Source organism: Catellatospora chokoriensis, from assembly GCF_011297315.1.
GTDB classification, from domain to species: domain Bacteria; phylum Actinomycetota; class Actinomycetes; order Mycobacteriales; family Micromonosporaceae; genus Catellatospora; species Catellatospora citrea.
The window spans coordinates 1-57,671 of record NZ_JAAOTI010000005.1; the positions used below are offsets into that span (position 1 = coordinate 1).

Consider the following 57,671-nt stretch of genomic DNA (forward strand, 5'->3'; position numbering starts at 1 on the left):
CGGTGCGGCCGGTGGTGCTGGTCTACACGCTGGTGTGTGTCGGGGTGACGATCGCGTTCGGTGCGGACGTGGAGGCGCAGGCCGGGGCGTACGCGACGGGCATTCTGGCGATGATGGTGTCCGGCAGCGTCGCGGTGACGATCTCCGCGGTCCGGTACCGCCGCAGGTGGGCGGCGGCGGGGTTTGCGGTGCTGACTCTGGTGTTGCTGTATGCCCTGGGTGAGAACATTCGGGAGAAGCCGGACGGTATCGCGATCTCGGCGATGTTCATCGCGGCGATCGTGGTGATCTCGCTGGTCTCCCGGGCGGCGCGGACCACGGAGCTGCGGGTCAAGCACATCGAGTTCGACACTCGTGCCCGGCAGTTCGTGACCGACTCGATCGCCCACGACGGGCAGCTCAACCTGATCGCCAACCGCCGCCAGGCCGGCGACGTCGCCGAGTACGCCGGCAAGGAAGCCGAGCAGCGCGGCATGAACCCGGTCCCGGGCCGCGCCGACGTGCTGTTCCTGGAGATCGACGTGGTCGACCCCTCGGCATTCTCCGACGTACTGCAGGTCACCGGTGTGCAGGTCGGCGAGTACCGGGTGCTGCGCGCGTCGGCCCCGGCCGCACCCAACGCCATCGCGGCGATCCTGCTCGCGCTGCGCGACACCACCGGGGTACGCCCGCACTGCTACTTCGAGTGGTCGGAAGGCTCCCCGCTGACCCACCTGCTGCGCTACCTGTTCCTCGGCCGCGGCGACACCCCGCCGGTGGTCCGGGAGATCCTGCGCGAACGCGACGCCGACCCGGCCCGCCGACCGGGCATCCACGTCGGCGGCTGACCTCGCCCGCCGGGGGCCGCGTGTGCTACAAAGCTTCGCGTGAGCCTGCCACCATCCCAGCTGAGCCACCACGTCGTCGCATCGGATGGCGTGGTGCGCGTCGCGCTGGCCGGCGAGGTCGACCTGGCCGTGGCGGACGACCTGCACCACTGGCTGGCCGCGGCGGCGGCCGAGCACCCCGGCCTGCCGGTCGAGGTGGACATGACCTCGGTGACGTTCATCGACTCGTCCGGGATCCGGGCGTTCGTGCGGGCCCGCAACGACGCCGTCGGCGCGGGACGGGGTCTGCGCCTGGTCAACACGGCCGGGATGGCGCTGCGCGTGCTGCAGGTGGCCGGGGTGTACGCGCACCTCAGCGGCGAACCGCTGGACTGACCGGAGCGCGCGCGGGCCGTGATCGTGAGCCGAGTCGATTTCACGTGCCTGTGTTAGGTTGGGCGCACGCGGTCAGGGGTACCTGTCTGACGTGCGGGGAGGCCAGGATGTGGAAGCAGGTGTCGTGAGAACGGGCGCGGCCGCAGACCACCGCGGTTTCTTCCATGAGACGGCGTTCTACGCATCCGACGAGGAGTTCCTCTCCGTCGTCGTGCCCTTCCTCCGGGACGGTGTGGCCGCCGGCGAGCCCACGCTCGCCGTCTTCGCGTCACCCCAGGCGCGGCTCGTCCGGGACGCCATGGGCGCCGACTGCGGGGTGACCTTCATCGCCGGCGACGCGCACTACCAGCGCCCGGCCACCGCGATCAAGCAGTATCGGGAGATGCTCGCCGCGCACGTCGCGGCCGGAGCAGCCCAGATCCGGGTCGCGGGCGACGTGCCGCATCCGGGGGTGGGCGTGCCGTGGGAGTGGTGGGCGCGCTACGAGGCCGCGGTGAACCACGCGTACGACGACTTCCCGATGTGGGGGCTGTGCCCGTACGACACCCGGACCGCGCCGGACGAGGTGCTCGACTTCGTGCGGCGGACCCATGCGCACATCGCGACGCCGCTCGGCCACACCGCCAACCACGCCTTCCAGGACCCGTTCGCGGTGCTGGCGGCCGGCGTCACGCCATGGCGCGACCCGCTGGAGGACACCCCGCCCGCGATCGAGCTGGGCGGGCCGACGACGGCGCAGGCCCGCGGCGCCGCCCTCGCGCTGCAGGCGGCCGCCGGGCTGTCCGCCTACGATCTCGGCGCCCTGCTGCTGGCGATCAGCGAGACGGTCACCAACGCGGTCCTGCACGGGCAACCGCCGGTGCTGCTGCGGCTGTGGGCCGCGCCGGGCCGCATCGTGGTCACGGTGACCGATCACGGTCCCGGCCCGGCCGATCCGCTCGTCGGCCTGGTGCACGGCGCGAGCCCGGGCGGGTGGGGCCTGTGGCTGGCCCACCAGGTCTGCGCGTACGTCTCCCTGCAGCGCGACCCGGACGGATTCACGGTCCGGCTGCTCGGCGGGCAGCTGCCCGGCTGAGCTGAGCGCCCCCCCCGCTGGAGATCATCGATTGATCCGTGCGGGACGCGTGCCGCCGTGGCTGGTGCTCGGCGGCGCCCTGGGCGACAATCTTGCGGTGGGGAGCCCCGTCGATCCGGGCGGCGCGGTTCCCGGCGACCCGGGCGACCCGGGGCTCCGCGGTGACGGGGTCCGACCGCCCGCCCCGTCCCCATACCTCAGGAGCAGCTTCGTGTCCGATGTCGACGTCGAGCCGGTGACCACGAGCCCGGACGACGCCCCAGAGCCCGCCGCCCCGCCCACCGCGCCGTGGTGGCGCGAGCGGCTGCCGCACCTGCTGCTGGGCGCCCTGCTGCTGGTGATGGCCTGGTTCACCGTCGCGCAGGGCCGCTTCCACGGCCGCACCTACGACGAGTACATGCAGGACGACTACGGCGCCCGGGTGCTGAAGTTCTACCTGTCCGGCACCGCCGACCGCTCGTTCCTGGACTTCCCGGACTACCTCTACATGCCCCAGCACGGCGCCGGGTTCGAGCTGATCGTGGCGTTCTTCCAGCACCTGTCCGGCGAGATCTGGAACACCCGCACCATCGTCAACGGGCTGTTCGGCGTGCTCGGCATGCTGGTCACCGCGCTGGCGGCCCGGGAGCTGGCCGGTCGCGGCCGGCTGGGCGCGTGGGCGGGCCTGGCCGCCGCGGTCGGCCTCGCGCTGTACCCGCGCTACACCGGCCAGATGATGAACAACTCCAAGGACATCCCGCTGGCCGTCGCGATGGTGCTGGTGCTGTGGCTGGTGCTGCGGCTCATGCGGCGCTGGTCGTTGCCGAACCGCCGGTTCGAGGTGCTGGAGCTGGCCGCGGTCGGCGCGGCGATCGGGTTCGCCGGTTCCATCCGGGTCAACGCCCTGCTGTGGTTCGGCCTGCTGGCGCTCGTCGGGCTCGGCTTCTGGGCGCGGCACGGCTACCAGCTGCGCGGGGCGGCGCTGCGCGCCGAGGTGACCAACCAGTTGACCGCGATCCTCGCCATCGGCACCACCGCCTACCTGGTGATGTCGCTGTTCTGGCCGTTCCTGTTGACCAACCCGGTCGACGGGCTGATGTCGTCGGTCGAGTCGATGGCCAAGTACGACTGGGACAACGAGATCCTGTTCGGCGGCGAGATGGTCCGCTCCACCCAGCTGCCCTGGTACTACGCCCCCTGGTGGCTGGTGATCGGCTCCCCGCTGCCGGTGGTGGCGCTGACCGTCGCCGCCGCGGTCGCCGCGGTCGTGGCACTGGTCCGGCGGCAGCGGCTGGACGGGCGGACGCTGCTCGTCGGCGCGTACATCCTGCTGCCGCTCGCCCTGATCATCGGCGCGCACTCGACCCTGTACAACAGCCTGCGCCAGTTCCTGTTCGTGGCCCCGGGCATGATCGTGCTGGCGGCGGTGCTGCTGGTGCGCTGGGCGCGGGAGTCGTTCGACGCCGGCCGCACGGCGCTGGCCTGGGCGCTGATCGGCGCGGCCGTGCTCGGCCAGGGCGAGGCCCTGTACGCCTCCGCCCGCATCTACCCGTACGAGTACTCCTACTTCAGCCCGCTGGCCGGCGGCTACACCACGGCCCGGCACGACTACGAGAGCACCTACTACGGCTCCTGCACCCGGGCCGCGGCGGTCTGGCTGGGGGAGAACTACCGCCAGTTCACCGACGACCCGGCCCCGACGTTCCGCGACGAGCACCAGTGGAACTCGCTGGCCGAGGTCGACCTGCCGGACAACTTCGTCTCGGTCGGCGACGGCGACCCGTTCTTCCGGATCACCACCAGGGAGGCCGGCGCGGGCTACCGGGAGGTGCACGCCGTCATGGTCGAGGGCGAGCCGGTGTGCCGGGTCTCCGTGAAGGAGTACGCGGGAGTCTCGTGACCGGTTAACGGGCTGCCGGCGCGGGGTATCGCGGCGGCATGACCCTCAACGAGAACGCGGACATCGATACCAGCCAGGTGACCGACGCCCGGGGATCCGGAGGCGGCGGTGGCGGCGGTGGGTTCGGCGGCATCCCGATCCCGGTCGGCGGCGGCATCGTCGGCACGCTGATCGTGATCGGGCTGGCGCTGGTGGGCACGTTCCTCGGCCCGCAGATGTTCGGCGGCGGCGACGACGGCGGTCCGGGCGTCAGCGAGACCTGCTCGACGGCGAACCCGGACCGCCTGGAAAACGCCGAGTGCCGCAACGCGCTGTACATCAACTCGATCCAGGCGTACTGGCGCGAGGCGCTGCCGCAGACGTTCGGCAAGCAGTATCAGCAGACCGACACGGTGTTCTTCTCGCAGGCCGTGAACACCGGCTGCGGCGCGGCCGACAGCGGGGTGGGCCCGTTCTACTGCCCGCCGGACCAGCTGGTGTACATCGACCTGTCGTTCTACGACGAGCTGGCCACGCGTTTCGGCGCCGACGGGCAGTTCGCCCAGCCGTACGTGCTGGCCCACGAGTACGGCCACCACCTGCAGAACCTGCTGGGCACCTCGGCGGACGTGCAGCGGCAGTCCGAGCGCGACCCGGGCGCGGCCAACGCGCTGTCGGTGAAGCTGGAGCTGCAGGCCGACTGCCTGGCCGGGGTGTGGGCCAAGCACGCGATCGAGACCAAGGACGCCAAGGGCACCCCGATCTTCACGTCGCTCACCCAGCAGGACATCGACCAGGCCCTGGAAGCGGCCGCCGCGATCGGCGACGACAAGATCCAGGAGAGGTCGGGCGGTCCGGTCGACGAGTCGAAGTTCACCCACGGCACCGCCAAGCAGCGCAGCGACTGGTTCAACACCGGCTACTCCAGCGGCGACGGCCGCCAGTGCGACACCTTCGGCAAGGGCGTCTGAGCCCCTTCCGCCGCCGCATCAGGGTCCGGGACGTGCCACGTTCCGGACCTTGCCGTTTCAGTAAACGGTTCCTATAGTGGCCGGGACCGGGAACTGATCTTCGGGGCGGGAGAGCCATCGTGAACCCTGTGCGCCTGGCGCTGATCGGCGCGGGTGACCGCGGCAACGCGTACGCCCGCTGGGCCCTGGCCCATCCCGGCCGGGCGCGGTTCGTCGCCGTCGCCGAGCCCGACCCGGACCGGCGTGCCCGCTTCGCCGCAGCTCACGGCATAGGCCTGGCCGCGCAGCACGACGACTGGCGGCAGCTGCTCGACGACGCCGACCTCGCCGTCGACGCGGTCGTCATCGCCACCCAGGACGCCGGGCACGCCGACCCGGCCGTGGCCGCCGCCCAGCGCGGGCTGCACATCATGCTGGAGAAGCCGCTCGCGCCCACCCCGCAGGAGTGCGTGCGCATCGTCGACGCGGCACGCGAGGCCGACGTGATGCTCGCCGTGTGCCACGTGCTGCGCTACGCCCCGTACACCCGGCTGGTCAAGCACCTGATCGACTCCGGCGCGATCGGTGACGTCGTGTCGGTGCAGCACCACGAGCCGGTCGGCTTCTGGCACCAGGCGCACTCGTTCGTGCGCGGCAACTGGCGGCGCGAGGACCTGTCCAGCTTCATGCTGCTGGCCAAGTCCTGCCACGACATGGACTGGCTGCAGCACATCGTCGGCCGCGACATCGCCCGCGTGTCCAGCTTCGGCGGCCTGCGCCACTTCCGCCCCGAGAACCGTCCCGCCGGCGCCGCCGACCGGTGCCTGGACTGCGCCGTCGAGCCCGACTGCCCGTACTCGGCCCCCCGCCTCTACCGCGACCGGCTCGCCCGCGGCGAGCACCGCTGGCCGCTGTCCGTGGTGACCCCGGTCTTCACCGAGCAGGCGCTGACCGAGGCCCTGCGCGAAGGACCCTACGGCCGCTGCGTATACGCCTGCGACAACGACGTCGTCGACCACCAGGTGGTGGCGATGGAGTTCGACGGCGGGGTGACCGCGTCGTTCACCATGAACGCCTTCAACACCGGGGGGCATCGGCGCACCCGCGTCTTCGGCACCCGCGGCGAGCTGGTCTGCGACGCCGTCAGCGTGACCGTGCACGACTTCACCACCGGCACGGCGACCAGCCACGACCCGCAGACCGCGGGTGGCGCGGACGCCGCCGGCGGGCACGGCGGCGGCGACGCCGGACTGATGGACGCGTTCACCGCCGCGGTGGCCACCGGCGACCGGGCGCGCATCCTGTCCGGCCCGGCGCAGACCCTCAACTCGCATCTGGCCACGTTCGCCGCCGAGCAGGCCCGGCACGAGGGCACCGTGGTCACCGTCGCCCGGCCGGCCGCGCTCGCGGGGTGACGCGGTCGTGAACCCGGCTCGGGTCCTCCTGCCCCGCGGACTGGCCAACACCCGGTTCCCCGGACTCTCGTTTCCTGGTTAGGCGATCGGCACCGAACACCTCGGACGGGCCGCCGCACCAGGGACGGGTGAGATGGCTGAGGGTGTTGCGGTGCGCATACGCGCGCGCGAGTTCGCGACCGGGGACGTGGAGGTGGCCCACCAGGTCCTCCGCGAGTCGTACATCGAGCACCGGCATCGGGTGTTCGGCGGGGCGCAGGACTTCCAGTTCCGCCAGCACGTGGTGACCGCCGGTGAGCTGGGCATGGACAGCGTGCGGCACACCGCGACCGTGGAGACGGTCACCGACCCGCTGCCCTACCTGATGTTCGTGGTGACGCTGAACGCCGACCTCACCGTCCGGGCCGGGCGCGACGAGCTGCGCCCCCTGCGCGGCGAAGCCTTCCTCTACCCGGTCGGCCAGCCGCTGACCATCCGCTGGACCGACTTCGACCTGCGCATACTGCGCCTGCCCGTCGACCGGGTCGCCCGGGTCGCCGCCCGCGCCGGCATCGCCCTGGCCGACTTCCGCTTCGACGGCATGAGCCCGATCTCCGCCGAGGCCGGCCGGCACTGGCGCGACACCATGGCATACCTGTTCCACACGCTCAACACGCCGGACACCCCGCTGGCCAACCCGCTGGTGCACGCGGCCGCCGTCGACCTCGCCGCCACCACCGCCATCGCGACCTTCCCCAACACGGCCACCGCCACCGGATACGTCGGCGAGCCCGGCCGGGTCGCGCCCGCCGCGCTGCGCCGCGCCGTCGCGTTCATCGACGCGCACGCGCACGAACCGGTGACCGTCGAGGACATCGCCGAGGCCGCCGGGATCTCGTCCCGCGGCCTGCAGGCGGCATTCGCCCGGCACGCCGACAGCACCCCGATGGCATACCTGCGCCGGGTGCGGCTGTCCCGCGCCCACCGCGACCTGCAGAACGCCGACCCGACCCGGGGCGACACCGTGGCCGCGGTGGCCCGCCGCTGGGGCTTCACCAGCCTGAGCCGCTTCGCCGCCGTCTACCGCGACGAGTACGGCCGCTCGCCCCGGCAGACCCTGCGCACCTGAGGCTGCCGCAAAACGGCGGGCGGCTGCGGCCGGGCGGCGCTACCTTCGTCGGCGGGAGGTGGCGATGGGTGCCAAGCAGCGGGCAGAGCGCGAACGGTGGGCCCGCTACGACGCGCAGGAGTGGGTCGTGCTCGGCTCGGGCGAGTCCGGGCAGGAAGCCTGGGCGCAAGCCACCCGCACCCTCACCGAGATGCGCATCGCCACCCCGGTCGTGGCGGGTCGCCCTGTCGGCGGCAGCATCGTCGGGTTCACCGGCGCCATCCGCGTCGACCTGCTCTGCGGTCGAGGCTCGGGCATCGCGCGGATCTCGGCACGGCCCGAGGACCTGGCCCAGGCCGCCCGGCTGGTCCGCGGCACCGTCCGCTCCTGGCACCCGGACGAGGGCTGGGGCGTGCTGGACGCCCCGCAGACACCGGGCGGCTGCTGGGTGCACTACCGCCACCTCGGGCTGCGCGGGTACGGCTACCTCGCGCCGGGCACAGCCGTCGACTTCGCCTGGGAAGCCGCTGAGCAGGACGGCTTCGCGTACCGGGCGCTGGTCGTCGCGTACGCCCAGGACTGATCGCCTCACGGGCGCAGGTGCCGCACGCCCTCCCAGCCATGGTCCGCGCCGACCTTGACCTTCGCCCGGCCCCCGGACCAGGTCTTGGCCAGCTTCTCGACGGCGTCGGCGGAGAACCGGGCCGAGTCGGCGTACACGTGGAAGGTCCGCATCCCCTCGCTGGTCTCGTGGGCGATCAGCTCGGCGTCGGCGAGCAGCTCGCGCAGCCGGTCCTCGAAGTCGCGCAGCGCGGTGAGCGCGTCCGGGTCCGGCATGCCGTTGTCCCGGCCGCGGAAGGCCAGCGTGACCGCGACGTGCGTGTCCAGCACCGGCCAGCGGGCGGGCTTGAGCGGGCGCTGCGCCGTGGCGATACGCGGGACCTCGGCGTCGGGGCTGCTGCCCATCAGCACCCAGGTCTCGTCCCGGTACTGCGCGGCCAGCTCGGCGACCGCCGTGGCCAGCTCCTGTGGCGGCTGCGCCTTGTCCGGGCATTCGACGGCGACGTCCACACCGCCGATCCACACCTCGACCGCGTCCTCGCCCAGCAGCCAGGCCAGCGACAGGAACGCCACCTGCACCCGCTGCGCCTCGGTCATCGCCGCGAACGCGGGGTGGAAGACCACGACGTCGTACTCGCTGCGCGGCTCGTCGAGGCTGAAGGCGTAGCGCAGCTCGGCCAGCTCGACCCGGTGCCCGTCGGCCTGGAACTCGGCCTCGAACATCTCCGACTCGGCCTGCCGGGCGTCGTGGAACTCCCAGGTCTCGTCGGCAGCTGGGGCTGCCTGCCGCCAGCGGTGGGCGAGCGCCCGCAGCGCGGGATCGCCGGCGGCGCTGACGATGAACGCGTGCTCGGCGACCCGGCCCTTGCTGAACTCCCACTCCAGCTCAGGGTGGATGCCGTTGACCCGGGCCGCGATGTCCGCGACCAGGTCGTCGGGGAAGCCGCGGGTGGCGATGGCCGCCTCCGAACGGGTGCGCAGCTGCGGCCAGGCCGCCCAGAACGCGGCGATCGCCGCGGAGTGTTCGGGACGCCGCTTCCGGGAGAAGATCATGGGGCGGGAGCATAACGGCAGCCGGGGCGCGGCGGAAGGCCGTCGTCCCTCGACCACGGTCAGCTCAGGAACAGCACGCGACCGTCCGCCGGGGCGGCTTGCCCGTGGCGTTCGAAGGGCAACCGGGGTGGGGGCCCGTCGGGTAGTCCCTTCGGGACGCCATACGAGGACGGGGAGGGCGCGTGCGCCGTCGGACTGCGATCATCGCTGCGGGACTCATCATGCTGGCCGGATGCGGCTCGCCGACGCCCGTGCAGGCGACCGCGCCGTCGACGGTCGTGCGGCTCGACCTCGCCCGAGGTGCGGACCGGCCGCTGCCGACAGAGGTGCATCTGCCGCCGGGCAACGGCAGGCATCCGCTGGTGGTGTTCGTGCACGGGTACACCTGTCACGTGTCCGAGTACGCGGACCTGATCGCGAACTGGGTGGTGGCCGGGTTCGCGGTGGCCGCGCCGACGTTCCCGTACACCAACGGGGCGGCGGCGAAACTCGACGTGATGGACCTGCTGCACCAGCCGGAGGATGTCACCGCGGTGCTTGATGCGCTGCTGGCGGCCTCGGCGTAGGAGGGTGATCCGCTGCACGGGCGGATCGACGCGGACCGGATCGCGGCGGGCGGGCACTCGCTGGGCGGCATGACCACGGTCGGCGCGCTGGGCCGGTGGCGGGACCCGCGGCTGAAGGCCGGGATCGTGCTGGCGGGCAGCGCCCGTGACGTCGGGGCGGAGTTCCGGGGCGACCCGGCGGCGATGCTGTTCATCCACGGCATGGGCGACCAGGTGGTGACGATCGACCAGGGGCGTGCGGCGTACGACGCGGTGCCGTGGCCGAAGGCGTTCCTCACGCTGCCGTCCGGCACTCACCGCAACCCGTTCATGTCCCCGGCCGACCCCGACTTCGACCTCGTCGCCGCGTCCACCACCGACTTCCTTCGCTGGCGGCTCAACGGCGACGCGGACGCCCGCAAGCGCCTGGCGGCTCTCGGATCCCACTTCGAGGACCGCCTGAGCGGAGCCGCGAATGCTTGACGTCGGAACTCCGGGCACATTGCCATCGGCAGGACGCGCCGCCCGGCCCGCTATCACTGCACCGGCAGGCTCGGCACCACCGCATCATCCAGCGGAGCGTCCGTTCCGTGACCGCTGCACAGCACAGTGGCCAATCAGGCACCTCCGCAGCCTGCGCCCGGTTGCCAATCGCCATCGCGCATGAGGCTGTTACGGTCGCGCCGTGGTCACGTGGCAGGAGGATCAGCCAGGGTTGCTTCGGCTGCCGTCCGGCCGGTTGGTGCGCGGGCGTGGGCTGCGCCGTCCGCTGCCCGACGGCCCGGTCCCGGGGTTCGCGTTGTACCTGCTCAGTGATACGCCACCGGAGACGCCCTGGCCGGCCCGCTGGGTGCGCTGGCGGGACTTCTGGCTGCCGGCAGACCGGGCCGCGTTCCGGGCGGCGCTCGTGGAAGCGCTGGACCGGGCCGGTGCCGAGCGGGTCGAGGTGGCCTGCGGTGGCGGGATCGGTCGGACCGGCACGGCGCTGGCCTGTCTCGCGGTCCTGGACGGCGTGCCCGCCGACCGGGCCGTCGCCTACGTCCGGGCCGGTTACCATCCGCGGGCCGTGGAGACGCCCTGGCAGCGCCGCTTCGTCGAGCGGTTCGGTGGGAGCTGATCGAGGGGTGCCGTCGGCGTGATCGAGGCAGTACATTGCCTGCCAATCGATCACTCTCCCCATGCGCATCGTCACGGGCCTGTCCGCCCTGGTCTACATGCCTTTCTATCTGGTACTGGTGTACGCCCTGGTCCGCGGCCGCAACTGGATCCAGCTCCCGGCGGTCGTCTACGCCACGATGATCTCCACGATCACCGGGATCATCGTCTTCGGGGTGGAGTTCTTCGGCGAGCCGCAGTGGCAGACTCCCAACCCGGTCAAGTTCCTGTCGTTCAACCTTCCGTATGTCCTGTTGCCACTGCTGCTGCTGGTGCGCATGCGCAGACCGGAACCGTTCGCCCGGCGGTTCTAGTCACGACTCGGCGTGCGCGCGGCGGCCTTCCGGCATACGGTGAAGACATTGACCTGATCCGATCCGGGAGGAAGTCCATGAGACTGCGCCACCGCCGTGCGCTCGTCCTGATCGCCGTCACGACCCTGGCGTCGACCGCCGCAGCCGGGCCCGTCCAGGCGAGCCCGAGGCCGCCCGACCCGGAGAAGGCCCCGGTGGCGACCGGATACGGCGGCGCGGTCGCCACCGTGGACCTCGACGCGACCAAGGTCGGCCTGGAGGTGCTGCGCAAGGGCGGCAACGCGGTCGACGCGGCGATCGCGGCGGCGGCGACGCTGGGCGTGACGGAGCCGTTCTCGGCGGGCATCGGCGGCGGCGGCTTCCTGGTCTACTACAGCGCCAAGGACCGCCGGGTGTACACCATCGACGGCCGGGAGGCCGCGCCGATGTCGATGGGGTCGACCGCCTTCGTCGACCCGGTGACCGGGCTGCCGTACGCGTTCCAGGAGGCCCGGGTCAGCGGCATCGCCGCGGGCGTGCCCGGCACCCTGGCCACCTGGGACAAAGCGCTGCGCAAGTGGGGGACCACCGACCTGGCCGACGCGCTGCGGCCGGCGGCGAAGGTGGCCGACCGCGGTTTCGTCGTCGACAACACGTTCCGCACCCAGATCAGCGACAATGCGGCCGCGTTCGGGCAGTTCTCGTCCACGAGCGAGCTGTATCTGCCGGGCGGGGCGCCGCCCGTGGCCGGCACGGTGTTCCGCAACCCTGACCTGGCCGACACGTACCGGCTGATCGCCCGGCAGGGCACGGGTGTGTTCTACCGGGGCGCGGTGGCCCGCGACATCGTCGACACCGTGCGGCACCCGCCGGTGGCCGACGTGCCGATCGGCACCTGGGCGTTCCCGATCCGTCCCGGCACCATGGCGCTGTCCGACCTGGCCGCGTACCAGGTGCGCACGCCGTCGCCGACGCGGGTGTCCTACCGCGGCTACGACGTGTACGGCATGCCGACCCCGTCCAGCGGCGGCCAGGCCGTCGGCGAGGCGCTGAACATCCTGGAGCAGACCGACCTGAGCGCGCTCACCCGCACCGAGGCGCTGCATCAATATCTGGAGGCGAGCGCGCTGGCGTTCGCCGACCGCAACCGCTTCGTCGGCGACAACACTCCGCGCCCACTGCTGGACCAGCTGCTGTCGGACGGCTTCGCCAAGGAGCGGGCCTGCCTGATCAACCCGGCGCAGGCGCTGGTCAAGCCGGTCGCCCCGGGCGAGCCCGACGGTGCCTACGGCGGCTGTGCGGCGGCCGCGCCGAGCCCGGCGGTGACCGAGGGCCAGTCGACGACCAACCTGACCGTCGCGGACCGCTGGGGCAACGTGGTCGAGTACACGCTGACCATCGAGCAGACCGGCGGCAACGCCATGGTCGTGCCGGGCCGGGGCTTCCTGCTCAACAACGAGATGACCGACTTCAACTTCACCCCGACGCAGGGCAGCGCGCCGGACCCGAACCTGCCCGGCCCGGGCAAGCGGCCGCGCAGCTCGATGGCGCCGACGATCGTGCTGGCCGACGGCAGGCCGTTCCTCGCGGTCGGCACGCCCGGCGGTTCGACGATCATCACGACGGTGTTGCAGATCCTGGTGAACCGCCTCGACCTGGGCATGACCCTGCCGGAGGCGGTCGCCGCCGCCCGCGCGACCCAGCGCAACACGGCCGCGGTGCTGGGTGAGGCCGAGTTCGCCCCGGAGATCCCCGGGCTGACGGCGCTCGGCCACACGTTCGCGGCCAGCCCGGAGATCGGAGCCGCGACCGGCATCGAGTTCCTGGGCCACGGCCGCCTGCTCGCAGCGGCCGAACCCGTCCGCCGCGGCGGCGGCTCCGCCGGCGTCGTCTGGCCCGTCGCGGGTTCGTAGCGAGGCGCCCGCGCTGCGCTTTCGGGGAAACTGCGCGAATCCGGCGGCTGGTGGCTGCGCTTTCCCCGAAAGTGCAGCACCGCCGGGTTCGGCGCGGTCCGGGAAAGGGCCCGGCGGGAGGGCCGGTGCGCGGGATCATGGGAACGTGACGAAACACCCGGACAGGCTGCGGTGAGCGGGGCGAGCACGGCGCTGCCGCCGCGGCCCGGTCCCCGTCCGCGGGTGCACATCCCGGTGCCGCATGTGTCGTACCCGCTGCAGCGCTTCCTGGCCACCGAGGCGGGCGGCGGCCTGCTGCTGCTCATCGCGACGGTGCTGGCGCTGATCTGGGCGAACCTGCCCGGCGGCGGCTACGAGCAGTTCTGGCACACCCAGGCGTCGGTCCGGATCGGCGACGCGGGGATCGACCTGGATCTGCGGCACTGGGTCAACGACCTGGCGATGGCGCTGTTCTTCCTCACCGTCGGCCTGGAGATCAGCCGCGAGCTGACCGTGGGGGAGCTGCGCCGCCCGCGGGCGGTGCTGGTGCCGGTGCTGGGCGCGCTCGGCGGCCTGATTCTGCCCGCGCTGATCTATGTGGCGTTCAACCCGTCGCCGCCGGCCCTGCACGGCTGGGGCATTCCGATCTCGACCGACACGGCGTTCCTGGTCGGCATCCTCGCCCTGTTCGGCCCGCGCTGCCCGGACCAGCTGCGGCTGTTCCTGCTCACCCTGGCCATCGCCGACGACATCGGCGCCATTCTGGTGATGGCGGTCTTCTACAGCGGCGGGGTGTCGGCGCCCGCGCTGGTCGCGGTGCTCGGGCTGACCCTGGTGCTGTTGGGCCTGCGCTGGGCCCGGGTCTGGCAGCTGCAGGCATACGTCGTCGTCGGCATGCTGCTGTGGGTGGCCGTGTTCGCGTCCGGCCTGCACCCGACGCTCGCCGGGGTGATCGTGGGACTGCTCGTGCCGGCCACGCCGGTGGAGCCGGAACAGGCCGATCGGCTGCGCTTCTACGGCCGGGCGGTGCTGGAGCGGGCCGACGCCGTGCGGGCCCGGCTGGCGGCGGCGGCGGCACGGGCGACGGTGCCGCCCAACGACCGGTTGCAGGACGCGCTGCACCCGGTCAGCGCGTTCCTGGTGATTCCGTTGTTCGGCCTGGCCAACGCGGGGGTGCGGCTGGACGCCGAGACGCTGCGCCGGGCGGTGACGTCGCCGGTCACCATCGGCATCGTGGTGGCGCTGCTGGCCGGCAAGACCATCGGCATCAGCCTCGGCGCGGCGCTGGCGCTGCGCACCGGGTGGGGCGCGCTGCCCGGCAGGGTGCGCTACGGGCACCTGATCGGCGGCGCGGTGCTGGCCGGCATCGGCTTCACCATCTCGCTGTTCATCGCCGACCTGGCCTTCCACGACCCGCTGCTACAGGCCGAGGCCAAGATCGGCGTGCTGGTCGGCTCGCTGCTGGCGGCGGTGCTCGGCTCGGTCGCGCTGCGCTGCCTCGGCGAGCGGCTGCCCCTGTGCACGGTCGACGACGACGAGGAGATGCCCGAGTTGCCGACCGGCCCGTGGCGCGACCCGAGCCTCGGCGAGCGCTGACCAGCTGCGTCGAGCGGTCATCGAAGCGTGCTCAGCCGCTCCGCAGCGCTGATAGCCGCGGCGAGGTGTCAGTGGCGCATGCCCAGCGCGCTGCGCAGCGCGCCCAGCTCGACCTTGCCCTGGTAGAGGCGGCCGTCGGCGAACAGGGTGGGCGTGCCGCGGACCCCGGACGTCACCCCGGAGCGGTAGTCGGCCTCCACGGCGGGCCGGTATTCCTGGACGGCCTCGCCGGTCACCGAGCCCAGGTCGAGCATCTGCGCGTAGCTCTCCAGGTCGGGGTCGGCCAGCCGGCTCTGGTGGGCGAACAGCAGGTCGTGCATCTCCCAGAACCGCTCGCCGGATGCCTCGGCGGCCAGCGCCGCGGTCAGCGCGAACGGGTGCACGGTGAACAGCGGGAAGTGCCGGTAGACCAGGCGTACCATGCCGTCGGAGTCGTCGATCAGGCGGCGCAGCACGGGCGCCGCGGCACCGCAGTACGGGCACTCGAAATCGCCGTACTCCACGAGCGTGATCGGTGCGTCGGCCAGCCCGTACACGTGCCGGTCGAGGTCCACCGCGACGGACTCGGTCACTCCTGCAGCGTAGTTCGCCGGGGCGCTCAGCCGTTGGCGATCAGCGTGGCGTAGTCGGCGGCGCGCAGCGGCTCCTGGCTCAGCGAGGCGTCCGGCAGCGGCACGCCGATGCGGGCGCCCTGCTGGGTGAACACCACACCGGTGATGCCGGCGCGGCTGGTCAGCGTGCACACGATCTGGCCGAAGGCCAGCACGTCGTCGTTGCGTCCGGTGCTCTCGATGCCCGCCGGCAGCTCGACGTGCGCGGTGTCGCCGAGCAGCTGCACCGACGCGACGACCCCCTGGCCGCCGAGGGCGGTGCCCAGGCCGCGGTCCTGCTCCGCGTCGGTCGGCCCGCGCAGCAGGTCGGTGAGCAGGCCCTGCGGGTCGGGCTCGGCGGGCAGCCGGCGCTGCACCGCGACCAGCGCGCCGTCGCGGATCAGGTACAGGCTCTCGGCGGCCGGTCCGGACGCGGCGGCCGAGGGCGCGGTGGTGGCCACCCGCGACGGTGTGCCGACCTCGATCACGCGTGGCGTGTCCTCGACGGGCACCCCGCACCCGGTGACCAGCAGCAGCACCAGCGGCGGGAGCACCAGCAGGGACCGCGGCCACGGCGGGCAGGGCAGCGCGGGCCGGGTCACGAGGCCACCCGCGGCAGGTCGATGCGGAACCGGGCCCCGCCGCCGGGGCGGTCGGTCACGTGCACCAGGCCGCCGTGCGCCTGCACGTGCTGGGCGACCAGGGACAGCCCGAGGCCGGTGCCTTCGCTGTCACCGCGGGCCCCAGCGGTGCGCCCGCGGACGAACCGGTCGAAGATCGACTCGCGGTCGGCGGGGCTGACACCGGGCCCCTCGTCGTCGACCTCGACGTAGTACCCGATCAGCCGGCGGCCGCCCAGGCGCACCGCCACCGCGCCGCCGCCGTGGCGCTGCGCGTTGTCGATGAGGTTGACCAGGATCTGCTCGAAGCGCCGACGGTCGACCTGCCAGATCGCGTCACTGCCCGGAGCCACCGACACCAGGTTCACGCCGAGCCCGCGGGCCCGGCACAGCCGGCGGGCCAGCGCGGGCACGTCGACCGAGGCGCGGTCGGCCGCCTGATCGCTGCGCGACAGCTCGATCAGGTCGGTGACCAGGGCCTGGAACCGCTCGACCTCCTCGGTGAGCAGCGCCGCCGCGGTCGCCGTACGCGGATCGAGGTGGGCGCGGCGGCGGGCCAGCACGCTCGCGGCCGCCGACAGGGTCTGCAGCGGGGAGCGCAGTTCGTGACTGACGTCGGCAGCGAACCGGCGATCGCGTTCCATGCGCCGCGACAGCTGGTCGACCATCAGGTTGAACGAGGTGGTCAGCCGGGCCAGTTCGGGCTCGGCGGCGGGGTCGAGCCGGGCGCTGTGGTCCCCGGCGGCGATCTCGCTGGCGGCGTTGGCGACCGAGGTGAGCGGGCGCAGCACCCGCCGGGCCGCGTACGAGCCCAGCAGCGCCCCGGCCCCGGCGGTGCCTATCGCGACGAGCGTCAGCACCAGCGCGAGCACCTTCAACGACCGGTCCAGCTCGCGCATGAAGTCGACTTCGTAGAGGGACGTGCCGTCGCCGAGCGGCACCGCGATCACCATGGCGGGCACGCCGTCGACGCGTACCCGCTGGATGCCGGGCTCGCCCTGGTCGGCCAGCCGCACCAGCCCGTCGGGGATCTCGTCGGCGGTGTTGGCGGTGTCCACCTGGGCGGAGAACCAGCGGCCCTCGCGGCGCAGGAACGCGCGCCGGTCCGCGCCGGTGTTCAGGGTGCTGAGCGCGGTCAGCGCGTCGGGGGAGTCGGCGTCGAGACCGGACGCGACGATCGCCGCGTCCAGCGACACGGCGCGCACCGCCGAGTCCTCCCGCTGGGCCAGCAGGAACCGCTCGGTGAGCTGGTAGGACAGCGCGCCCATGACGGTGGACACGCCCAGCGCGCCGACGGCGAAGCCCGCCGTCACCCGCGCCCGCAGCCCCGGTTTGCGGATCATCGTTGCAGCTTGTAGCCGAGGCCGCGGACGGTCACCAGCCGGGCGGGGGCGCCGGGGTCGTCCTCGACCTTCTGGCGCAGCCGCCCGATGTGCACGTCGACCAGGCGCTCGTCGCCGAAGTCGTACTCCCACACCCGCTCCAGCAGCTGCTGGCGCGACAGCACCTGGCCGGCGTGCTCGGCCAGCTCGCACAGCAGCCGGAACTCGGTGCGGGTCAGCGCCAGCTGGTTGCCGCGCAGCAGCACCTCCCCGGCCTGCGGCCGGATCTCCAGCTCGCCGACCACCGAGGTGCGCGGGCCGGTCGCGGTCGCCGCGCGGGCCCGCCGCCGCAACGCCCGGAGCCGTGCGGTGAGCTCCTTGACCGCGATCGGTTTGACGACGTAGTCGTCGGCGCCGGCCTCCAGCGCGGCGACGATGTCGTGCGTGTCGTCGCGGGCGCTGACCACCACGATCGGCACGTCGTCGGCGCGGCGCAGCTCGCGGATGCACTCGAAGCCGTCGATGCCGGGCAGCATCAGGTCCACGAGCACGGTGTCGGCGGGCTCGCGGCGCTGGCGGACCAGCCCCTCCTCGGCGGTCGCGGCGGAGGAGACGGTGTAGCCCTCGTCTTCGAGGGCCAGGGTCAACGACAGGCGGATGCGGTCGTCGTCTTCGATGACCAGTACGGCAACCATCGCCGCATCATCGCCCAACAACCCGCCGCGCGGCCAGTGGCGGCCCACCGACCTCGTACCCGCCGGGCCGGGTGTGCCGGGCGTGACCGCCGGTGGGCAGCCGCCAGGCACGCCGCTCCGGCGTCGCCGCCACGCCGGCACCGCGTGTCCCCAGCGCGGTGATCAGGTGTTCGGCCCAGCTGTCGAGGGCCGGCGGGGTGTCGGCATGCCGGGCTCGCGGGGCGGGCCCGTGGCGGCCCGTGGCCTGCGCGATGGCGTCGGCGAAGGAGCCGGTGTCGTGCGGGTTGACCGCGATCGCGCCCGGCAGGTCGATGACCCCGCTGGTCAGCTCGCTGACCACGACCGTCGCGCCGAGCTCGCCGCGGGCCGCGATGAACTCGTGCGCGGCCGTCACGGTGCCGTGGTGGGTCGGCGTGACCAGCATGCCGTCGCAGGCCAGGTACAGCGCGGCCAGGTCGCGGCGGTCGGGCTCGGTGCGTACGTAGTGGACGACCGCCTGCCCGACGCTGGCGTGCGTACCGTTGATCTTCGCGATGAGCCGGTCGACGCGCTCGCGCTGCGCGTCCTCGGCCGGGGTGCGCGGATCGCCGCAGGCCACGTGCAGCAGCGCGACCTCGCCGGGGGCGGGCCGGTGCTCGGCGAGGAACCGTTCGAAGGCGTGCAGCCGCTGCTCGACGGCGTCCGCGGGATCCCACCCGGCGACCGACAGCAGCACCGTCCCGGTCACCCGCATCGCCTTGCGGATCCGCCCGCCGGCCGCCCGGACCGGGGCCAGCCCGCCCAGCCGCCGGGCACCCGCGGTGTCGGCGGGCAGGGGGTACGCGACGACCCGCAGCATCCGGTTTCCGAGCGTGATGCTGCCGTCGCGCACCGGCAGGCCGTGTACCCGCGCCGCCAGGTCCAGCAGGTTGTCGACGGCGCGCGGGTGCGGCAGTGCGATCACGTCCGCGCCGAGCAGCCCGGACAGCAGCGCCCGGTGTTCGGGCAGCCGGGCGAACGACTCCGCGGGCGGGAACGTGCTGTGCAGGTGCGCCACCACGGTCAGGTCCGGGCGCATCCGGCGCAGCATGCGAGGTAGCAGCTGCAGCTGGTGGCCGTGTGTCCACACCGTCGCCGAGGCCGACGCCGACGCGGCCACGGCGGCGGCGACCCGGCGGTTGACCGCCAGGTAGCTCTCGAACCAGCCGCTCGGGAAGTCGACGGGCTGGTGGTGGCACAGGGAGCGGAGCAGGCTCGCGCCGAGCGCGGCGGCGTCGGCCCGCGCGGGCGGGTGCACGCCGAGCACGCCGTCGCCGGAGCCTTCGCCCCCGGCCGGAGCCCACGCCCCGGACCGGGCCGCGACGAGGGGCCGCAGCGACGCCAGCATGGCGTCGACGTGGTCGCGGCTGTCGTCGGGATCGGCCGCGGGCAGGCGGTCCACGGCCACGACCAGGCCGTACCGTCGCCCGCGGCTCACGGCGTCACCTGCCGCGGCGGTTCGGGCTCCGGGTTGAGCACCTGCAGCACCCGGTCGACGCGGGCCAGCTTCAGGTTGCGCCGCGCCCGCGCGGACGGCGAGCGCAACGCGACGGTGCCGCCGTCGCGCATGGCCCGGCGGTGGGTGTCCAGCAGCAGCAGGATGCCGGCCGCGTCGATCAGCTCGCAGTCGGCCAGGTCGATGACGAGCTGGCGCGGGTGCAGCGCCAGGGCCTCTTCCAGCACGTCGTTCACGCTCGGCGCGGACCGCACGTCCAGATCGCCGCGTACCTGCACCTCGACCAACGGCACGACCTGCGTCGCGCCGGCGGGGACCACGTCGTCCACCGTCACCTCCTGGAATGGACCCCGAGCCTTACCCGCCGGTACGGCGATCATCCGGCGGAACTGTGACAGTTGTGTGACAGTTCCGCCGTTCCGTGTCAGGACTCGGTCTTTCGGCCGTCCGGTGGCGGGCCGGACCGCGACGGCGTCGGGCGGGGCGGAGTCCGCGGGGTAGCCTGCTGGGCATGATCGCCGACGGGGAGGACCTGATCATGAGCGCGAGTCCGCATCGGATCACGACGCCGGAACAGTTGCGGGCCCTGCTGGGCGAGCCCCACGCGGCCGCCGTCGCCAAGACCCGCACCAGCCTGCACGAGTTCGACCGGGCGTGGCTGGCCGCGTCACCGTTCTGCCTGGTGGCGACCTCGCACGCCGACGGCACCTGCGACGTCTCGCCCAAGGGCGACCCGGCGGGCTTCACGCTGGTGCTCGACGACACCACCATCGCGATCCCGGAGCGGCCGGGCAACCGGCGGGCCGACGGGTTCTTCAACATCCTGGCCAACCCGCACATCGGCCTGCTGTACGTGATCCCGGGACGCACCGACACGCTGCGCATCAACGGCCGGGCGGAGCTGGTGTCGGACGCGCCGTTCTTCGACGACATGGTGGTCAAGGGCCACCGGCCGCAGCTGGCCGTGATCGTGTCGATCGACGAGGTGTTCCACCACTGCTCGAAGTCGTTCCTGCGTTCGGCGCTGTGGAAGCACGAGACGTGGCAGCCGCAGTCGGCGCCGTCGCGGCCGCAGCTCGCGCGGACCTTCGAAGGCTCGCAGAAGTCCATCGAGGAGCTGGAAGCCTACTACGGGCCCGGATACGAGGAGCGGATGTACAGCTGAGGTACGTCCGGCGGGTGATATCGGCCGGGTGAGCAGGCAGGTAGCGTCAGGGCCGATCCCCGAACGGGAGGTGTCGGACATGTCAGGCTTGCCGCTCCACGACTTGCGCCAGGTGCCCGACGAGACGCTCTACCTACGGCTCATCGTGCTGCGCAGGCACTTTCCGACCGACTTCGACGCCGAGGACTACGACTACCGCCGCAACGTGTGGGAGGCGGCCAACCGCGCGGTGCAGGGGGAGATCCGCCGACGGCGGGCCGAGCCGCCGAAGTGGTGGGTCGCCGAACACGGCGAGCCGGCGGAGGTCCGGCAGCGGCGGTTCGGCGCGATCGTCGCCTACCTCGTCGGGGGCGGGCTGGTGGTGCTGCTGTCCGGCATCCCGTACCTCGCCGTGCCGCTGATGGTGACCGTGCTGGCCAGTGGCGCCACCTGGCTGGTGCCGGAGGTGCTGCGCAACCAGCGCCAGCCGTTCCTGCAGCCCATCCCGCGCCCGCGGCTGCCCCGGGACTGAGCCGCGAACCCGGCCCGCCGTCGCTCAGTTGGGCGCGAGGCGGAACGTGTGCACGGTCTGCCAGCGCCGACCGGTCACCAGTTGCAGTTCACCGGTGCCCAGCTCGTACGTCACCGACCAGCGGGTGTTCGACTGGGACACCGCCCGCAGCAGGCCCATCGCGTCCACCTCGGTCACCGTGCCGCCGGAGCGGCCGAGCGAGTCGGTGAGGATGCGGTAGCGCTGGTCATGACGCCGCTCCTGCTCGCCGACGCCGATGAGCGGCACGTTCGTCAGCGCCTGCCACGGGCCGGTGCGGCGCTCGACCTGCTGCCGCCCGGCGCTGAACTCGACCAGCGCCGACGCGCCCGAGGCGTCCGCGAGCAGGTAGTGCAGCGGCGGACCGCCGGTGAAGTCGATGTTGTGCCGGTCGAACACGGCCAGCGCCTCGTCGACCGTGGCCGCTTCGTCCAGGACCAGGCGCAGGATGCGTACGCTGCCCACGGTCGGTTTGGCCGGGTCGGGCGTGGCGGACGCGCCCTCGTCGGCGGCCATGCCCACGGCCAGCCCGCGCTCATTGAGTCCGTCGAACGGCAGCAGCGGCGCGTCGAGCAGGCGGCGGTCGCCCCGCGGGTCGTCGGCTGCGGTCAGTCCCAGGTAGCGCAGGTCGACCAGGGAGATCGAGGCGTACCCGTCCGGTGGGTCGGCCCGCAGCACCAGCGCCGGGTTCGGGTCCCAGTCGAAGTTGCGCCCGAACAGCGGCCGGCCCGGGTCGCCGAAGGCGGAGAACAGCGAGCACCCGAACGGTGTCGCGGCCGTCGGCTGCGGGCCGGGTGCCGAGGTGTCGTAGTCGCCGGTGTAGGTCATCTCGTACAGCGGCAGGTCGTCCACGCGCCGCAGGCTGGCCAGCGTGGCGTCCGCCTCGGCGGCCGACTGCCGCGACGCCGCGCCCGGCGCGGGCGGGGACGACGGTGCGGGCATGCACGAGGCCAGGACGAGCAGCAGCGCGAGCCCGAACCGTCTCATGGCTCGACAATGGCACGGTAGGCGTCGATGGGACAGGGGCCGGATCGGGGATGCCTCACGCGAGGGCGTTGCGGTTGGCGGGGCGCATCGGCAGCCGCCGCCGCGAGCGGCGCGGGCGCAGCACCCGGTCGGCGTGGTGGCGCAGCCCCGTGCGCAGCACCCGGACCGGACGCCGGGCGGAGCCGATGAAGGCCCTGGCGGGCGGGCGCGGGGCGGACAGGACCTGTCCGGCCCGGGCCTTGCGGGTGGCGGCTCGCCGGCGCAGGGCCAGCAGCAGGAGGTATGCCCCGGCCAGTGTGCCGCCGAGCACCACGTCCGTCGCCGTCATGGGTCCCACCCCTCCCGAAGCCACCGTGTGAGCCATGTCCTCACCGCACCAACGACAAACGTGAGCGAGCCGTTATTACTTCCCGTAGTCGCGTAGGTCACGGTTCGGCGAACAGCGCCGCCCGAGTCGCTCCCGGGTTCATCGCGGCCGCCAGGGCAACATGAGTCAGCCGGGGGAGTCGTCGAGGCGGGCGTCGTGGACGAGGATCGCCGCCTGCACCCGGTTGGTCAGGCCGAGCTTGGCCAGTGCCCGGCTCACGTGGGCCTTTACCGTCGCCTCGGCCATGTCGAGCCCGCGGGCGATGTCGGCGTTCGACAGGCCGCGGGCGACCGCGCGCACCACGTCGCGCTCGCGGTCGGTGAGCACCGCGAGGCGGGCTCGGGCCTGGTCGGCCACCGACGGCCCGCGTTCGGCGAAGGAGCTGATCAGGCGGCGGGTGACCGTTGGCGCGAGCATGGCGTTGCCGGCGGCCACGGTGCGCACCGCCTCGGCCAGGTCGCGCGGCGGGGTGTCCTTGAGCAGGAAGCCGACCGCGCCGGCGCGCAGCGCGCCGTGCACGTACTCGTCCTGGTCGAACGTGGTCAGCATGATCACGCGCGGCGGGTCGGGCAGCCGGGCGACCGCGGCCGCGCCGGTCAGCCCGTCGGTGCCCGGCATGCGTACGTCCATCAGCACCACCTCGGGCCGGTGCCGCCGAGCCGCCTCCACCGCCTCGGCGCCGTCACGGGCCTCGGCGACGACGGCGATGTCACCGGCCGCCTCCAGGATCATCCGCAGCCCGGAGCGCACCAGCGCTTCGTCGTCCACGATCAGTACCCGGATCATGCCGCCACCTCGCGGTTCGCCGGCTCCGGCGGGTCGGCGGGGATGCGTGCGCGCACCAGGAAGCCGCCGTCCAGCCGTGGTCGCGCCTGCACCGTGCCACCGGCCAGGGCGACTCGCTCGGTGAGCCCGACCAGGCCGAGCCCGCTGTCCGGCACCGGTGGGGCGGGTGCGGCCGGAGGGGCGTTCTCCACCGCCACAACCAGCCCGTGCAGCTCGTGGCGCAGCGTGACCGTGGTCGGCACGGCTCCTGCGTGCTTGGCCACGTTGGTCAGCGCCTCCTGCACCACCCGGTATGCCGTGCGCTGCGCGGACAGGGGCACGTCCCGCGGCTGCCCCTCGTCGACACGGCGCACCGGCAGCCCGGCCGCGCGGCTGGCGTCCAGCAGCCGGTCCAGGTCGGCGAGCGTCGGCTGCGGCGCGAACTCCGGGGCGGCGCCGTCGGCCAGGTCGGGCGCGCGCAGCATGCCCAGCACCTCGCGCAGCTCCTGCATCGCTTCCCGGCCGGTGGTGCGGATCAGCGCGGCCTCCTCGGCGGTGCGCGGGTCCGCGGTGCTGACCTCCAGCGCCCCGGCGTGCAGCACCATCAGCGCCACCCGGTGCGCGACCACGTCGTGCATCTCCCGGGCGATGCGCCGCCGCTCGTCGGACCGGGCCCGCTCGGCGCGTTCGTGCTGCTCGCGTTCGAGCCGCTCGGCCCGGTCGCGCAGCTGCTCCAGGACCTGGCGGCGGGCGCGCACCCACAGCCCGAAGACGAAAGGCAGCCCGACGGTCATGCCCACCCAGAACAGGGCGGTGAAGGTGCCGCCGACGATGACGCCGCCGGTCATGCCCTCGTAGAGCAGGTCGCTGTGTACCGCGCTCCAGCCGACCGGCAACCCGACGAGAGTGCTCGCGACCAGGAAGTACGGCCAGGCGCGGCCGGGGTCGTGCGGGCGGCCGGGGCGGCCCGCGCCCGCGTAGTAGGCGGCGACGAACACCGCGGCCATCATGGTCAGCGCCAGCCAGGCCGCGAGCGAGAGGACGAACAGCGGCCAGCGCGCCCGGCGGATGAACATGGCGCTGACCCCCGCGGCCAGCATCGCCAGCCCGACCAGCACCCAGGGCGGGTCGGCCTCCACGCCGTCGAAGAGGAAGAGCGGCGGTCGCCACGGCGAGACGAACGACAGGGTCGTCACACCGCAGCCGAGCGCGAACGGGTACAGCCAGTGCGCGAGGCGGCGCAGCCGGCTCGACGGCTGCAGCCACGACGGCAGGCCGGGCACCCGTGCCGCGCTGTGCTCCACGTGCCCACCTCCCGTTCGCCGCCGTGTCGGTGACGAGCTTAGGCAGGTACGCCGCCGCGGCGGCCACTACTTCCGTCGCCGCGTCCTGCAACTTAAGTATCAGGACGTGATCGACTCCTGCCCGAGGGCACGGCCGCCGCCGGGCGGCAGCGTGTCGGGCATGACGAACTTCGACGCCGCGGTGAGCGCGGAAGACCTCACCAAACGGTACGGCTCGGGCGACGCGCAGGTGACCGCGCTGGACGCGGTGACGGTGGCCTTCGGCCGCGGCGAGCTCACCGCGATCATGGGACCGTCCGGGTCCGGCAAGTCCACCCTGATGCACTGCCTGGCGGGCCTGGACACGCCGACCGCAGGACGGGTGTGGCTGGACGGCTCGCGCCACGGCGACGCCGACCGGGTCGAGCTGAGCGGCCTGCGCGACGACGCGCTGACGGCGCTGCGCCGCGACCGGATGGGTTTCGTGTTCCAGGCGTTCAACCTGCTGCCGACGCTGACCGCGTGGGAGAACATCACCCTGCCGCTGGACCTCGCCGGGCGGCGGCCCGACCAGGCCTTCGCCGACACCGTGATCGACGCGGTCGGGCTGCGCGACCGGCTGCACCACCGCCCCGCGCAGCTGTCCGGCGGCCAGCAGCAGCGGGTGGCCTGCGCCCGCGCGCTGATCAGCCGCCCGGACGTGGTCTTCGCCGACGAGCCGACCGGGGCGCTGGACTCGCGGGCGGGCGCGGAGGTGCTCGGCTTCCTGCGCCGCAGCGTGGACGAGCTGGCGCAGACCGTGGTGATGGTCACCCATGACCCGGTCGCGGCGTCGTACGCCGACCGGGTGCTGTTCCTGGCCGACGGGAAGATCGTCGACGAGCTGCGCGAACCCTCCGCCGACCGGGTGCTCGACCGGATCCGCTCGCTGGAGTCCGTCGCGCGCGGCGCCCGCACGGCCGTCGGGGCGGGTGCCTGATGCTGCGGGCGATGCTGCGCGACCTGCGCGCACACCTGGGCCGGGTCGCGATGACGCTGGCCGCGATCGTGCTCGGGGTGGCCTTCGTGGTCGCCACCTGGGTGGTGTCGGACTCCGCCGCGGCCACGGTCAGCAGCGGCTCGTCCCGCACCGACCTGGCGGTGCTGGTGCGGGCCAAGCCGACGGGGCCGACGGAGGCGGAGATCTCCGCCGATGTCCTCGGCAGGCTCGCCCGGCTGCCCGGGGTCACCCGCGCCGAGGGGATACGCGCCGGTTACGCGGCCCTGGTCGGCACCAGCGGCAAGATCGGGACCACGTCCTGGGCGAAGACCGCCGGGACCGACTGGGACGACTCCGAGCGGTTCGCGCTCATCGACGGCCGTGGACCGCAGCGCGCCGGGGAGGTCGCGCTGGAGCAGCAGGCCGCCGCCGAGGCCGGGCTGTCGGTCGGCGACTCCGCGCGGGTGCTGCTCGGCGGCGACCGGTCCGACACCGCGACCGTCGTCGGCGTGTTCGGCTACCGGGGAACCGGCTGGTCGTTCGACCCGGCCGTGGCGTACGACGCGGACACCGCGACCCGGCTGCTGCGCGACCCCGACGCCACGCCGACCGCGGAACCGGGCTTCGCGCAGGTCGAACTGTCCGGGCCCGACGAGCGGGCGGTCGTCGCGGCCGTCGGGGCCGAACTCGGCGCGGGCTACTGGATCGACTCGGGCAGCGAGCTGCGCGAGCAGCAGGCCAAGGACGCGGCCGCCGACGGCGACGTGATCCGCAAGGCGCTGCTGGCGTTCGCGGCGGTGGCGCTGATGGCGGGCGTGTTCGTCATCGGGAACACCTTCACCATGCTGGTCACCCAGCGCACCCGGCAGTTCGCGCTGCTGCGGGCGGTCGGGGCGCGACGGCGGCAGGTGCGCCGGGCCGTGCTGACCGAGGCCGTCGTGCTGGGCCTGGTCGGCTCGACGGTCGGCGTCGCGTTCGGCGTCGGGCTGGGCCTGCTGGCGATGCGGCTGTTACCGGTCGTGGGGGACGTCGCCTACGTGGTGTCGCCGTGGGCGGTGCTGCTCGGGTACGCGGTCGGCGTGGTGGTGACGATGGTCGCCGCGTACGGTTCGGCGCGCCGGGCGGCGCGGGTGTCGCCGATGGCGGCGCTGCGCACCGACGCGGCCGTGCCGCGGCGCTCGCTGGTGCTGCGCAGCGTGCTCGGCCTGCTGGCCGTCGCCGCCGGGGCGGCCATGGTCGCTTTCACCTCGCCCGAGGACCTGACCGAGCCCAAGCGGATGCTGGCCATGGCCGGGGCGGTGCTGGCCTGGGTCGGGGTGCTGCTCACCGCGCCGGTCCTGGTGTCGGCGGTGCTCGGCCCGCTCACCCGGCTGCTGCGCTCGCCGCGCCCGGTCACCCGCATCGCGCTGCGCAACGCGGTACGCGATCCGCGCCGCACCGCGGCCACGTCGTCCGCGCTGATGATCGGGCTGTCGCTGGTGTGCGCGTTCGCGACCGTCGGGCAGACGCTCAGCGCCGACATCACCGAGCAGGTGAGATCGGCGGTGCCCGAGAACGCGGTGGTGCTGCGCGCCGCGGCGTTCGGCTACCTCGACGACACGGCCCGCGCCGCCGCGACCGCGGCACCCGGGGTGACCGCGCTGGCCGCGCCGCGTTCCGGCGGCGTGGAGGTGATCTCGGCGCGGGGCGCGTCGCAGGACACCGATTTCACCAGCCTCGACCCGGCCGCAGTCGGCTCGGCGATCCATCCCAAGATCGTTTCGGGCGGCTCCGACCTGCGCCGCGGGGTGCTGCTGGCCGAGCGGGTCGCCACGGCGCTGGGCGTGCGGCCCGGGGACCAGGTCCGGCTCCGGTTCCCGGTCATCGGGGAAGCGGGGCAGGCCGCGCCGGTCGAGGTGCCGGCGACCGTCGCCGGCGTGCACGAGGGCAGCGACCTGCTGCGCGGGCAGCTGGTCGACGACGCGCTCGTGCCCGCGGGCGTGTACCGGCAGGGCGACTCCATGTACGCCGTCGGCCCGGACGCCTCGGCCCTGCGGGGCGCGCTGGAGAAGGCGTTCGCGTCCCGGCCCGACGTGCTGGTGCAGAACCGGGAACAGCTGCTCGACGACCTGCTGGAGCCGTACCAGCTGGTGTTGGGTCTGGTCTACGTGCTGCTCGGCGCGGCCGTGGTGATCGCGGTGTTCGGGGTCGTCAACACGCTGGCGCTGTCGGTGCTGGAGCGGACCCGCGAGCTGGGCGTGTTCCGGGCGCTGGGCGCGTCGCGGGCGCTGGTGCGCCGCACGGTGCGCCGGGAGAGCGTGGTGATCTCGCTGTACGGCGGCGTGCTCGGCATCGGGGTGGGCGTGCTGCTGGGCGGGGTGATGCAGTACGTCATCCTGGCCAACCCGGTGTTCGGCATGTCGGTGCCGTGGCTGACCGCCGTGGTGGCGCTGGCCGGGATGGGCCTGGTCGGGGTGCTGGCCGCGCTGTGGCCGGCCCGCCGCGCCGCCCGCGCCGACATCCTGGCGGCGATCGCCACGGAATGACCACACCCGCGGGCCGGTGACCGCCCGGCCCCGCTTCTCATAGACGCTGGCCTATCTCGTCGACTTCGATCTCCGAATAGTCGATGAGATAGGCCAGCGTCTATGGTGAGGCGTGGCGTGACCGGGGCCACGCTTGCCTTGACACCGGCGGCAACGTTTAGCGTTGGCGAGGACAGGGAGGAGGGCCCGGATGCGCATCGGCGAGCTGGCGGAACGCGCCGGCACCAGCACCCGCACGCTGCGGTACTACGAGGAGCACGGCCTGATCCGGTCGCGGCGCGCGGCCAACGGATACCGTGCGTTCGACGAGGCCGAACTGCGGGTCGTGCACGAGATCCGGTCCCTGCTCGCGGTCGGGTTCGACCTAGACGACATCCGTCCGTTCGTGGCGTGCCTGCGGGCCGGGCACGCGACCGGCGACGTGTGTCCCGACTCGGTCGCCGTGCTGCGGCGCAAGCTCGCCGAGGTCGACGCATGCCGCGACCGGCTCGACGCCGTCCGCGACCAGCTCCACCACCAGCTCACCGAAGCCATCGCCCACCGGGAGAGAACATGCCTGAGAAGAACGGCCCCCTAGTCGAGGTCACCGACGCCACGTTCGTCGACGTCGTGCTGAAGTCGGAGCGGCCCGTGGTGGTCGACTTCTGGGCGGAGTGGTGCGCGCCCTGCAAGGTGCTGGAGCGCTCGCTGAACGAGCTGTCCGAGGAGTTCGGCGACCGGCTGGTCATCGCGAAGCTCGACGCCGACGCGAACCCGGAGACGGCGCGGGCGTACAAGGTGATGTCGATGCCGACGCTGATCGTGTTCCGCGGCGGCGAGGTCGTCGCCAGCGCGGTCGGCAACCGCCCGAAGATGGCCCTGCGCCAGTTCCTGGAGACCGGCATCGCGGGCTGAGCCGGCTCAGGCCGCGGCGGCCTTCGCCGCCGCGGCCCGTTCCGCACCGGACGGACGGCGTGCTTTGACATGATCGGTTGATGGGCCAGGCGTACGCCGTCACCGCGGAGTTCTACGACCTGCTGCAGGCCACCGAATATCTCGCGGTCACCGGGCGGCTGCTGGACCGGTGGCTCGGCCGCCCCGAGGTGGGCGTGCTGGACGTGGGGGCGGGCACCGGCCTGGCCACGAACCTGCTGGCCCGGCGCTGCGCGGTGACGGTGCACGCGGTCGAGCCCGCCGCGAGCATGCGGGCCGTGCTGCTGAGCCGCCTCGCCGGGCAGACCGAGGTGCTCCCCCGGGTCCGCGTGTACGCGCGCACCATCCAGGATCTGGGCCTGGTCGGCGTGGCCGACTTCGGCTGGTGCCTGAACACCATGGCCGGGCTCGACCTGTCCGACCGGGCCGCGGCGCTGCGCGCGCTCGCGGCCGCGCTCGTGCCCGGCGGCCGGCTGGTGGTGCAGCGCCCGCCGAGCCGCGCCGTCGCACAGCGCCGCGACCTGCCGTCGTGGCGGCTCGGCGGCGACCTCTACGGCGGTGAGGTGACCACCACGCCGGTCGGCGCGGACCGGGTCCGGTGGCGGTTCGACTACCGGATCAGCCGCGACGGCGCGCTGGTACGCGCGGAGACCGAGGTCTTCGACGGCCACCTCGCCACGGAGTCCGGATTCGACGCCGAGCTGGCGTCGGCCGGGTTCACCGTGATCGGCGCGGACGTCCCGGACATCGTCGTCGCTTCGCGCTGACCGCGGGCAGCGAGGGTGGTGGATGGCGGCGGCTATCGTGAGCCGATGCCGGACGAAGAGGTGACAGTGCCCGTGCGGCCTGCGCGTCGGCTGCGGCCGGTCGCCCTGGTGGTAGCGGTGCTGATATTGCTCGTGGCGTGGGGCGGCTGGCGGCTGGGCGCACCCGACCTGGTGCAGAACGGCGCGGCGGGGGACGGCTACGGCTGGGACCCGGTGCGCGTCAGCTTCAGCGTTACCAATGACGGCCTCACGAACGTGACCCTCGTCGGAGTCGGCCGCAGCGGGCCGGGTTTCGAGCTGCAGCGGGCCGACGGGATTCCGGTGCTGCTGCCGCCGGGCGAATCCGGGCGGATCACCCTGGTATACCGGGTCACCGACTGCGGGCGGGTGCCGACCGGAGCCTGGCCGGTGCCGGTGGTGGCGGTGACCTGGCGCGGCGAGTCCACCGTGTACCTCGACCAGCCCCGCCAGCAGCGCCGCGACGACCTGCCGGAGCCGCAGGGCCCGGACGTCGAGTGGCAGGAGGGCCTGGCCGCGAAGAACTGCGCTCTGACCGGCCGGTCCTGAGCGAAGCCGCCGAGGCGGACCGCGCTTTCGGTAGCGTTGTCGTTCATGGAGGACAACGGGGTGACGATCCGCCCGGCCGGCGCGGAGGCCGTCGACGCGCTGGAGCCGCTGTGGCTGTCGCTGCACCGCCACCACCGCGAGGTCGCGCCGGATCTGGTCATGTACCCCGACGAGCGGTCCTGGCAGCTGCGCCGGGACCTGTACCGGCAGTGGATCACCGAGCCGGGCTCGTTCGTGCTGCTGGCCGAGGACGGCGCGGAGCTGGTGGGCTACGCGTTCGTGCACGTGTTCGCGGGCCCGGACGACACCTGGGTGTCCGGCGACCGGATCGCCGAACTGGAGTCGCTGTCCGTGGCGGCGAGCCACCGCGGCCGGGGCGTCGGCACCCTCCTGCTCGACGCCGTCGACGACCGGCTCGACGCGCTGGACATCGGTGACCTCTACATCGGCACGCTGGCGGCCAACGTCGGCGCGCAGCGGGTGTACGAGAAGCGCGGCCTGCGCCCACTGATGATCAAATATGCCCGGCTGGCCGCCTCGCCGCCCCGCGACTGAGCCAGGCGGAGCCACCGGCCGCGAATTGGCCGTGGGGGAGCGCCGCCCCGGTGCGTACGGTCGACCCGTGGAGATCTTGCGATACACGGCGTTCAGCGCCGACCCGGCCGGCGGCAACCCCGCTGGCGTCGTGCTCGACGCGAGCGCGCTCGACGACGCGGCCATGCTGGCCGTCGCCGCGGACGTCGGCTACTCCGAGACGGCGTTCCTCATGCCGCGCGGCGGCGACCGGTTCCAGGTGCGCTACTTCAGCCCGCGAGCCGAGGTGGACTTCTGCGGGCACGCCACCATCGCGGCCGCGGCGGCGTACGCCGAGCGGCACGGCGCCGGCCCGCTGACCTTCGAGACGAAGGCGGGCACCGTCGAGGTGCTCACCCGCCTGGCCGCCGACGGCACCGCCACGGCCACGCTGACCAGCGTCGCTCCGCGTACCGCGCCACTCGCCGAGCCCGATCTCGCCGCGCTGCTGGACGTGCTGGGCTGGTCCGCCGCCGAGTTGGATCCGGCGCTGCCGCCCCGGCTCGCGTACGCCGGAGTCTGGCACCCGGTCCTCGCCGCCGCGACCCGGCAGCGGCTGTCCGGCCTGGACTACGACATGGACGTGCTCGGGGCGCTCATGGCGCGGCGCGGTTGGACCACCGTCGACCTGGTGTGGCGCGAGTCGGCGGACGTGTTCCACGCCCGCAACCCGTTCCCGCCGGGCGGTGTGGTCGATGACCCGGCGACCGGCGCGGCGGCTGCGGCACTCGGCGGCTACCTGCGCGAGCTGGGTCTGGTGACGCCGCCCGCCACGGTCACCATCCACCAGGGCGAGGACATGGGCCGCCCCAGCGTGCTCACCGTCCAGATCGGCCCCGACCCGGGCAGCGGCATCGCGGTCACCGGCGCGGCTGTCACGATGTAGCCGCCGCGACACGCTTGTGGCACGTGTTTTCGCAGGTCACGGGCGTGGCGAAGGGCTGTGCGAAGAGGTCGCCTCCGTAGGATCTGGTCGATCCTAGGAAAGGTGACATGTAGTGAAAAAGTCGTATCGAGTGGCCGCACTGTCCGTGGCGCTGCTCGCGGGAACGGCGGCGGGCGGTGCGCCGTCCTGGAGCGCCGCCCTCGCCGGTGAACAGGTCTACGACACCGCGGGCACGTACACGTTCGACGTGCCCGCCGGTGTCGAGGTGACGCTGGAGCTGTGGGGCGCGGGCGGCGGCGGTGGCGGCGGCAACGGCGGTGGGGCCGGTGGCGGCGGCGGTGGCGGCGGCAAGTCGCTGTTCGGCCGGGGCGGTGGCGGCGGGGCCGGGGGCAGCTCCGGTGGCGGCGGCGCGGGCGGCGGCTCCGGCGGCGCGGGCCAGTACGTCAAGTGTGTGCTGCCCGCGGACTTCCCCGCGACGCAACTGTCCATCGTGGTCGGCCGCGGCGGCAGCGGGGGGCGCGGCGCGGCGGCAGCCACCGGCGGCGCGCCCAGCTCGCCCGGCGGCAACGGCAACCCGGGCCAGATCTCCAAGGCGGGCGCGGACGGTGCGGTCGGGGCGACCACCGAGGTCAGCGTGCTGCTCAACGACACCCCGCTGCTGCTGACCCTGGCCGCGGGCGGCGAGGGCGGCCAGGGCAGCCCCGAGTTCTCCAACGGCGGCCCCGGCGGCATGGACGCCACCGGCAGCCGTCCGGGCACGACCCGCCCCGGCGGCATCGGCAGCAGCGCACCCGGTGACGGCGGCGCGGGCGGCTCGCTGGCGGTCTCCTCGGCGGCCCTGTGCACCGGCACCGACGGCGCGGCCGGCAACGCGGGCAAGGGCGGCGGCGACGGCGCGGCCGGCGGCTCCGGGGTCGACGGCGCCAGCAGCGGCACCGGCGGGGCCGGTGGCGCGGGCGCGACCGTGGTCGGCCTGGGCGGCGCGGGCGGCGCGGCGACCGAGGACGTCGAGCACGGCGTCGGCGGGGCCGGCGGCGCGGGCGGCAACGGCGGTCGCGGTGGTGCGGGCGGCCGCGGGGCCTACTACCGCAGCCTCCCCGCGGACGGCGGCAAGGCGGGCGGCACCTCCGCCGCGGGCGGCACGGGCCGACCCGGAGCCGACGGCTACGCCCGCCTGACCTGGTGAGCTGACCAGCAGAAAGGACGCCTTCTCGCCGTCGGGTGGGAGGCGTCCTTTCCGTGTGTACGGCCGGAGGTCGGCATCGCGTCGGTCTCGGCCGTGTCCGGTCCGCAACCAGGTCATCGGCCGCGGCGGTGCCGTGCCCGCCGAGGTGGAGGAGGCGGCGTCGCCGGGAGTCGCCGGGAAGTTCCCGGTGAATCGGTGAGAGTCCACACATACGTGCGGGAACCGGCGGGCGGGTCGCGGCGACCTGTGTCGCGCGGTGACCTTGTCGCCGCCGGGCGCGCCGCGTGGCGTGCCTGGTCCCCCGAGGTGAAGGACGCGAGATGACGATCGGTGCGAGGGCACGGTGGCGAGCCGCGGTGGTCACGGTCGCGGCGGCGGCGATGATCGGCCTGTCGGCCGTGCCGGCCGCGGCGCATGTGACCGTGAACCCGAAGGAGGCGACCGTCGGCGGATACGCCCGGCTGACCTTCCGGGTGCCGAACGAGAAGGGCGACGCGTCGACGGTGAAGGTGGAGGTCGCGCTCCCGGAGGACGCGCCGTTCGCCAGCGTCTCGATCAAGCCGACGCCCGGCTGGACGGTGGTGGTCGAGAAGCGCAAGCTGGCCACGCCGATCAAGAACCACGACACCGAGATCACCGAAGCCGCCTCGAAGATCACCTGGACGGCGGACGCCGCGTCGGCGGTCAAGCCCGGCCAGTTCCAGGAGTTCGACGTGTCCGCCGGACCGGTGCCGGAGGTCAGCCAGGTCGTGTTCAAGGCGCTGCAGACGTACTCCGACGGCGACGTCGTGCGCTGGATCGACGAGCCGAAGCCCGGTGAGGAGGCCGAGCACCCCGCGCCCGTCCTCAAGGTCGTGCCGAAGCCGGTGGCGGCCGCGTCACCGGCGGCTGCCGCCGGCAACTCGGCGTCCGGCGCCACCCCGGCCTCCTCCGACGGCGGCAACGGCTGGCCGCTCGGCCTGAGCATCGCCGCGCTGGTAGTGGCCCTGGCCGCCCTCGGCCTGGCCCTGCGCGGCAAGCCCACCGCCGCCCAACCCTGATCCACCGCGGCGCGCCGACGGTCCGCGCGGCCGGTGACGGAGATCGGCGTCTGGTGTCATGACCTGTGGTCCGACCGCAGGTCATGACACCAGACGGCGATCATGATGAGGCGGCCACTGCCATGATCGACCAGCGCCGGGTCGGTGATGGTCGCTGGGCGCGGGTGACGGTCGCCGGGCGGCCGAGGGGCAGGTCAGACGGCGCGGAGGTGGCGGCGGGGGGCGGCGGACGCGTTGTCGTCGAGGGCGGCGGCGAGGTCGTCGCGGGCGCGGGCGACCCGGGACCGGATCGTCCCGATCGGGCAGTCGATCACCTCGGCGGCCTCGACATACGACAGGCCCAGCACCTGCGTGGCGACGAACGCCTCCCGCCGGTCGGGGTCGAGCCCCGCGATCAGCCGGGTCAGCAGGATCTGCTCATCGAAGCGCCCGGCCGCGCCGGCCGAGACGGTGTCGGCCACGGCCGCCCAGTCGGCCAGGTCCGCCGACCGCGGCCGGCGGGCGAGCACGCGCAGGTGGTCGACGACGGTGTGCCGGGCGATGGCCAGCAGCCAGGTGCGGGCCGAGGAGCGGCCCTCGAACGCGGGCAGCGCGCGCATCGCCCGCAGGTAGGTGTCCTGCGCGAGATCGTCGGCGTCGGCGGCCCCGGCCAGGTGCGCCACGAAACGCACCACGTCGCGCTGGGTCGCCGCCACGAACGCCTCGGTGGCGGCGCGGTCGCCGCCGCGGGCCGCCAGGGCCAGCGCCGTGATGCGCTCGTCGTCACCGCCGTAAGACATGCCCGGAAGCGTATCGTTCGCCGCCCGTCGATGCGATCCCCCCGGTGTGCGACAGCGCCGCAGGTCACAGCGATGGGCGGGAACCAATCCGGGGGTACGGGCGACAATGTGTCTCATGGGAGTGGGCATGGGGTGCACACAGGCACGCGAACTGCTGTCGGCCCGCCTGGACGGCGCGGACGAGCCGGACGCGCGCGAGGCGGTCGACGCGCACGTGGACGGCTGCGCCGCGTGCGCGGACTGGTGGCAGCGGGCGGAGTCGGTGACCCGGCTGGCCCGCACCGCGGCGGCGCTGCCGGTGCCGCCGCTCAGCGCGCAGGCGCTGGCCGCCGTGCTGGCCGCGGCGCCGGCCCCGCCGGTCCGGCGCGCCCGGTTCGACGTCGCGGCCTGGCTGCGGCGGGCGCTGCTGGCTGTCGGGCTCGGCCAGTTCCTGCTCGGCGTGGCCCAGATCAGCAGCCTGGCCGCCGCGGAGCGGCACGCGCACAGCGCGGTCGGGTCGGTGTCGTCGGGTCACCTGTGGCACGAGTCGGCGGCCTGGAACGTGGCGATCGGGGCGGCCCTGGCCTGGCTGGCGTGGCGGCGTACCCGGCCCGCGGCGCTGCTGCCGGTGATGACCGCGTTCGTGATCGTGCTGAGCCTGCTCACCGCGAACGACGCGCTCGCAGACCGGGTCGAGGCGAGCCGGGTCTGGTCGCACGGCCTGGTCCTCGTCGGGTACGGCCTGCTGCTCGCGCTGAACCACCCGCGCCTGCGCGGCGACGAGCCGCCCGCCCGCGCGAGCCGTCCCGGCGGGACCTGGTCACTCCGTCGCGGCGACGACGGAGACGGCCCGCTCGCGCCGGTGTACCCGTTCCCGGTCCGGGTGGCCGTCACCCGAACGGTGACCGTGGAGCAGCGCCGCGCGGCGTGATTGTCGGACCCGTCCGGTAGACGTCGGGTTGACGTCAACCTCGCTTGAGGTTCTACGGTGACGGCGGCGGGCCCGCCCCGCCCGCACCGGTCCGTACGGGAAGGCAAAGCTCGATGAGCATGGAAATGGCGGCGTGGAACTCCCTCTACCACGCCATGAACGCCCAGGACGAGCGCCGTCCGTTCTCGCGCGTGACACTGCGGCGCATCCTCGGTTTCGCCCGGCCGCACCGGCGGCAGCTGCTGGCCTTCCTCGCGTTGAGCGTGGTCGGCGCGGTGCTCGCGGTGGCCACGCCGATCCTGGCCGGGCGAGTGATCGACACGATCTCGAACGACGGAGCGGCGACCACCGTCGTCTGGCTGGCCGTGATCATCGCCGGTCTGGCGCTGGCCGAGGCCGGGTTGAGCCTGGCCACCCGCTGGCTGTCGGCGACCATCGGGGAGGGCCTGATCCTCGACCTGCGCACCGCCGTGTTCGACCACGTGCAGCGGATGCCGGTCGCCTTCTTCACCCGCACCCGCACCGGCGCGCTGGTCAGCCGGCTGAACAACGACGTGATCGGCGCGCAGCGGGCGTTCAGCGACACGCTGTCCGGGGTGGTGGCGAACCTGGTCATGCTGGCGCTGACGCTGGTTGTCATGATCCGGCTGTCCTGGCAGATCACACTGCTGGCGCTGGTGCTGCTGCCGGTGTTCGTGCTGCCCGCCCGCCGGATGGGCAACAAGCTGGCCCGGCTGGAGCGTGAGGCCGCCGAGCACAACGCGACCATGAGCACGAACATGACCGAGCGCTTCTCCGCGCCCGGCGCGACCCTGGTCAAGCTGTTCGGGCAGCCGGAACGCGAGTCGGCCGAGTTTGCCTCACGGGCCAGGCGGGTACGCGACATCGGCGTGCGCACCGCGATGGTGCAGTGGGTCTTCGTGACCGCCCTGATGCTGGTCTCCTCCCTCGCGCTGGCCCTGGTCTACGGCCTGGGCGGGGTGTTCGCGCTGCGCGGCACGCTGGACGAGGGCACGGTCGTGACGCTGGCACTGCTGCTGGCCCGCCTCTACGCGCCGCTGACCTCGCTGGCCAGTGCCCGCGTCGAGGTGATGAGCGCCCTGGTCAGCTTCGAGCGGGTGTTCGAGATCCTGGACCTCAAGCCGCTGATCACCGAACCCGAGCAGCCGCGACGGATCCCCGACGGTCCCGTGTCCGTGCAGTTCGACGGCGTCGACTTCGGCTACCCGCCGGCGGACAAGGTGTCGCTGGCCTCGCTGGAGGAGGTCGCCGTGCTCGACTCGCGCGGCGGCGCGCAGGTGCTGCACGACGTGTCGTTCACCGCCGAGCCGGGGCAGCTGGTCGCGCTGGTCGGCTCGTCCGGGGCGGGCAAGTCCACCATCGCGCAGCTGCTGCCGCGGCTGTACGACACCGACAGCGGCACGGTCCGGCTGGCCGGCGTCGACGTGCGCGACCTCGACGCCAAGACGATCCGGCAGACGCTGGGCATGGTCACCCAGGACGGTCACCTGTTCCACGAGTCGGTGCGGGCCAACCTGCTGCTGGCCCGCCCGGAGGCGACCGACGAGGAGCTGTGGGACGCGCTGCGCCGGGCCCGGCTGGCCGACCTGGTGCAGGAGCTGCCCGACGGCCTCGACACGGTCGTCGGCGAGCGCGGCTACCGGCTGTCCGGCGGCGAGCGGCAGCGGCTGACCATCGCCCGGGTGCTGCTGGCCAGGCCGCGGGTGGTGGTGCTCGACGAGGCGACGGCGCACCTGGACTCGACGTCGGAGGCGGCGGTGCAGGAGGCGCTCGGCGAGGCCCTGGCCGGGCGGACCTCGGTGGTCATCGCGCACCGGCTGTCGACGGTGCGGCAGGCCGACCAGATCCTGGTGATCGAGGCCGGGCGGGTCGTGGAGCGGGGCACCCATCCGGATCTGCTGGCCCGCGACGGCCGCTACGCCGAGCTCTACCGGACCCAGTTCGACCAGCCGGTCGCCGGCAGGGTGTAGCCGCGCCCAGCCCGGGCTCGCCGCCCCCGACGGCGAGCCCGGACCGGTCCCTGCGGATCGCCGTACCGTTCCGGCAAGCATCCACCGCTGTGGGCTCACGCCATCACAGCAGGAATCGCTGGTCAATCATGAACTGTGCGGCGGAACCGGCAGCCGGTCGGCCAAGGAGACGCGATGCCTCATCATTCGCCGCCGAGTTCCCCAGACCGAGAGCGACTCGCTGGAGAGTCTCATGTCGCGCCAGTTCGGCGAAGGCGGTAGCCGGCAGCCGGCAGCCGGCGAAGGTCACCTCCACAAGCCCTGGTGCGGCCGCGAGCCCACGCAAGGCCGCCGGACCGGCCAGCCCGCGCATATCGCTGATGTCCACTCGGCGCAGATCAGCAGACTCGGAGAAATCGGGAAGCGACTCCACCGCCTTCAGATCGTCCAGCCAGAGCCACTCCAGGCGAGGCAGTCGCGCCAGCTCGTCCAAGATCGAAACACCCTTGACCTGTCGAATCGCGAGATGGCGCAGCTCGTTGAACTGGCGCAGCCAGCCCAGATCCTTCACGCTCCCGAGTGTCAGCGAGAGCGATTCAAGGCTCGGCAGACCGACCTCACCGACCTGCTCGTCAGCGGGCAGACGCCAGAGGGACAGCGCCGTGAGGCCACCGTTGGCGCCTACCAGTTCCGCCAGACCGCGACGATGTCCGACCACCCGCAGTTCCCGGAGTTCGCGGAATCCGACGGCTCGCAGGTCGAGTGCTTTTTTGGTTTCACCGAGGTCGAGGTGTTCGAGATCGTCCGGCAACAGACCGAGTCCCGACAGGTCGCCGAGGTGATGCAAATTCGCCACGCTGAAGCGTCGCAAGCGCTTGAACCAGCTCAGGAACCCGAGGGACGCGAGTTCCGTACTGAACCCGAATGCGCGCAGGGTGATGTGCGGATGATCCTCGAGAATTGATGCCAGTGCGCCGTAGTCCGCATTCGAAAGTGGTTCATCGAATTGCACCCGCCGCACCGTCGGCGATAATTGCGACCGAAGCGCCGCAGGGTCGAACGACTCACGTACGTGAACGAATTCACTCACGATCGCTGATCCATTCCGTTCCGAATATGAATAGCTCGTGCTTATGGGGGCAGGTGTGGCACGCCTCTCGGATCGCCCGAGGCTGCGGGCCACACCTGCCTTTTCAGAAACTAGATGCCGTTGGCCTTAAGCCATGCCTCGCCCCACTCTACCGCCTTCTCGTAGTAGTCGTGCTTCGGACTGATGCTGTTAATCTTGTTCAATCCTTGATTGCGCACGATCAGAGCCTGCTCGATGGCGCGAGCCTCGCCACGAGTGACGGCACTGGTCGTGATCTGCCGAGGAATGAAGGGCCTGCCGTCCTTCAAGTGCTGAAGCGTGCGCTTCCCCACGTCCTTCGCGATTCCCGAGTAGACCCAGGTGGTTCCGTCGTCGAGATAGCCCATGTAGACGTGGGTGTCCTTGGCGGCTGTCTTCATCAGCGCCTTGGGCAGCGACGACCGCGCAAGAGCTTTCACCAGCGCACTGCCGACCCCGTTCTCCAGCGCGACGGGAACGATCTCTCCGCTGCACCAGTCCGGGTTGTCCGCGCAGAGCTCGTTGTGCATGACGCCCATGACCCACGGGTCGTCGCGATAACAGAGGATCTTCCAGTCGCAGACGTCGCCGTAGGCGGCCTCGAGGGCATCTTCCAGCGCCCTGGGCGACGGCGCGATGATCAACCCGCCACCGAGGTCGGTCGCGCTCCTCAGGAGCGTCGCCCGCTTGCCTCGGTCGCGCCAGGCGCCCCATTCCTTGACCTTGCGGTCGTACTCCTTCTCGGACAGGCGCCCGCCGCCGACCTTGCCGCCGCTCGGCTTCTGCCAGTCGGGACCGGACTCCGTGTTGTTGCCGAACGAGTCGCAGGAGTTGAAGTCGCAGTCCCGCAGACCGGTCGAGTCGCTGAAGGTGACGGGGCTTCCGTGGCTGTAACTGTAGGCGTTCCACTGATGCGGATCAGCAAGATCCATGATCGGGTCTACGCTGATGAAGATGCCGAGCGCCGGGTCGTACTCGCGCGCACCGATGTGCACGAGACCGGTCGGATCGGTGACACCTCCGACGTAGCCCCTGCCGTTGGGCCATGAGGGAATCGACGACCCTGGCCGCGTCCCACCGTAGGGGGTCTGCTGCCGGATGGTCACTGCGAGAGTCGCAGCGTCCACCGCGACCTGCTGCGTGCCTTGATGATCGCTGTACAGCCAAGTCAGGCCTGCCGAGGTGCGGCTGGCGACAAGATCCTCCCCGAAGGTGTAGTACCTGGTCGCCGAGCTGACTCCGCCTTCTCGGCGAACGTCCTGTCCGGGCAGGTACAGGGTCTTGCCTGCGGCGTCGCGACGCACGAGGCGAGCACCGTCCGCGTCGTAGACGCTCGTCTCGACACTCTGGCCTCCCACCGTGACGGCCGAAAGCTTGCCTTCGGCGTCCCAGGTCACCGACTGGCTCGCCGAGCCGCTGGGGCAGGTGTTCGCCGTCTTGGCGTTCGGCCGGCACACCATGTTGCCGGAGTTGTCGTAGCCGTACGCGGTGGTCACAGCCGCCTGACCGGGCTCCTGCAAGATCGCCTGACTCGGCGCGTGCGGCCTGGCGACACCGGCGCCACCCACGGGGAAGGTGCTGGTCCGAACCGTGTCCCCACCGACCGTGTGGGTCGTCTCCGAAAGCCGATTCCCGACCTTGTCGAAGGTCCAGTCCTGCCAGTAGGGAGCGGGGCCACCCAAGTTGGCGACGGTCTGGGCCCCGTCGCAGTCCACGCCGGCCTTCGGCGTCCACGCCGAGCTCAGGCGAATACTCTCGTTGTAACGGAAGCACTGCGTTTCGGCGGAACCCACCTGCGGGTTCTGCGTGATCGAGATGATGTTGCCACCGTCGTCGTAGTCGTACTCACGCTTCGAGACGGTGCCGACGGCATTCTCCGGCTTGACCGAGGTGGTCTTCACCCGGTGCGTGTCCGGCTCATAGCTGACCGTGTCTTCGACGTAGAGGCCGCCGGGTTGCTTTCGTGTGGTCATCACCTCCTGCCCGTAGGCGTTGTACTGCCGGGTGAGGATCGTCGTGTCGGCCATCCCCCAGCTGGTGTTCGCCCGAACGTCCTGCCCGGTCGCATCGTCGTAGTGGGTCGTGATCGTCTCTGCCGGCAGCGCACCGACCGCCGGGTAGCCGACGCTGACCGGGGCGCCGTCGGCGTCGGCGAACCCGTATGCGTAGCTGTAGGTACCGTTCAGGTCGGTCTCTGAAGTCGGCACGACGACGTTGACCGCGGTCGGTTGATAACGCTGGTTGAAGGCTCCGACACGCCACTTGTAGGCGTTCGCGGAGCCTGCCGGCTCATACCGGATGGCCTCCGTCAGTTGACCGCGGACGGTCTGCCCCGTGTACAGACGGTCGTACTTGTACTCGGCGCGCAGCGTTCCACTCGCAGAGTCGTCGCGTACCTGGGTCCTGCGTCCGAGTGCGTCGTAGACGTACCACAGCACCTCGTTGTTGGCCTCGGTGACTTTGACCAGCTCGTTGTAGTCGTTGAACTCCCTGGTCGTCTTACCTCGGTCCGGGTCGACCGACTCAGTCTGACGTCCTCTGACGTCGTACTTGTAGGTCCATTCGTTGCCGGCGGCGTCAACGACCTTGGCGAGCTGCTGCTTGCCGTCGTACACGTAGCGCGTCTCGTCGTACGACCCCCCGACCCCGGCCGGTGTGGTGTGCTGGCGGATCGCCACCGTCCGACCGGCGGTGTCGATGATCGTGGTGGTCGGCATCGCGCCGGTAGGCGGGGTCGACATCACCATGTCGCCCTCGTGAGCAGTCACCGTGCGCCACTGCTCCTCCAGGTTGACGACCTCGTCGCCCGAGAGGAACACCTCCGCCGTGACACGCGAAGCCCGGTCGTATTCGGTTCGGGAGACCGCGGGCACGGACCATTCCGGCTCCCACCACAGCGTCCCGGAAGGCGCGCCAGGCTCGGCGTGGCCGGCGTAGCTCGTGGCGGCACGGCCCCACTGGTCGAAGATGGTGTCGGTGACCACCCGTCCGACGCCGTCACCGCCGGCAATCTGGGTCTGCCTCTTACGCAGCAGACCATCGTAGATCTGATACGTGGTCATGTACTTGGCGTTGGCGTTGAGCGTCTTGACCACGGTGTAGGGGTAGGTGTCACGTCCGGTGGCGAAGACGTGGCTGATCTCCTGCTTCGGCGTCGTGGCGTGCGCGGCCTTGGTCCAGCCCGCATCCCACACCTTCGTCGCCCGGCCCAGTGGGTCGTAGTCGACGTCGGTGACCCGGCTGTTGGGATCGGTGGTCTTCACTGCCGACCCCCAGTAGGGGTTCTGTTCGACGGTCGTCACCCAGCTGAACGGGGCAGCGCTGGTGGTCGTGACCTTCGTGACAGGCCCACCGACCGCGGGGGTGAAGGCCGTGGTGGTGGTGCTGCCCTTGCCATCCGTCACCGTCACCTGGCGCCCGGACTTGTCGAAGGTCGCCTGCGAGGCCGTCTGCCATTGCGTCCCACCAGCCGACGTCCAGTCCTTGAGCTGGTCGACTCTGGTGACGTCACCGTAGACAGGAACAGTGGTGTCGCTGGCGGCTCCGTCGTAGTACGAGCGGACGTCCGTGATCACCTGGTCCGACGACGTGGGCGCTTGATCACAAGGGCGCGCCGTCGTGAACGCCCGCCGAACGGTGGTCGTGATGTTCTTCGCGGCATTCCGGTTGTAGGTGTAAACGGTGCACTTCTCGTCCCCGCCGACGGCGACGTCGCCGTCATCGCGTGACCAGTTGACGGTGCCGAAGGCATGGTCGAAGTCCAGCTCGGTGCGGGAGACCCGCCAGCCGCGGCCGCCGTCCACGCCCAACGCCGCAGCCTTGTAGCTGGTCTTCGTCTTGACGAAGCGAGCCTCGGCCACATCGCCGTTGATGGTGCGGGACGCGAGCGCGTTGGAGCGCCACGGCACGTTCACCGTACGCGACACCGGCTTCGACTCAACCCCGTTGTAGACCGTCTGTTCGCGAACCGTGCCGGCGAACTGCTCCTCGTCGTACACCGTCTCGGAACCGAGTGCGGCGGCAACCACGACCGAGCGCGTGCCACCGGACGGGTTGAGCCGGTCACCGTGCATGCCGCGCAGGAACGTGGTGACGGTCAGCGTCTGTGGCGAGCCGGTCTCACCGACGCGAGTCTTGACCACGTCGTAGCCGCGGAACTGCGACCAGGTCTTGAAATCGGGCTTGGTGAGGCCGTCATCGTCGGCATAGTGCCAGGCCGGAGCGTTCGGGTACTCATAGTACGTGTGCTTGGTCGGCTGCTCGTGGCCCCCGGCGAGCACGACGTCGCTCTCGGCGATGTGGTCCACCCGGTACTTGTGCCACCACTCGGTCTTCTTCGCGCCGGCATTGTCCGGGTCCTCGACCAGCACTGGATAGCAGCGCTTGGTGTTGGTGTGCGGCACCAGCGAAGCGGTGTTGGCGTCGGTGCACTCAGGCAGGCTGTAGTCGACGTGCGTACGCGCGCCGGTTTCGGTGACGATGTCGGATATGCGCTGCCAGCTGTTGGTCGCACCCTGCTGGGTCAGCACCCGGTTGGGCAGCGAAACCGGGGTAAAAGTGATCGGCGGCATGGCTGCCGTACCGCCCACCAGGCCGGTCTGGGTAAGGGAGTCCAGCCAGAGACCGGCGTTGGTCCCGTCACCCGGCGAGGGGAAGGCGTGGGTGAGGGTCCACGACTCGACGTCCTGCCAGGCCGCAGTTGTCTTCGTGGTGTCCCAGACCCGCGTCACGATCTTGCTGAGCCGTTTGGTGGTCCAGAAGGTCGGCGCGTACTGCTGGGGGCACTCCGTGGCATCCGACTTGCAGTTCTGGTCCCACGGGGTGTCGGGCCAGTTCGCCTTCACCGGGTCAGTGCCCGACCAGCAGCTGGTCACGCAGCGGTCGGCCGCGGTGAACACCACCTGGGCGACCGGGGCGATCGAGGACTCGGTGACGCCGTGCTCGGCGGTGGTGCGGTTGTAGGTGCCGTAGTCGATGCGCTTGAGCACACCGGCGCGGTCGTAGGTGACGTTGTCGGCGTCGCTGATGTTACGCGCGTACTGGTTGGTCTCCTTGTCGTACCAGTACGACATGGTGTTGCCGTGCGGGTCCACGACGTAGTCGAGATTCCAGCGGTACACCTGCACGCAGTTCGAGGCCGCGAAGGAGCTCTGGCGGCAGGGCTCACCAGTGTGGTTGCCGAACACCGGCACCGTCAGCGCGGAGTTCGTCCTCGCCGTCTGGCCGGGCAGACTGTGCATGCCGAAGAAGTACTGGGTGCCGTCGGTCGTGGTGACCTTCCAGTACTCGCCGTCGTTGTCGCCGTTGGCCCCGCCGGTCAGCTTCTCGATCTTCGCGCCGTCCTCGTTGCGGCTGTGCCAACCCTTGCCGGTCTCGAAGATCAGTTCGCCGCCACGCCCGTTCAGGCTCATGGTCGCGTTGTCGGACTTCCAGCACAGGTCCGCAGTCTTGACGGTGTTGTTGGCACCGTTCTTCATGTCCTCGGAGCAAGGGACATAACGTCGCTCGATGGAGCCCGGCGCGTACTCGAAGCCCTCGCCCACCCAGGACGGCTGGTTGTTGGTGGCCGGTGACCGGCCGTCGACGCTGCCCGACGAGTAATTCAGCTCGATCTGAGGCGTCGGACCACCCGCACCCGGGGGCATGCGCAGCGGGTACGACCAGCTGAAGTCGCCCGACGACCCGCCCGCTGCCCACGTCGACGTCGGGGCGAGGCTGGTCGCGGTGAAATCACCCGAGGCGCCGGATGCGGCGGCGGCGAGCATCAGGACTGCGCCCTGTGCGGCGCGTGCCACGGGAGCCTCGCTGGCGAGCTGGGCCATGTCCTGCGAAGTCGCGACAGCGTCGGCGGAAGGCGCGACGACCTCGGCGGTGGCGACACCGGCTGCGGTGTCGTTGACGGTGGGCAGGGCGGTGGCGTGGCAGCCGGCCTTGTCCGGGGTGGTCAGCGCGCAGGCGGGCAGCTGCCAGAGCCGCAGCCGGGAGGCCCAGTCGCCACCGGCGGCGTACCGGAAGGAGGCGTAGTCGACCGAAACCTTGGCGGTGCCTGCGGCCTCGCCCGCCGGCGTGCCGACCTCCAGGACCAGGCCGTCGCGCAGCGCCTCAGGCAGCGCCGCCCGGTCGTGGATCTTCACATCGACCTTGGCCAGCCGCTCGCCGGCTTTGCCCACGGCTCGCTCGACCCACACCGGCAGGTCGCCGACCTTGGCACCGCGCCCGGCAGCACGAGCCACGCCGGTGGCGTTCAGGTCGACCTGCGCGGTGGCCGCCCTGGGCCACGCGACGGCAGGCAGGGGGGCGTTCTTGAGCCGGTTCGCAGGCCGGCCCTTGCCTGCCACCTCACCACCGTGCTTGTCGATCTTCGTTGTCTGCGGCGTCAGCCGCTCGCCGCTACGTTCGGCAGCGGCTGCGGGGACGCCGAGCAGGGAGGCCGCCATCACGGCGCCCGCTGCTGCGGCGACCCAGCGCAGCCTGCGGCTGAACGTCGGGCCAGGCACTGTGCGTGACACAGTAGTCCTTTCGGATAGGCGCGACCGAGCGGTCGCGACTGGGGTTGAGGGGTCACGCCACGCCCGCGGGCGTGGCGAATGCGGGGCAGGGCCGCGTGCGGCCCTGCCCCTGACGGAGGTGGATCAGCTGTCGTAGGAGTCGTTAAGCGACTTGACCTGGGCGTCGGTCATCGCGCCCTGGTATACGGCCACCTCATCGGCGCTGCCGAGCAGGTAGTCGATGTCGGCGCCGTGGTACCGCGTTCGGCCGACGGTCAGCGTCCCGGTGGAGGCCATGACGTCCCAGGTGAGCGCGGTGGTGCGCTCGAGCACGCCGTTGACGTACAGGCGCAGCTGCCTGCGCCCGGCGTCGTACACGCCGACCAGGTGGGTCCACTCGCCGACCTGTGCGGGGGTGACGGACTGCGCGCTGACCTGCGCGGCGGTGGAGTTGTCGGCGTCGGCGACGTTGAAGCTCCACTTCCCGCCGATGGCGCTGAGGGCGAAGGCGCTCTCGGTGTTGCCGCGTTGGGAAACGACCGCGTGGTTGCCTGCTGCGTCGTCCAGGCGAGCCCACGCCGACACGGTGAACGAGTCGTCGGTGCGCAGCACGCTGCCGTCCTGCCAGACAGGGTTCTCCGGGGTGGCGGTGTTGGACTGCGACCAGCCGAATTCGGTCGTGGGGTCGGTCAGGGTGGTGTCCCAGTGGGCCTTGTTCAGCCACAGCGCCTCACCGCGCAGGCCCTGGCTGACGTCGGTGCCCGCGGTCAGCGACAGCCGGCGGGCGAAGCCGCCGAACTCCAGCGCCTCGCACAGGCCCGGCTCCGGCATGGGCTCCCAGCAGGGGCCGAGGCCGGTGAAGTCCCACGTGCCAACCTTGAGCGGGCTGAGCATGCCGGGCTCGTCGAAGCCGCTGGAGCCGGCTTCGGAGGCGAGCTGGCCGGTGAAGTCCTGAGCGACCAGTGCCCGGTCGAAGGCCTGCACGTCGGCGATCTGGCCGTTCCACCAGTTCTCCGCGACACCGGCGCCGAAGCCGCGGCCGATGACGAACTTGCCGGTGGCCGACCACGGGGTGGCCGGGCGGTCGAGTTCGTGCTTGAGCTCGCCGTTGACGTAGAGGCGCATCTTCTTGGCGGGTGCGTCGTACACGGCGGCGAGGTGGGTCCACTTGCCGACGTCGGCCGTGGTGATCTCGACCGGCGAGTACGCGGCCTTGGTGGTGCTGCCGCCGCCCTGGGCCGAGGTGTCCTTCATGACCATCGTCCAGTAGGGCTTGGCGGGGTCACCGATGAAGCGGACGCCCAGCGAGAACCCGGCCGCGTCGGCGCCCTCCTGCGTGAGGATCTTGTAATCGGCCGTGGGCATGACGCCTAGCCGCGCCCAGGCCGCCACGCTGAAGGAGCCCGCGGTGTTGACTACGCTGCCGCTGGTGGCGGCCAGCGAGGTGCTGCCGTTGAAGGCGGCGGTGTGGCCGCCGACCAGGCGGGAGTCCTTGGTCCAGGTCACGTTCGTCGCGGTCAGCGGCGAGTTGGCCGGGGCCGGCTGGGCGTCGGAGAGCGCACCGGCCTGGTCGACACCGGGGTAGGTCTCCAGGCCCCACTGAGCCACCGGCGGCGCGGGACGGCCGACGTTGATCTCGGCCGTGCCGAGGTTGCCGACGTTGTTGACGTTGTCGACGGCCAGTGCGGACAGCGTGTTGGTGCCGAAGCGCGGCACGGTCAGCTTGACCGTGGCGGTCTTCGGGCTGGTGCCCGTCGCGGCGACCTCGGTGGTCGGCGTGCCGGACCAGCTGTAGCGGAACTTCGTCACGTCGGTCTCGGTGGTGCTCAGGGTGATGGTGACCTCGCCACCGGCCCTGGTGCCGCCGCCGGTGACCGTCACCGTCGGCTTGATCGGCTTGGCGGTGTCGGCCTTGAACTGGCACCACGCGCCCCAGCCACTCCACTGGCTGTACGGGGCGGCGTCGACGGCCGTCACGTGGTAGGCGTACGTCTTGCCGGCCGTGATGGTGATCGGCACGGTCGTGGCGCGGGTGTTGGCCGTGGCGGTCGGGTCGGGCGTCACACGGTTCTTGACCGTGGCCTCATCCGGATTGCCGGACGCGGGCACCTCCACCCACTCGAACGCGCCCCGCAGTGTCTGCGAGTCGGCATCGGGCAGCATCGCCGACAGCGTGGGCGTGAGCGTGCCGATGCCCATGACGCCGGTGGTGGGGCAGGTGACGCCCGAGACCTGCAGCGCGTTGGGCTTGCCGGGGGTGCTGTCGTAATCGACGATCAGCTTGGCCTTGTTGGTGTAGAAGCGCTTCCAGCGGTCCTGCGTGGACTCGCCGGAGCCGCCGGTGGTGCTGCCGGCGCTGAACCCGAACACGATCAGGTTCCAGTTGCCGCTCGCGGCCGAGCGCACGTGGTCACGCACGCCGTTGCCGGTGTAGTTGACGGTGACGTCGGGTTGCGGGGAGTCGGCGCAACCGCTGCCCTCGTTGGCGTGCGCCGAGACCGACGCGGCGGTGCTGAGCGCGGTCAGCGTCATCGCCGACCAGGAGGCCTTCGGCACGCCGGACAGGGCGGGGCCGGCGTACATGTAGGAGGGCGTGTCGCCACAGGACCACGAGTGATCCAGGCCCATCTGCACGTACGCGGAATGGATGTACTTGCCCTTGAGCGACCCGCCGCTCTTGCCTGTCGTCGGGAACTCGAAGAACGAGCGGTAGAGCGCGCCGGTGGCCGGGTTGAGACCCACCCGGGCACCCGTGGTGTCGTTGTTCTCGTTGTTGCTGGTGGCGTACGCCCAGCGCGGGTTGTCCACGGAGTCCCACGCCGGATCGACGTAAACCGGGAAGTTGGCGGGGTCGGACAGCAGCTTGGTGTCGGGTGCCAGCGTCAGCCCGCCGGCGGTCGGCGTGGCCTGGACCGGGGCGATGCCGGCGCGGTCGCCGGGAGCGACGGCGCTGGAGATCCCGGTGCCCCCGGCCAGCTCGGCACCCAGGGCGCTGCGCCGCTGCGCGGCGGCGGGGGTGTCGTCCTTCGAGTCCCACATGACCGGGGCCTGAGCCGCGGCGAGCACGACGTTGCCCGCCTGGGCGACCATCCGGCCGCCGGACCGGGCCTGGAGCTTGGCGTCGCCGCCGATGCCGAACTGGATCTGGCGGACCGCAGGGTTGGCCGCCGCGGCCGGCGTCTTGATCACGAGAACGTGGGTGAAGCCGGTGTGGGTGGCCCGCACGACCAGGTCGACGTCGGGCAGCACGCCGGCATAGGTGGCGCTGTCGCCGGTGACCGTCGGCGCGGGCAGGTTGCCGGGCCAGGACATGGTCATGGTCTTACCGGCCTTGACCAAGGTCACCAGGGGCTCGGCGCCGCCGATGGAGAACCGGACGTCGGCTGCGGAGACCTTCGGGCGCAGCGCGCCGCCCTTCTCGGCCAACGCGAGGTCGACGTCGGCCCAGGAGCCGTCAGCCTTGCGTGCCCGCAGCGGGACCACGGACGACTCGAACGTGCGCGTCCCGTCGGGGTTGGCGTACGTCGTCGTCAGCTCAGTGCGCGACTCGTCGATCTCGACCCGCGTGCCGCATGCCGCGGCCATCGCGGCGGCCTCGCCCGCCGTGCCGGCCAGCCGCCCGCAGGGTGCCGCGGCCGCCGACGGCGAGGACACCGTCATCAGAGCGCCGCTTGCGAGAGCCATGCCCAGCAGTGACGAAAGTCCCACGCGCCACTTGGTTGTCAGTTTGGCCGTCAAGGCCCCACCCCGTTTCGTCTGTCCACACCGGCACACTGCAGCCGGCAAGGCGGGACCTTAATAGGAAGGGCGCTTTACCAGTCAAGATGACTATGTGTAGTTGGGGGGCACCTCTTAGTGATCTGCGTTGTGGCAGGTCACACCCCTTATCGATGCACGCCTCCGAGGTGCGGCAGCCACCCTCCGTGGATCGATCGCCGCACCATCGGCGCACCACATCGGATGGATGCGGACCGCAAGCCGCACGCGGCAGAGGGGTTCTCGCCCTCGCCTGTCGCCGTGTGCGTCTCACCGGCCCATGGGCCACCCCCGCCGGCATCGAGGGCCATGGACGGCACGGAGGCTTGCCGGTCACGCGCGATACTCGAGCTGCATCGACCGCTACCTGGCAACTTCGCAGCCAGGGCGACCACTTCATCAGTATCCGTTACCTAAACGTTATGTTGACCTTGGCGTATGTCACCGTGATGGGCGATTTGTCGGTGCCCTTCCTGTCATTCGCGGAGGGCGCGCAGGAGGCCGTGGCGGTGTAGGGACCAGGCCAGGCGCCGGGCCGTGCGGTGGCGGGCCAGCAGGACGAGCAGTTGGCGGGCCAGGGACCAGCGGTGGTGCTGAGCGCCGTCCTCGGCCGCGCGCAGGAGCAGGTCGCGGACCTGCGGGCTTTCCAGGGCGTCGTGGAGCTGGGCGCGGACGCGGGGGTCGTTGAGGGCGGCGGCGATCGCGACGGCGAGGGCGGGGCGGCCGGGCAGGCCTTCGGCGATGGCGGCGGCGAGCTGGAGGCGGATGTCGTCGGACTCGACGAGCAGCAGCACCGCGCGGCGGATCTCGGGGGAGTCCAGGGCCGAGCGCAGCAGGTCCATCGCGCGGCGGTCCTGCTCGTGGTCGCGGTCCTCGGTGGACAGCGCGGCCAGCAGCGCGGTCACCTGGTCGAGGTCGATCAGGTGCTGCAGGCCGGCCCGGAACTCCGGCCGCTCCCAGGCGTAGCGCAGCGTCCGGATCAGGTTGCGGTTCATGCCGCCTGATACCCGCCCGCACCCGGCGCCGAAACCGGGCCGCTGACCAGGATCGTCGCTCCACTTTCGATCGTCGCGACAAAACTTTGCGTCGACGCATCGGAAAGTATGGACACCTCGATGAAAAGTCCCTAGTGTGTCCGTCACGGCTCCACAATGTTTCGTCGATGTAACCGGCGGCGCGGTTACCCCCAAGCCCACCCCGGCATCAGGCGCGACGGCGCGCGCCCTGCCTGGCGTACCCCCGGTCAGGAAGGGTTGGACGGCTATGTCCATAAGACATCCACGTAGGCACATGACGCTATGGCGGGCGGCCGCTGCCGCGCTGCTGATGACCGGCTCGGCCCTGACGGCCGTGGCCACCACGACCGCCCCCGCGGCGGCGCACACCATCGACCCGACCAAGTTCCAGCAGGTCGAGATGGCCCGCGGCGTCGCCGAGATGGGCGAGCCGATGTCCCTGGCCGTGCTGCCGGACCTGTCCGTGCTGCACACCGCCCGCAACGGCACCCTGCGCCGCACCACGGCGGCCGGGACCACGTCCGTGGTCGGCACCATCCCCGTGTACTCGCACGACGAGGAGGGCCTGCAGGGCGTCGGCGTCGACCCGGGCTTCGCCACGAACCGCTACATCTACCTCTACTTCGCCCCGCCGCTGTCCACCCCGGCCGGGGACGCGCCCGCTACCGGCACCAGCTGGACCCAGTGGCAGGGCGTGAACCGGCTGGCCCGGTTCACCCTGAACGCCGATTTCACGGTGAACATGGGCAGCCAGGTCAACGTGCTGGACGTGCCCGCCGACCGGGGCCTGTGCTGCCACGTCGGCGGTGACATCGACTTCGACGCCGCGGGCAACCTCTACCTGTCCACCGGCGACGACTCGAACCCGTTCTCGTCCGACGGCTACGCGCCGCTCGACGAGCGCACCGACCGCAACCCCGCCTACGACGCGCAGCGCTCCGCGGGCAACACCAACGACCTGCGCGGCAAGATCCTGCGCATCAAGGTCAACGCCAACGGGTCGTACTCGATCCCGTCCGGCAACCTGTTCGCGCCCGGCACGGCGCAGACCCGCGCCGAGATCTACGCGATGGGCTTCCGCAACCCGTTCCGGATGAGTGTCGACAAGGCTACCGGCGTCGTGTACGTCGGCGACTACGGCCCGGACGCGGGCACCACCAACGCCAACCGGGGCCCGAGCGGGCAGGTCGAGTTCAACCGGATCACCTCGGCGGGCAACTACGGCTGGCCGTACTGCACCGGTGCCAACACCAGCACCGAGACCTACAACGAGTGGAACTTCGCGACCGCGTCCACCGGCCCGAAGTTCAACTGCACCGGCGGCCCGACGAACAACTCGTTCCGCAACACGGGCCTGTCCACGCTGCCCGCGGCCCGGCCCGCCTGGATCAAGTACGGCGGTGACAGCGGCACGCCGACCGAGTTCGGCGGCGGCTCCGAGTCCCCGATGGGCGGCCCGGTCTACCGCTACGACGCCGCCTCGACCTCGACGGTGAAGTTCCCGCAGGACATGGACGGGCAGTTCTTCGCCACAGAGTTCGGCCGGGGCTGGATCAAGCCGATCCACGTCAACGCCGACGGCTCGCGGGGCACGATCGACTCGTTCCCGTGGACCGGCAAGCAGGTCATGGACTCGGCGTTCGGTCCGAACGGCGCGCTGTACGTGCTCGACTACGGCACCGGCTACTTCAACGGCGACGCCAACTCGGCGCTGTACCGGTTCGAGTACATCGGCACCGGCAACCGGGCCCCGATCGCCAACGCCGAGGGCACCCCCACCGCCGGAGCGGCCCCGCTGACGGTGGCGTTCTCCTCGGCAGGCTCCTCGGACCCGGAGGGCGGCGCGCTGACCTACTCGTGGGCGTTCGGCGACGGCACCACCTCCACGGCCGCCAACCCGAGCAAGACATACAGCACCAACGGCACCTACACCGCGACGCTGACGGTGCGTGACCCGCAGGGCGCGACCGGCAGCGACTCGGTCGTCGTCACGGTCGGCAACACCCCGCCCGCGGTGACCATCAACAGTCCCGGCAACGGCCAGCTGTTCGCCTTCGGCGACACGGTCAGCTACTCGCTGACTGTCACCGACGCCGGTGACGGCACCATCGACTGCGCGCGGGTCAAGCTGACCTACGTGCTAGGCCACGACCAGCACGGCCACCAGATCACCTCGAAGACCGGCTGCTCGGGCACCATCACCATCCCGGTCGACGGCGAGCACGACGACGCCGCGAACATCTTCGCGATCTTCGACGCGGAGTACACCGACAACCAGGGCCTGACCACGCACACCCAGCACACGCTGCAACCTCGGCACCGGCAGGCCGAGCACTTCGGCACCTCGCAGGGGATCAACACGTTCACCAAGGCCACCGCCGAGGGCGGCAAGACCGTCGGTGACATCCACAACGGGGACTGGATCTCGTTCACGCCGTACCGGCTGAGCAACGCGACCGGCTTCACCGCCCGGGTGTCCTCGGGTGGCGTGGGCGGCACGCTGCAGATCCGGGCCGGGTCGGCCACCGGCACCGTGCTCGGCTCGGCCACCGTCGGAGTGACCGGCGGCTGGGAGACGTTCGCGACGGTCTCCGGCACGATCACCAACCCGCCGAACACCACCACGCCGCTGTTCCTGACCTTCAGCGGCGGCACCGGCGCGCTGTTCGACCTGGACTCGTTCACCTTCACCACGGCGGCGGGCGTCGGCCCGATCACGGGGCTGGCGGGCAAGTGCCTGGACGTGCGCAGCGGGGCGACCGCCGACGGCACGCAGATCCAGATCTACACCTGCAACGGCACCGGCTCGCAGACCTGGACGCGTAACGGCCAGACCCTGCGGGCGTTCGGCAAGTGCCTGGACATCGCCGGCGGCGCCAGCGCCGACGGCACCAAGATCCAGCTGTACACCTGCAACGGCTCCGGTGCGCAGAACTGGACCTACCAGACGTCCGACCAGACGCTGCGCAACCCGCAGTCGGGCAAGTGCCTGGACGTGTCGGGCGGCAACTCCGCCGACAGCACCATCGTCCACCTGTGGACGTGCACCGCGAACGCCGCGAACCAGAAGTGGACCCTGCCCTGATCGACCCGGTCCGGGCGGGCAGCCCCGCCCGCCCGGACCGTTCCCGTCCGTGAAAGGAGCATCAACGTGCGAATCCTTCGACCCGTGATCGGCGTGGCAGCCGCCGCGCTGACCGTGGTGGCCATGACCGCCTGCCCGGCGGCCGCCGCCGACGCCCCGTACGACGTGCTGGTCTTCTCCAAGACCGCCGGCTTCCGGCACGACTCCATCGCCGTGGGCACCCAGGCCATCCGGGACCTGGGCGCGGCCAACAACTTCACCGTCACCGCCACCGAGGACGCGGCCCAGTTCAACGCGAGCAACCTGGCCCAGTACGAGGCCGTGGTCTTCCTCAACACCACCGGCGACGTGCTCGACGCCACCCAGCAGACCGCGTTCGAGAACTACATCCGCTCCGGCAAGGGCTACGTCGGCGTGCACGCCGCGTCCGACACCGAGTACTCGTGGCCCTGGTACGGCAACCTGGTCGGCGCGTGGTTCGCCTCGCACCCGGCGATCCAGCAGGCCAACGTCAAGGTCGAGGACCGCGGTCACGCCGCGACCGGGCACCTGCCGCAGACCTGGACCCGCACCGACGAGTGGTACAACTACCAGACCAACGCCCGCAGCACGGCGCACGTGCTGGCGACGCTCGACGAGTCGTCGTACAGCGGCGGCGGCATGGGCGCCGACCACCCGCACGCCTGGTGCAAGGCGTACGACGGCGGCCGGTCCTTCTACACCGGCGGCGGCCACACCCAGGCCTCCTACAGCGAGGCCAACTTCCGCAACCACCTGCTCGGCGGCATCCGGTACGCCGCCGGGCGCAGCAAGGCCGACTGCCGCCCCGAGACCGGCTACACGCCGATCTTCAACGGCTCGACCACGGGCTGGTCGCAGGCCGGTCCCGGCAGCCTCACCAACTCCGACGCCACGCTGACCACGGTCGGCGGCATGGGCCTCTACTGGTACAGCGCCAAGCAGTACACCTCGTACTCGCTGAAGCTCGACTGGAAGCTCACCGGCGACTCCAACTCGGGCGTGTTCATCGGCTTCCCGCCGTCGACCGACCCGTGGTCGGCGGTCGACAACGGCTACGAGATCCAGATCGACGCCACCGACAGCGCCGACCGCACCACCGGCTCGGTGTACACGTTCCAGTCGGCCAACATCGCCGCCCGCGACGCGGCGCTCAACGCCCCCGGTGAGTGGAACACCTACGAGCTGCTCGTCGAGGGCCAGCGCCTGCGGATCTACCTCAACGGCGTGCTGATCAACGACTTCACCAACACCAACGCCGCCCGTGACCTGGCCGGCCACATCGGCATCCAGAACCACGGCGCGGCCGACACCGCCCAGTTCCGCAACATCCGGATCAAGGAGCTGGGCACGCCGCCGGTCGGTGACGTGACCGTGCAGGCCGAGTCGTTCAGCAGCCAGAGCGGCGTGCAGGCGTTCACCAAGGCGGGCGCGAACAACGGCCAGACGCTGGGCTACATCGAGCCGGGCGACTGGGCGGCGTACAACGGCGTCAACGTCGGCGGCGCGACCACCTTCCGGGCGCGCGTCGTGTCCGGCGGCGCGGGCGGCGGCATCCAGGTGCGCACCGGCTCCACGACCGGGCCGATCCTCGGCACGGTCGCGGTGCCCAACACGGGCGGCTGGAGCACGTTCGCCAACGTGCAGACCACGCTGACCGGGGTGCCCTCGGGCAACCAGAACGTGTACCTGACCTTCACCGGGACCGGCACGGGCCTGTTCGACGTCGACGACTTCACCTTCGTGAAGACCGCCACGCCGGGCACCGGGCCGATCAAGGGCCTGGCCGGCAAGTGCCTGGACGTGCGCAGCAGCGGCACCGCCGACGGCACGCAGATCCAGATCTACACCTGCAACGGTTCGACGGCCCAGACCTGGACCCAGAACGGGCAGACCCTGCGTGCGCTGGGCAAGTGCCTGGACGTGTCCGGCGGCGGCAACGCCAACGGCACGAAGATCCAGCTGTGGACGTGCAACGGCTCCGGTGCGCAGAACTGGACCTACCAGTCCTCCGACCAGACCCTGCGCAACCCGCAGTCGGGCAAGTGCCTGGACGTGTCGGGCAACAACTCCGCCGACAGCACCGTCGTCCACCTGTGGACGTGCACCGCGGGCGCGGCCAACCAGAAGTGGACCATGCCGTAGCCAGCCGAGCGGCGGGCCGCCAAGTCTGGCGGCCCGCCGCTCATATCCCGTTGCGCCATATCGGATCCGGTGCGATCATCAGCGCCATGATCTCCTCTGTACGAAAGGGCGTGCGCGCCCTCGCGGCATGACCGCCCCGCGGCACGAACGTGCCGCCTTCTGGCAGCAGGCAGCCGCCGTCCGCGACGAATGGCACGGCTACGGCACGGCCTGCGGACCGACCGGCCAGGCCGTCGCCGAACAGGCCCTCACCGAGGTCTACCGCAGACTCGGCCGGCCCCGACCCGAGTTCGTCTGGGTCCGCTCTCCCCACGAGGCCCAGCCGCTGGTCCGGCACCTGCCGACCCTGCAGGACCTCTACACCTGGGTCACCGATCCGCCGCTGGGCCGACGCCCACCGCTGGCCAGTGACCTGGCCGCGTCACTGGCCAGGCTGCGCGGGACCATGGACGACAGGATCGCCCCGCCGCTGTTCGACCCCAAGCCGCCCAAGCGGGACAAGGGTCAGCCCTGGCCGCACCAGACGGCGGAAGCGGCAGTCGCGTACGGCGTCCCGTTCGTCGACATCGTGCGCCGCCACGTGCGCGAAGCCCTCTACACCGCGCTCGCCGACGGTTTCTACCTGCCCGGCAAGCGGCTGCTGGGCGCGCCCGGCCCCGTCTGCTGGTACGGCCAGCAGGAGGCGCACTGGATCGCCTACTACGAGGTATGGCGACGGCTCGGCCTGGCGAACTACGGCTCCGCCGTGGACGCGGAACTGGACGGCTGGCAGGCGATAGCCCGCTCGGCAGGCTGGTTCTGGCCCGACGAAGGCCGCTGCGTCGTCTCCGCCCGCCCGGTCGCCGGCACGACGTTCGCCGACGGCTGGTCGATCACCCTGGCCGCCACCGGCTGACACCCACCCACCACGAGCGCGATGACGTGTCCGCCCGCCACGGGGGCAGGCGGCCACGTCGTCGTCACGGCGGCGTCCGGCGGCTCACCGCCAGGGTCGGCGGGTCGCACCTTCGAGTTCGGCAGCTGTCCGCGTCAGTTCCTCGTTCTGCACGGAGGGACCGTAGCAGCGCACACCAGGCTGCGGACTCGTGCACGGGGGTCTTGTCTACACCGTAGACCTGCGTCTACGGTGTAGACATGAACGCGACGGCGGCACGTCTGGTGCAGATCGCACGCGAGATCCTGCTCGCCGAGGGCGCGGCCGCGGTGAGCATGCGGCGCGTGGCGACGGCGGCCGGAGTCACGCCGATGACCATCTACCGGCATTTCGCCAACCGTGAGGCACTCCTGGCGACCATTGCCGAGGCCGGCTTCGCCGAGATCGCCGAGCGCTGGGCCGCCCGGCCCGCGGTGGCCGACTTCGACACGCGCGTGACGGAGCTTCTCGACGACCACCTCGACTTCGCACTCGGCCAGCCCCACCTGTACGACTTCGTGTTCACCGATCCGCGCGAGGGCGCGCGGCGCTGGCCCGACGATTTCCGGGCGGGCGGCTCGCCCTCGATGAACCTCGTCGCCGGTGCGCTGACCGACGGCATCCGCCAGGGCGTGCTGCGCGACCAGGACGTGTGGCCGCTGGCGCTGACTGTCGCCGCGCTCATCCACGGCCTGGTCCAGCTGTTCCGGGGCGGCCGGATCGACCTGCCGGAGCCGGACTTCCGCGCACTGGTTCACCAACTCGTCGGGAAGGTGCTCGATGGCAACCGAGCTTGAGGTCGCACCGGAGCGCACGGATGTGGCTCCGGCACAAGGCCGCAGCAGTCGACGCGTCCTGCCGGCGCTGGCCGTCGTCGTGTCGGCGGCACTGGTGTGGTTCGGCACCGGGCTCGCACCCGTGCCGTGGTTGACCTGGCTGGCCCCGCTGCCCGTGTTCGCCGTCGCGGGACGGGTGTCCGGGCGGACCGCGTGCACCTCCGCGTTCCTCGCCTGGGCGGTCGGAAGCCTGAACATGTGGACCTATTACACGGTGATCCTGGAGGTTCCGGCCCTGGTCGTGGCTGGGTTCCTGGTGCTGCAGGCGCTCGCCTTCGCCGGGGCCGTCGCCCTGTATCGCGCGCTGCTGCGCCGGGGCAGCCCGGTGGCCGCCGTGCTCGCCGGACCGGCCGCCTGGGCAGGTGCCGAGTATCTGGTGTCGCTGTTCTCCCCGGGAGGCTCGTTCTCCGCCATCGGCTACGCCCAGGCCGAGGTGCTGCCGGTGATCCAGGTGGTCTCGGTGACCGGGATCTGGGGCGTCGGCTTCCTGCTGATGGCGCTGCCCGCGATCGGGGCGGCGGCATCGACGCGACGCGACGCATGGACCCGCCTGTTGTCGACCGGGGCCGTCCTGGTCGTCGGTGTGGCCGGATACGGCCTGCTGCGCCTGCAGGACGGGCAGGTTGGTCCGAGCCCGACGGTCGCCTTGGCCGACGTGCGGCAGACCGAGGACTCCCTGCCGATCGCGTCCGCCGAGGCCCAGCGGGTCCTGGAGAGCTACCTGGGCCGGGCT

Annotated in this window: 48 protein-coding genes and 1 pseudogene (1 of these 49 running past the window's edge); 33 read left to right on the forward strand and 16 right to left on the reverse strand. The window is 72.1% G+C overall.

Annotation, left to right across the window (positions count from 1 at the left end; all coding sequences use genetic code 11):
* The 8 genes and pseudogenes from HAV39_RS09295 to HAV39_RS42185 all read left to right on the forward strand — a co-directional run.
* Window positions 1–827 (forward strand): annotated as a pseudogene (locus HAV39_RS09295) (amino acid transporter); the annotation flags it as partial.
* Window positions 828–866: 39 nt separating this feature from the next.
* Window positions 867–1,202, forward strand: coding sequence for an STAS domain-containing protein (locus tag HAV39_RS09300; RefSeq protein WP_191838763.1), 336 nt, complete (start codon window positions 867–869; stop codon window positions 1,200–1,202).
* Between the two features lie 124 nt (window positions 1,203–1,326).
* Entirely contained in the window at window positions 1,327–2,277 is a 951-nt protein-coding gene (locus HAV39_RS09305) for an anti-sigma factor RsbA family regulatory protein (RefSeq protein WP_191838764.1), read from the forward strand.
* Between the two features lie 211 nt (window positions 2,278–2,488).
* Window positions 2,489–4,156 (forward strand): hypothetical protein, encoded by a 1,668-nt coding sequence (locus HAV39_RS09310; RefSeq protein WP_191838765.1) that lies wholly within the window; start codon window positions 2,489–2,491, stop codon window positions 4,154–4,156.
* Window positions 4,157–4,194: 38 nt separating this feature from the next.
* A complete protein-coding gene (ypfJ, locus tag HAV39_RS09315; protein ID WP_191838766.1) occupies window positions 4,195–5,106 on the forward strand; it encodes a KPN_02809 family neutral zinc metallopeptidase in 912 nt (303 codons plus the stop codon).
* Between the two features lie 119 nt (window positions 5,107–5,225).
* Window positions 5,226–6,500: a Gfo/Idh/MocA family protein gene (locus HAV39_RS09320; protein ID WP_191838767.1), complete on the forward strand. Its 1,275-nt coding sequence runs from the start codon at window positions 5,226–5,228 to the stop codon at window positions 6,498–6,500.
* A gap of 133 nt (window positions 6,501–6,633) precedes the next feature.
* Window positions 6,634–7,608 carry an AraC family transcriptional regulator gene (locus tag HAV39_RS09325; RefSeq protein WP_191838768.1) on the forward strand — a complete coding sequence of 325 codons (975 nt, stop codon included), beginning with the start codon at window positions 6,634–6,636 and terminating at the stop codon, window positions 7,606–7,608.
* Window positions 7,609–7,672: 64 nt separating this feature from the next.
* Window positions 7,673–8,170 (forward strand): hypothetical protein, encoded by a 498-nt coding sequence (locus HAV39_RS42185; RefSeq protein ID WP_203736650.1) that lies wholly within the window; start codon window positions 7,673–7,675, stop codon window positions 8,168–8,170.
* Window positions 8,171–8,175: 5 nt separating this feature from the next.
* Here HAV39_RS42185 and HAV39_RS09335 read toward each other — a convergent pair whose 3' ends face one another.
* Window positions 8,176–9,201 (reverse strand): DUF695 domain-containing protein, encoded by a 1,026-nt coding sequence (locus tag HAV39_RS09335; protein WP_191838769.1) that lies wholly within the window; start codon window positions 9,199–9,201, stop codon window positions 8,176–8,178.
* 182 nt (window positions 9,202–9,383) lie between these two features.
* Here HAV39_RS09335 and HAV39_RS09340 point away from each other — a divergent pair, with 182 nt between their 5' ends.
* The 6 genes from HAV39_RS09340 to nhaA all read left to right on the forward strand — a co-directional run bounded on the left by HAV39_RS09340 (window position 9,384) and on the right by nhaA (window position 14,682).
* Window positions 9,384–9,767: an alpha/beta hydrolase gene (locus HAV39_RS09340; RefSeq protein ID WP_191838770.1), complete on the forward strand. Its 384-nt coding sequence runs from the start codon at window positions 9,384–9,386 to the stop codon at window positions 9,765–9,767.
* Window positions 9,768–9,836: 69 nt separating this feature from the next.
* Window positions 9,837–10,229, forward strand: coding sequence for an alpha/beta hydrolase family protein (locus tag HAV39_RS09345; RefSeq protein ID WP_191838771.1), 393 nt, complete (start codon window positions 9,837–9,839; stop codon window positions 10,227–10,229).
* 202 nt (window positions 10,230–10,431) lie between these two features.
* Complete coding sequence (locus tag HAV39_RS09350) at window positions 10,432–10,863, forward strand: protein-tyrosine phosphatase family protein (RefSeq protein ID WP_191838772.1); 432 nt, start codon at window positions 10,432–10,434, stop codon at window positions 10,861–10,863.
* 61 nt (window positions 10,864–10,924) lie between these two features.
* The gene (locus HAV39_RS09355) at window positions 10,925–11,215 is read left to right on the forward strand and encodes an EXPERA domain-containing protein (protein ID WP_191838773.1); all 291 of its coding nucleotides are present in this window, start codon (window positions 10,925–10,927) and stop codon (window positions 11,213–11,215) included.
* Between the two features lie 83 nt (window positions 11,216–11,298).
* Window positions 11,299–13,107 (forward strand): gamma-glutamyltransferase, encoded by a 1,809-nt coding sequence (gene ggt / locus HAV39_RS09360; protein ID WP_373311862.1) that lies wholly within the window; start codon window positions 11,299–11,301, stop codon window positions 13,105–13,107.
* Window positions 13,108–13,350: 243 nt separating this feature from the next.
* Window positions 13,351–14,682: a Na+/H+ antiporter NhaA gene (gene nhaA / locus HAV39_RS09365; RefSeq protein WP_203736649.1), complete on the forward strand. Its 1,332-nt coding sequence runs from the start codon at window positions 13,351–13,353 to the stop codon at window positions 14,680–14,682.
* 68 nt (window positions 14,683–14,750) lie between these two features.
* Here the strand turns inward: nhaA and HAV39_RS09370 are convergent, their stop codons facing one another.
* Genes HAV39_RS09370 through HAV39_RS09395 form a run of 6 tightly spaced genes read right to left on the reverse strand, consistent with a single transcriptional unit; the run spans window position 14,751 to window position 19,712 of the window.
* Window positions 14,751–15,254 (reverse strand): DsbA family protein, encoded by a 504-nt coding sequence (locus tag HAV39_RS09370; protein WP_191838775.1) that lies wholly within the window; start codon window positions 15,252–15,254, stop codon window positions 14,751–14,753.
* Between the two features lie 26 nt (window positions 15,255–15,280).
* Complete coding sequence (locus HAV39_RS09375; protein WP_191838776.1) at window positions 15,281–15,874, reverse strand: GerMN domain-containing protein; 594 nt, start codon at window positions 15,872–15,874, stop codon at window positions 15,281–15,283.
* Window positions 15,871–17,232, reverse strand: coding sequence for a sensor histidine kinase (locus tag HAV39_RS09380; RefSeq protein ID WP_373311861.1), 1,362 nt, complete (start codon window positions 17,230–17,232; stop codon window positions 15,871–15,873). The genes HAV39_RS09375 and HAV39_RS09380 overlap by 4 nt, the downstream gene beginning before the upstream one ends.
* The gene (locus HAV39_RS09385; protein WP_191838778.1) at window positions 17,232–17,909 is read right to left on the reverse strand and encodes a response regulator transcription factor; all 678 of its coding nucleotides are present in this window, start codon (window positions 17,907–17,909) and stop codon (window positions 17,232–17,234) included. Before HAV39_RS09385 ends, HAV39_RS09380 begins: the two co-directional genes overlap by 1 nt.
* Before the next feature lie 7 nt (window positions 17,910–17,916).
* Window positions 17,917–19,365, reverse strand: a complete 1,449-nt coding sequence (locus tag HAV39_RS09390; RefSeq protein ID WP_191838779.1) for a trehalose-6-phosphate synthase — start codon at window positions 19,363–19,365, stop codon at window positions 17,917–17,919.
* On the reverse strand, window positions 19,362–19,712 hold the full coding sequence (locus HAV39_RS09395; protein ID WP_170212919.1) for an STAS domain-containing protein: 351 nt from the start codon (window positions 19,710–19,712) through the stop codon (window positions 19,362–19,364). The genes HAV39_RS09390 and HAV39_RS09395 overlap by 4 nt, the downstream gene beginning before the upstream one ends.
* Before the next feature lie 182 nt (window positions 19,713–19,894).
* Here HAV39_RS09395 and HAV39_RS09400 point away from each other — a divergent pair, with 182 nt between their 5' ends.
* The gene (locus HAV39_RS09400; RefSeq protein WP_342355573.1) at window positions 19,895–20,548 is read left to right on the forward strand and encodes a pyridoxamine 5'-phosphate oxidase family protein; all 654 of its coding nucleotides are present in this window, start codon (window positions 19,895–19,897) and stop codon (window positions 20,546–20,548) included.
* Between the two features lie 79 nt (window positions 20,549–20,627).
* Window positions 20,628–21,059 (forward strand): hypothetical protein, encoded by a 432-nt coding sequence (locus HAV39_RS09405; RefSeq protein WP_191838780.1) that lies wholly within the window; start codon window positions 20,628–20,630, stop codon window positions 21,057–21,059.
* Between the two features lie 24 nt (window positions 21,060–21,083).
* On the opposite strand, the gene HAV39_RS09410 is transcribed toward HAV39_RS09405, so the two are convergent.
* The 4 genes from HAV39_RS09410 to HAV39_RS09425 form a co-directional block, all read right to left on the reverse strand.
* Window positions 21,084–22,064: a carcinine hydrolase/isopenicillin-N N-acyltransferase family protein gene (locus HAV39_RS09410; RefSeq protein WP_191838781.1), complete on the reverse strand. Its 981-nt coding sequence runs from the start codon at window positions 22,062–22,064 to the stop codon at window positions 21,084–21,086.
* Between the two features lie 55 nt (window positions 22,065–22,119).
* Window positions 22,120–22,392: a hypothetical protein gene (locus tag HAV39_RS09415; RefSeq protein ID WP_191838782.1), complete on the reverse strand. Its 273-nt coding sequence runs from the start codon at window positions 22,390–22,392 to the stop codon at window positions 22,120–22,122.
* Between the two features lie 165 nt (window positions 22,393–22,557).
* Window positions 22,558–23,217, reverse strand: a complete 660-nt coding sequence (locus HAV39_RS09420; RefSeq protein WP_191838783.1) for a response regulator — start codon at window positions 23,215–23,217, stop codon at window positions 22,558–22,560.
* Window positions 23,214–24,500, reverse strand: coding sequence for a sensor histidine kinase (locus HAV39_RS09425; protein ID WP_203736648.1), 1,287 nt, complete (start codon window positions 24,498–24,500; stop codon window positions 23,214–23,216). The genes HAV39_RS09420 and HAV39_RS09425 overlap by 4 nt, the downstream gene beginning before the upstream one ends.
* A 160-nt stretch (window positions 24,501–24,660) precedes the next feature.
* Here HAV39_RS09425 and HAV39_RS09430 point away from each other — a divergent pair, with 160 nt between their 5' ends.
* From HAV39_RS09430 to HAV39_RS09475, 10 genes are all read left to right on the forward strand, one after another.
* Window positions 24,661–25,458, forward strand: coding sequence for an ABC transporter ATP-binding protein (locus HAV39_RS09430; RefSeq protein ID WP_120321227.1), 798 nt, complete (start codon window positions 24,661–24,663; stop codon window positions 25,456–25,458).
* The gene (locus HAV39_RS09435; RefSeq protein WP_191838784.1) at window positions 25,458–27,983 is read left to right on the forward strand and encodes an ABC transporter permease; all 2,526 of its coding nucleotides are present in this window, start codon (window positions 25,458–25,460) and stop codon (window positions 27,981–27,983) included. Before HAV39_RS09430 ends, HAV39_RS09435 begins: the two co-directional genes overlap by 1 nt.
* Window positions 27,984–28,173: 190 nt before the next feature.
* A complete protein-coding gene (locus HAV39_RS09440) occupies window positions 28,174–28,560 on the forward strand; it encodes a MerR family transcriptional regulator (RefSeq protein WP_191838785.1) in 387 nt (128 codons plus the stop codon).
* Window positions 28,536–28,877 (forward strand): thioredoxin, encoded by a 342-nt coding sequence (gene trxA / locus HAV39_RS09445; protein ID WP_120315264.1) that lies wholly within the window; start codon window positions 28,536–28,538, stop codon window positions 28,875–28,877. Before HAV39_RS09440 ends, trxA begins: the two co-directional genes overlap by 25 nt.
* An 80-nt stretch (window positions 28,878–28,957) precedes the next feature.
* The gene (locus tag HAV39_RS09450) at window positions 28,958–29,662 is read left to right on the forward strand and encodes a class I SAM-dependent methyltransferase (RefSeq protein ID WP_191838786.1); all 705 of its coding nucleotides are present in this window, start codon (window positions 28,958–28,960) and stop codon (window positions 29,660–29,662) included.
* 45 nt (window positions 29,663–29,707) lie between these two features.
* Window positions 29,708–30,229, forward strand: coding sequence for a hypothetical protein (locus HAV39_RS09455; protein ID WP_191838787.1), 522 nt, complete (start codon window positions 29,708–29,710; stop codon window positions 30,227–30,229).
* A 45-nt stretch (window positions 30,230–30,274) separates the two neighbouring features.
* Entirely contained in the window at window positions 30,275–30,784 is a 510-nt protein-coding gene (locus HAV39_RS09460) for a GNAT family N-acetyltransferase (RefSeq protein WP_191838788.1), read from the forward strand.
* 67 nt (window positions 30,785–30,851) lie between these two features.
* Window positions 30,852–31,688 carry a PhzF family phenazine biosynthesis protein gene (locus HAV39_RS09465; protein ID WP_191838789.1) on the forward strand — a complete coding sequence of 279 codons (837 nt, stop codon included), beginning with the start codon at window positions 30,852–30,854 and terminating at the stop codon, window positions 31,686–31,688.
* Between the two features lie 112 nt (window positions 31,689–31,800).
* Complete coding sequence (locus HAV39_RS43240) at window positions 31,801–32,874, forward strand: hypothetical protein (RefSeq protein ID WP_203736651.1); 1,074 nt, start codon at window positions 31,801–31,803, stop codon at window positions 32,872–32,874.
* Between the two features lie 320 nt (window positions 32,875–33,194).
* The gene (locus HAV39_RS09475) at window positions 33,195–33,914 is read left to right on the forward strand and encodes a YcnI family copper-binding membrane protein (RefSeq protein WP_191838790.1); all 720 of its coding nucleotides are present in this window, start codon (window positions 33,195–33,197) and stop codon (window positions 33,912–33,914) included.
* 194 nt (window positions 33,915–34,108) lie between these two features.
* Here HAV39_RS09475 and HAV39_RS09480 read toward each other — a convergent pair whose 3' ends face one another.
* Window positions 34,109–34,693 carry a sigma-70 family RNA polymerase sigma factor gene (locus tag HAV39_RS09480; RefSeq protein ID WP_191838791.1) on the reverse strand — a complete coding sequence of 195 codons (585 nt, stop codon included), beginning with the start codon at window positions 34,691–34,693 and terminating at the stop codon, window positions 34,109–34,111.
* 127 nt (window positions 34,694–34,820) lie between these two features.
* Between HAV39_RS09480 and HAV39_RS09485 the strand changes: the two genes are divergently transcribed.
* Window positions 34,821–35,603 carry a zf-HC2 domain-containing protein gene (locus HAV39_RS09485; RefSeq protein ID WP_191838792.1) on the forward strand — a complete coding sequence of 261 codons (783 nt, stop codon included), beginning with the start codon at window positions 34,821–34,823 and terminating at the stop codon, window positions 35,601–35,603.
* A gap of 113 nt (window positions 35,604–35,716) precedes the next feature.
* Window positions 35,717–37,594 (forward strand): ABC transporter ATP-binding protein, encoded by a 1,878-nt coding sequence (locus HAV39_RS09490; protein WP_191838793.1) that lies wholly within the window; start codon window positions 35,717–35,719, stop codon window positions 37,592–37,594.
* Between the two features lie 103 nt (window positions 37,595–37,697).
* Here the strand turns inward: HAV39_RS09490 and HAV39_RS09495 are convergent, their stop codons facing one another.
* The 4 genes from HAV39_RS09495 to HAV39_RS09510 all read right to left on the reverse strand — a co-directional run bounded on the left by HAV39_RS09495 (window position 37,698) and on the right by HAV39_RS09510 (window position 49,920).
* The gene (locus HAV39_RS09495) at window positions 37,698–38,663 is read right to left on the reverse strand and encodes a leucine-rich repeat domain-containing protein (RefSeq protein ID WP_191838794.1); all 966 of its coding nucleotides are present in this window, start codon (window positions 38,661–38,663) and stop codon (window positions 37,698–37,700) included.
* A gap of 110 nt (window positions 38,664–38,773) precedes the next feature.
* Complete coding sequence (locus HAV39_RS09500; protein ID WP_191839022.1) at window positions 38,774–45,118, reverse strand: RHS repeat-associated core domain-containing protein; 6,345 nt, start codon at window positions 45,116–45,118, stop codon at window positions 38,774–38,776.
* A 195-nt stretch (window positions 45,119–45,313) separates the two neighbouring features.
* Window positions 45,314–48,853, reverse strand: coding sequence for a LamG domain-containing protein (locus tag HAV39_RS09505; RefSeq protein WP_239120921.1), 3,540 nt, complete (start codon window positions 48,851–48,853; stop codon window positions 45,314–45,316).
* 548 nt (window positions 48,854–49,401) lie between these two features.
* The gene (locus HAV39_RS09510) at window positions 49,402–49,920 is read right to left on the reverse strand and encodes a hypothetical protein (RefSeq protein WP_191838795.1); all 519 of its coding nucleotides are present in this window, start codon (window positions 49,918–49,920) and stop codon (window positions 49,402–49,404) included.
* Window positions 49,921–50,215: 295 nt separating this feature from the next.
* Here HAV39_RS09510 and HAV39_RS09515 point away from each other — a divergent pair, with 295 nt between their 5' ends.
* From HAV39_RS09515 to HAV39_RS09535, 5 genes are all read left to right on the forward strand, one after another.
* On the forward strand, window positions 50,216–53,026 hold the full coding sequence (locus tag HAV39_RS09515) for a PQQ-dependent sugar dehydrogenase (protein WP_203736647.1): 2,811 nt from the start codon (window positions 50,216–50,218) through the stop codon (window positions 53,024–53,026).
* A gap of 123 nt (window positions 53,027–53,149) precedes the next feature.
* Window positions 53,150–55,189 carry a ThuA domain-containing protein gene (locus tag HAV39_RS09520; protein WP_191839024.1) on the forward strand — a complete coding sequence of 680 codons (2,040 nt, stop codon included), beginning with the start codon at window positions 53,150–53,152 and terminating at the stop codon, window positions 55,187–55,189.
* A gap of 127 nt (window positions 55,190–55,316) precedes the next feature.
* Complete coding sequence (locus HAV39_RS09525) at window positions 55,317–56,084, forward strand: hypothetical protein (RefSeq protein ID WP_191838797.1); 768 nt, start codon at window positions 55,317–55,319, stop codon at window positions 56,082–56,084.
* Between the two features lie 239 nt (window positions 56,085–56,323).
* Window positions 56,324–56,899, forward strand: coding sequence for a TetR/AcrR family transcriptional regulator (locus HAV39_RS09530; protein WP_191838798.1), 576 nt, complete (start codon window positions 56,324–56,326; stop codon window positions 56,897–56,899).
* Window positions 56,883–57,671 carry the 5' portion of a nitrilase-related carbon-nitrogen hydrolase gene (locus HAV39_RS09535; protein ID WP_191838799.1) on the forward strand. 669 nt of this gene lie beyond the right edge of the window, so only the first 789 of its 1,458 coding nucleotides appear in the window; its start codon is at window positions 56,883–56,885; its stop codon lies off the right edge, out of view. The genes HAV39_RS09530 and HAV39_RS09535 overlap by 17 nt, the downstream gene beginning before the upstream one ends.

Coding starts and splice junctions, on each gene's coding strand:
- ypfJ (WP_191838766.1), top strand. CDS start 4,195: ATGACCCTCAACGAGAACGCGGACATCGATACCAGCCAGGTGACCGAC.
- HAV39_RS09325 (WP_191838768.1), top strand. CDS start 6,634: ATGGCTGAGGGTGTTGCGGTGCGCATACGCGCGCGCGAGTTCGCGACC.
- HAV39_RS42185 (WP_203736650.1), top strand. CDS start 7,673: ATGGGTGCCAAGCAGCGGGCAGAGCGCGAACGGTGGGCCCGCTACGAC.
- HAV39_RS09335 (WP_191838769.1), bottom strand. CDS start 9,201: ATGATCTTCTCCCGGAAGCGGCGTCCCGAACACTCCGCGGCGATCGCC.
- HAV39_RS09345 (WP_191838771.1), top strand. CDS start 9,837: ATGACCACGGTCGGCGCGCTGGGCCGGTGGCGGGACCCGCGGCTGAAG.
- HAV39_RS09355 (WP_191838773.1), top strand. CDS start 10,925: ATGCGCATCGTCACGGGCCTGTCCGCCCTGGTCTACATGCCTTTCTAT.
- HAV39_RS09385 (WP_191838778.1), bottom strand. CDS start 17,909: ATGGTTGCCGTACTGGTCATCGAAGACGACGACCGCATCCGCCTGTCG.
- HAV39_RS09400 (WP_342355573.1), top strand. CDS start 19,895: ATGATCGCCGACGGGGAGGACCTGATCATGAGCGCGAGTCCGCATCGG.
- HAV39_RS09405 (WP_191838780.1), top strand. CDS start 20,628: ATGTCAGGCTTGCCGCTCCACGACTTGCGCCAGGTGCCCGACGAGACG.
- HAV39_RS09410 (WP_191838781.1), bottom strand. CDS start 22,064: ATGAGACGGTTCGGGCTCGCGCTGCTGCTCGTCCTGGCCTCGTGCATG.
- HAV39_RS09415 (WP_191838782.1), bottom strand. CDS start 22,392: ATGACGGCGACGGACGTGGTGCTCGGCGGCACACTGGCCGGGGCATAC.
- HAV39_RS09420 (WP_191838783.1), bottom strand. CDS start 23,217: ATGATCCGGGTACTGATCGTGGACGACGAAGCGCTGGTGCGCTCCGGG.
- HAV39_RS09430 (WP_120321227.1), top strand. CDS start 24,661: ATGACGAACTTCGACGCCGCGGTGAGCGCGGAAGACCTCACCAAACGG.
- HAV39_RS09435 (WP_191838784.1), top strand. CDS start 25,458: ATGCTGCGGGCGATGCTGCGCGACCTGCGCGCACACCTGGGCCGGGTC.
- HAV39_RS09440 (WP_191838785.1), top strand. CDS start 28,174: ATGCGCATCGGCGAGCTGGCGGAACGCGCCGGCACCAGCACCCGCACG.
- trxA (WP_120315264.1), top strand. CDS start 28,536: ATGCCTGAGAAGAACGGCCCCCTAGTCGAGGTCACCGACGCCACGTTC.
- HAV39_RS09450 (WP_191838786.1), top strand. CDS start 28,958: ATGGGCCAGGCGTACGCCGTCACCGCGGAGTTCTACGACCTGCTGCAG.
- HAV39_RS09455 (WP_191838787.1), top strand. CDS start 29,708: ATGCCGGACGAAGAGGTGACAGTGCCCGTGCGGCCTGCGCGTCGGCTG.
- HAV39_RS09460 (WP_191838788.1), top strand. CDS start 30,275: ATGGAGGACAACGGGGTGACGATCCGCCCGGCCGGCGCGGAGGCCGTC.
- HAV39_RS09475 (WP_191838790.1), top strand. CDS start 33,195: ATGACGATCGGTGCGAGGGCACGGTGGCGAGCCGCGGTGGTCACGGTC.
- HAV39_RS09480 (WP_191838791.1), bottom strand. CDS start 34,693: ATGTCTTACGGCGGTGACGACGAGCGCATCACGGCGCTGGCCCTGGCG.
- HAV39_RS09485 (WP_191838792.1), top strand. CDS start 34,821: ATGGGGTGCACACAGGCACGCGAACTGCTGTCGGCCCGCCTGGACGGC.
- HAV39_RS09490 (WP_191838793.1), top strand. CDS start 35,717: ATGAGCATGGAAATGGCGGCGTGGAACTCCCTCTACCACGCCATGAAC.
- HAV39_RS09500 (WP_191839022.1), bottom strand. CDS start 45,118: ATGGCGGCCTCCCTGCTCGGCGTCCCCGCAGCCGCTGCCGAACGTAGC.
- HAV39_RS09505 (WP_239120921.1), bottom strand. CDS start 48,853: ATGGCTCTCGCAAGCGGCGCTCTGATGACGGTGTCCTCGCCGTCGGCG.
- HAV39_RS09510 (WP_191838795.1), bottom strand. CDS start 49,920: ATGAACCGCAACCTGATCCGGACGCTGCGCTACGCCTGGGAGCGGCCG.
- HAV39_RS09515 (WP_203736647.1), top strand. CDS start 50,216: ATGACGCTATGGCGGGCGGCCGCTGCCGCGCTGCTGATGACCGGCTCG.
- HAV39_RS09520 (WP_191839024.1), top strand. CDS start 53,150: ATGACCGCCTGCCCGGCGGCCGCCGCCGACGCCCCGTACGACGTGCTG.
- HAV39_RS09525 (WP_191838797.1), top strand. CDS start 55,317: ATGACCGCCCCGCGGCACGAACGTGCCGCCTTCTGGCAGCAGGCAGCC.
- HAV39_RS09530 (WP_191838798.1), top strand. CDS start 56,324: ATGAACGCGACGGCGGCACGTCTGGTGCAGATCGCACGCGAGATCCTG.